Source organism: Corynebacterium sp. HMSC08C04 (assembly GCF_001807495.1).
In the GTDB taxonomy this organism is placed as follows: domain Bacteria; phylum Actinomycetota; class Actinomycetes; order Mycobacteriales; family Mycobacteriaceae; genus Corynebacterium; species Corynebacterium simulans.
This window is the reverse complement of the sequence record NZ_KV789195.1, coordinates 1-56826: the sequence shown is the minus strand read 5'-3', so window position 1 is coordinate 56826 and position 56826 is coordinate 1. Positions and strand designations below refer to the sequence as shown.

Sequence of the window (56826 nt, the reverse complement as noted above, 5' to 3'; positions counted from 1 at the left end):
ACACTGACCCCGATAAAACACGTCGATTTATTCGCATAAGGAATTCTTCTATGAGTCAAGCAGCTGTCCAATGGGGCGCTTCTACCGATGCCGTCATCCTCGTCGGTGGCCGTGGAACCCGCCTGCGCCCGCTGACCATCGGCACCCCAAAGCCGATGTTGCCGACTGCTAACTATCCGTTCCTCCAGCACCTTCTTGCCCGCATCAAGGCTGCGGGCATTACCCACGTGGTGCTGTCGACGTCGTTTAAGGCAGAGGTCTTCGAAGAGTACTTCGGTGACGGTTCCGATATGGGCTTGGAAATCGAATACGTAGTAGAAGAGACCGCGCTGGGTACCGGCGGTGGCATCCGCAACGTCTACGACAAATTGCGCCACGATACCGTGATGGTCTTCAACGGCGATGTTCTTTCCGGTATGGACCTGGGCGGCATCTTGCAGACCCACCACGAAAAAGATGCGGACGTTACCATGCACCTGCTTAACGTGGCAGACCCGCGCGCCTTCGGCTGCGTTCCGACTGACAGCAACGGCCGCGTGACGGCGTTTTTGGAAAAGACCGAGGACCCGCCAACGAACCAAATTAACGCTGGCTGCTACACGTTCAAGCGGAAAGTCATTGAGACCATTCCGGCTGACCGCGTGGTCTCCGTTGAGCGTGAGACCTTCCCGAGCCTGTTGGAGTCCGGCCGCTTGGTGGTAGGCCACGTCGACAACTCCTACTGGCGCGATATGGGCCGCCCAGATGACTTCGTGCGCGGTTCTTCTGACTTGGTTCGCGGCATTGCTCATTCGCCGCTGTTGGAAGGCCACACCGGTGAGTCCATCGTCGATGAGTCTGCGGGAATCGCCGGCGGTGTGTTGTTGCTTTCTGGCACCGCGATTGGCCGCGGCTCCGAGGTTGGTGCAGGTTCGCGTCTGGACGGCACTGTTGTCTTTGACGGCGTGACCATCGAGCCGGGGGCAATCATCAGCAACTCGATTATCGCTTCGGGCGCGCATATCGGTGCCAACGCACACATCGACAACTGCGTCATTGGTGAGGGGGCTGTCATCGGCGCCCGCTGTGAACTCAAGGGAGGCATGCGTGTCTTCCCAGGCGTGCAGATTCCGGATGCCGGCGTCCGCTTCAGCTCTGACGCTTAAAAAGGCAGACATTTAAGTTATCTCTCCCACGACCCGTTTCCTTTTAAGGGGGCGCAGGTGGTGGGAGTTTTCGCTTTTTAGCTGGTCTTTTACGGTTTTGGTTGCTGGGTAGCTTGTGCGCGCAGAGATCCAGCAGATCGGCTTAGATGGTGGCGACACGCCGATCAAACCTTGGAATTGTTCACAGGAATATGAAGCACCACTACATATAGTACCCCCAGGACTTACCCCCAGAGGGGGATCTATGTGACGGATGTGAAAGTTGGGGATCGTGTGCTGCGTTTTTGGCGAGAATCCCCGGAAGGCCCCGTTTTCGGGTTGACGATATTTAGTGATCCGGTGTGAAATAACATCAGTGTAATCAAGCGCATCGGCGACACCTCCGCCAAACTTTGGCTTCGGTGTAAGGTCGGTGCAACTTAGAAGAAACTACCCAACCTCGGAGAAAGGAATTAGCGTGGAGAAAAACTCAAATAATGGCGCTATTCTCCGTGGCGGTGCTGCCGCAGAGATGTCTCTCGATGAGCTTTTTGGCGCCGTCGAGCAGGAGTGGCAAGACCAGGCACTGTGCGCGCAGACTGATCCTGAAGCCTTCTTTCCGGAAAAGGGAGGCTCCACCCGCGAAGCCAAGCGTATCTGCCAGGCTTGTGCGGTGCGAGATGAGTGTCTCGAGTATGCACTTGAGCATGACGAGCGCTTCGGAATCTGGGGCGGACTGTCTGATCGTGAACGCCGCCGCCTCAAGCGTGAGATTGGTTAACCTCCGGCTAGGGAGACCTTTCTTCTTAAATCCTTCACCTCTATCTATGTTTAGTGCCATCTGACGCTAGGGCGTGGATTGTGATGGAGGATTTTTGCTTACCAGCTAAACCGAGGATCAACGTCCTGTGGATCAAGGTTGAGGTAGTTGGCCACCAAGGCTGTTAGAACCGTGCCTAGTAACTCTGCGCGTTCGCTAGATGTTTCGGCACGCTCCTCGATGGGCATCCGGAAAATTACCATGCGGGCGCGTGTTGGGTGGCCGGCAGCGTCAACGCCAGCGGGGACAACCCGGCCTAAAGGTACAGGGCCGTCGGCGATGATCTCTTCCGGCAGGACCGTCATATCAGCAGAAAGCCGCATGCGTGGAACCGTGTCCACCGCCAAGTCCAATCCGGCGAGCTGCTCTGCAAAAGCATTCTGGATGGGGGCATAGGCCTCGAGTACGGCCATGTCGAAGCGCTCGCTCTTGCTACGGAACCGCGGCGTCGATTGTGGCAAAAGCGGTCCGTGCATGCCCCTTCCGCGGCGGTCGCGGAACGGACGAGTGTGGGGGCGGCGCATGGTCATGCCCGTGATTTTAAGGTTTCACATGACCATTTTCGTGCGGGGCGCGCCGAGTTTCGACTATTCAAATCTCAACTAAAGGTTTAGACTCATTGCCGTGAATCATTCTCGTCATTGCTCTCGTCCAGGCTGCGGCAAACCCGCCGTGGCAACTTTGACCTACGCGTATTCACAGCAGACGGCCGTCGTAGGCCCGCTCGCGGAGGAGACTGATCCGCATAGCTGGGACTTGTGCGAAAAGCACAGCTCCCGCATCACCGCTCCCATCGGCTGGGAGATGGTGCGCGTGGACCGCATTGAGCTTGAGGAAGAAGACGACCTCATGGCTCTGGCCGAGGCAGTTCGCGAGGGCGGGCGCGTCACCACCGGGCTAGTTGAGGATGGTTCGGGCTCCGGCCAAGACCCGATCGACTACGCCGCCAACTTTGATGGCGCCGATCCTGATAGCTCCAACCACCCGGTCTTCCGCACGCGCCGCGTAAGCGAGGCCAAGCAGCGCCGCCGGGCACACTTGAGCGTCGTGCCTGACGACGCCCTGACTCAGGACGCCTCCGAATCCGCCGCGGGTGGCCGCCATCGCTTGAAAGAGGACTAGTTTTAGGCCACGGCTCCAGTATTTGGGGCTGGGGGAAGAGTACTATTGCAGGTTATGCGTACTCGTGAACAGCTAAACGCCGTTATTAAGGCCTATGACGTCCGTGGCGTCGTGGGTGAAGACATTGATGAGAATTTCGTCCGCGACACTGGTGCTGCTTTCGCTGCTATTTTGCGCGAAGAAGGCGAGAAGACGGTGGCTGTGGGCCACGATATGCGTCCTTCTTCGCCGGCGTTGTCTGCTGCCTTTGCTGAAGGCGTAGCTTCGCAGGGCCTAGACGTGGTGAAGTTGAACTTGACCTCCACTGATGAGCTCTACTTTGCAGCAGGCTCCATGGAATGCGCCGGTGCGATGTTTACCGCCTCGCATAACCCAGCCAAGTACAACGGCATCAAGCTTTGTCGCGCTGGTGCTGTCCCGGTGGGCCAAGAGACCGGCCTGGAAGCAATCAAGGACATGCTCGTAGATGGTGTTCCAGCCTACGACGGCGCCGCAGGTTCCGTCTCCGAGCGTGAGGTCCTGCCTGACTACGCAAACTTCTTGCGCTCTTTGGTTCCGCTGGAGTCTTCCCGCCCGCTCGTTGTAGCCGTGGATGCAGCAAACGGTATGGGCGGACACACGGTTCCGGCGGTCTTCGAGGGCCTTCCTTTTGACGTGCGCGAGCTATTCTTCGAGCTAGATGGCACCTTCCCGAATCACGAGGCTAATCCTTTGGACCCGAAGAACCTCGTGGACCTGCAGGCCTTTGTGAAGGAGCAGAAGGCAGACATCGGACTCGCCTTCGATGGCGACGCCGATCGCTGCTTCGTGGTCGATGAAAACGGCGATGCAGTTTCGCCTTCTGCTATTTGTGCACTTGTCGCGGAGCGCTACCTCAAGAAGTTCCCAGGCTCGACCATCATTCACAACCTGATTACCTCCAAGACGGTCCCGGAGCTTATCGCTGAAAACGGCGGCAAGGCTGTGCGTACCCGCGTGGGTCACTCCTTCATCAAGGCCCAGATGGCCAAGGAGAAGGCTGCCTTCGGCGGTGAGCACTCTGCGCACTACTACTTCCAGGAGTTCTGGAACGCGGACTCGGGCATGCTCGCTGCGATGCACGTGCTAGCTGCGTTGGGCGAATCCGATAAGCCGCTTTCTGAACTCATGGCGCAGTACTCGCGTTACGAAGCTTCTGGTGAGATTAACTCCACCGTGGAGGATCAGAAGGCTGCTACGCAGGCAGTGCTCGACGGTTTGGCTGAGGAGATTGAGTCCATCGACGAGCTCGACGGCGTGACCGTCGAGCTGAAAGGCACCGATGCGTGGTTCAACGTGCGTGCTTCCAACACTGAGCCGCTGTTGCGCCTGAACGTCGAGGCAAAGACTGCTGATGAGGTCGATGCCATCGTGGAGAAGGTTCTCGGCATTATCCGCGCTTAGGCGCTTTCCCGTGCCGGTGCCTTCGCGCAGGCCGCCTTTCTGCGTGTACCGTTTCCTGTAAATAGTGAACCCAAACAGGCTAGCTTTGCCGGCCTATTTGCAAGAAACGGTACATTCGCGGAGGCTGAGCCGCGGGTGAGCGCCGCCCTAGCCGAGCCGCAGGGCGTGGCCGCGCCGCAAAACACAAAAAGCGCCAGCACAATGCTGGCGCTTTTATGCGGGAAAATTAGCCGCGGGAGTGGGTAACCATGTCCTCCCACTCGACGTACTTCTTGCGCTCGCGGCCTTCTGCCTCACCAAGCGCACGCTCGGCAGCGTCGAGGTTCTTCCAACCATCCCAGGTCAGGAACTCGATGCCTGCTTCGGACAAGGTTGCGGTGATGTCCTCGTCGGAGGAGTGGGAAAGCTTGCCAGCCTCGGCGTCCTCGAGCAACATACCGATGGTCTCCGTTGCATCAGACTTGGTGTTGCCAATAAGTCCGACCGGGCCACGCTTGATCCAGCCCGTGGCGTAAAGGCCCGGAACGATGCTGCCGTCCTGCTCGATGACGTGGCCACCATCGTTGTTGATGACGTTTTTGTCGGTATTGAAAGGAACGGTATCGATGGCATCGGAACGGTAGCCTACGGCGAGGTAAACAGCCTGGACAGGCCACTCGGTGAACTTGCCGGTGCCGCGAACGTTGCCGTCACCAGTCAGCTCCGTGCGTTCGGTCTTGATGCCGGTGACCTTGCCGTTCTCGCCGAGGATTTCGACCGGCTGCTCGAAGAGGTGAATCTGCAGGGTGTGCGGCGCATCCTTCGGCTCGCGGATGGCGTAGCCCTCGAGGGTCTGGCAGACCAGATCCTGGGACTTAGAGTTTGCACGTGCTTCGAGAGAAGCTTCGTCGTAGTCGATGTCTTCTGGGTCGACAACAACGTTGATGGTCGGGGAGTGGTCCAGCTCCTTGAGCTCGAGCGGAGTGAACTTAGCCTGTGCGGGGCCGCGGCGGCCGAAAACGCGGACCGTTTCAGCCTGGTTCTTGGCCAGGGAGTCATAGACATTGTCTGGGATTTCGGTGACCTTGAGCTCGTCGCCGGTCTTCGCCAAGATGCGGGCGACGTCGAGTCCAACGTTGCCCACGCCCACGACGGCTACTTCCTTTGCGCTGAGATCCCACTCGCGGTTGAAGCGTGGGTTGCCATCGTAGAAACCAACGAACTCGCCTGCGCCGTGGACGCCTTCGAGGTCTGCGCCTGGGACGTCGAGGTTGCGGTCGCCGACAGCGCCGGTTGCGAAGACGACTGCGTCATAATGCTCCTGTAGCTGAGCCACGGTGAGGTCGCGGCCGATGTGCACGTTGGAGATGAGGCGAATTTGCTCGGTTTCCAAAACGCGGTGCAGGGAGTTGACGATGCCCTTGATGCGTGGGTGGTCCGGCGCCACGCCGTAGCGGATCAGGCCGAAGGGAGCTGGCATCTGCTCGATGAGATCGATCTCAACATTGCCACCGGTCTTTTTAACCAGGATGTCAGAGGCGTAGATGCCTGCTGGGCCAGCGCCGATGACGGCTACCTTCAGTGGGGCTTGCGACATGTCAGTAGTGGGCCTTTCCTCAAGATTTTTACGGAATATTGGAACGACTAGCGCTAAACGCTAAAAGCCATCGTTCAGGTACTGGTCGTAATACTAGTCGTTCTAATTCCTTTTATGAATATTAGACTGATTAGTCTGCTGAAACTTCGTGAGCGTGGGGTTTATTGAACCGCGTTAACGTAAATCCGGCAACCGGGTTATTTAGATTCTTCCAGCTTGGCGATGTTGTCGCAGGTCACATTGTAAAGAGTGGTGAAATTAATCCGAACCGCTTTGTCTATTGAGGTTAGACAGGTAGGTTTTTGGCAACCACTACGAAAGGCAATTGTTCACCGCCATGACTACCGCAACGAAACCTACCGCCAAGTCTCGTACGCGCAAGCCAGAAGGACAATGGAAAATCGACGGTACAAAGCCGCTTAACGCGGACGAGGAGATCAAGCGCGAGGACGGTGGTCTCTCCGCCCGCCAGCGTGTCATCGATATCTACTCCAAGCAGGGCTTTAAGTCCATCCCGCCGGAGGACCTTGCGCCGCGCTTTAAGTGGCTTGGCCTTTATACCCAGCGCAAACAGAATCTGGGAGGCGAGCTAACCTCCAAGCTCAGCAATGCGGAGCTGCAGGATGAGTACTTCATGATGCGCGTGCGCTTCGACGGCGGTCGCGTCAGCCCGCAGCAGCTGCGCACGGTGGGGGAGATCTCGCGGGATTATGCGCGTTCCACCGCGGATTTCACGGACCTCCAAAACATCCAGCTGCACTGGATTCAGATTGAGGACGTCCCGGGTATCTGGGAAAAGCTGCGCGCGGTGGGCCTCGATACTCTGTTGGGCTGTGGCGACGTTCCCCGCGTCATCTTGGGCTCGCCGGTGGCGGGAGTCGCGGAAGACGAAATCATCGACGCCACCCCGGCCATCGATGACATCGTGGCTAACTACCTCCCGCGCGAGGAGTTCCACAATCTCCCGCGCAAGTTCAAGACGGCCATTTCGGGCAATCGCCGGCAGGACGTTACTCACGAGATTCAGGACATCGCGTTCGTCGGCGTCGATCACCCCGAGTACGGCCCTGGTTTCGACTGCTTCGTCGGCGGCGGCTTGTCCACGAATCCCATGCTTTCCCAGTCCTTGGGCGCTTGGGTGCCGCTTGAGCGTGTACCGGAGGTGTGGGCCGGCGTGGCTCGCATCTTCCGCGATTATGGCTACCGCCGCAATCGCAATCGAGCGCGCCTGAAGTTCCTAGTCGCGAAGTGGGGCATCAAGAAGTTCCGCGAGGTGCTAGAAAATGAGTACTTGGACGCCCCGCTTGCCGACGGCGAGCCCCTTACCGTCGAGCCTGGCTCCCGCGACCACCTCGGCGTGCACAGACAAAAGGATGGCAACTTTTATCTCGGCGTCAAGCCCACCGTAGGCCACGCCACGGGCGAGCAGCTCATCGCTATTGCCGACGTCGCGGAGCGTTTCGGCATTACCCGCATCCGCACCACGCCGATGAAGGAACTTCTCTTCCTCGACGTCAAGGAAGCCGATATTCCGGCTCTTTCGCGGGCGCTCGATGAGACCGGTTTGTACTCACAGCCATCTGAGTTCCGGCGCGGCGTTATTTCCTGCACCGGCTTGGAGTTCTGCAAGCTTGCGCACGTGACCACGAAGGCCCGGGCGATTGAGCTGGTGGACATCTTGGAAGACACCTTGGGCGACCTCGACGTGCCGACTTCCATTGCGCTCAACGGCTGCCCGAATGCTTGCGCGCGTTCCCAGGTCTCGGATATCGGACTGAAAGGCCAGATAGTCACCGATTCCGAAGGAAACCGTGTTGAGGGCTTCCAGGTGCATCTGGGTGGCGCGCTCGGGCTCTCCCCGGACTGGGGGCGCAAGCTGCGCGGGCACAAGGTCATCGCGGATGAGGTCCCAGACTATGTCATCCGGTTGGTGCAGAAATATAAGGAGCAGCGCGAGGAAGGCGAGCAGTTCCGCCACTGGGTCCTGCGCGCAGATGAGGAGGATCTGCAGTGAATTTTCGTCGCGAGCCGAATCCGAACCGCAACCATCCGATGTACTGCCCCTACTGCGGCGGCATGAACCTCTTTCCCGATGAGGAAGGCGATTTCGCTTGGAAGTGCTGCGAGTGCCTGCGTATCTTTTCCGTGATGTTCCACGGTCAGGATGATGCGCCGGTAGCACCTGCCAAGGCGGTTTCCTCCAACGAGGCGTTGCAACGATCGCTGCAACGTCGCGGGCATCTGTCTACGGCTAAGCAGGATGCAAGCGCGGGGAGCAGACGATGAGCGCACTGATTACGCTTTCACATGGTTCGCGCCATCCAGAGGCAGCTCTTGGCATTGAGGCTTTGACGCGAAAGGCGGCGGCGCTTGCCGGCGCCACATCTTATGAAGCGGCTTACCTCGATTTTCACGAATCTGACCTGGAAGCTGCAGCCCAACGAGTAGCTACCGCGGGGCAGAGGGAAGCGGTGGTCGTACCACTGCTGTTTACGCGGGGCTATCATCTGCGCGTGGATGTGCCGGAAGCGATCGATCGCGCTGCGCAATCCGCCGGGCTGCGGCTGCTGCAAGCAGAAGGCTTAGGCACCGGTGCCGACATCGCGGAGCTCCTAGCAGCGCGTGCGATGGCGCCGCAGACAGGTAAGAAACCACAGCATCTCGTCATCTATGCCGTGGGCTCTTCGGACGAGAAGGCGGATAGCTCTGTGCGCGACCTCGCTGCGAATGTAGAAAGCCTCACCCATCTGCCCACCTCGGTGGTGTTTGCAACACGTGGTGGGAAAGAGGGCGTCGCCAAGCAGGTGCGCCGCCAAGGCGAGGTGCGGGTGCTGCCACTGTTTAGCACGGCAGGGCTGTTGCTGGACCTGCTCGCGGATTCCCCTGCACAAGTAGACTTCCCGCTAGGCACTGACCTTGCTGGGGTTGTTGCTGACCGTTTTGCCCATGCAGCGGGCTTGTCCACCCAGACTCACATGCTTGCACAGATCGGATAAAAAATGCGGTCGTTCATTCTGATTGCTCTAGCCGGCGCTGCGGCACAGCTTGTCGACGGCGGAATTGGCATGGGCTTCGGCGTAACCTCCACGACCATGCTGCTCTTGGCTGGTCTTGGGCCGGCACAAGCCTCTGCGGTGGTGCACACGGCGGAACTCGGAACGACGCTGGTATCAGGGATTAGCCATTGGCGCTTTGGAAACGTGCATTGGCCAACGGTATTCAAGCTCGGGCTGCCCGGGGCGCTCGCGGCCTTTCTGGGGGCGAGCGTGTTGTCTAATATCTCGACTGCGGCTGCGGCGCCGATAACCGCGTTAATTCTTGTCGGCATTGGAACCAACCTCGTGTGGCGTTTCGCGCGCCTGCAAAAGAAGCCTTCGGCCTATCGCAGCAAGCATTCCGCGGGATTTCTAGCCGGCCTAGGGATAGTCGGCGGATTCGTCGATGCCACTGGCGGCGGTGGATGGGGTCCGATATCCACCTCGACGATGATGGCGATCGGTAAAGAGCAGTCGCGGCGCATCGTGGGAACCGTTAATACGGCGGAATTCCTGGTGACTTTCGGCGCGACTGCCGGGTTCCTGGTGGGGTTGTGGAATGACATCGTGGCTAATTTGGCAGCGGTGATTGCGCTGCTGGTTGGCGGGGCGGTTACGGCACCGATTGCCGCTTGGTTGATTTCGCGCATTAACCCGGTGGTGCTGGGCGGTTTCGTCGGTACTGCAATCGTGGCGCTGAACATCGGCAAGGTGATAAGCGGTGCTGAAGCCTACTTCGGTTGGGCCATCGCGCCTTGGTTCGTGGTGGCTGTGCAGATCCTCGTGGTTGTAGCGGGAGTGGCTGCTACGGCGATTGGTGCTCGACGCACACGTGCGGCGCGCACTGCTGAAGAAGCTGCCGAGGAGGCAGAGCGTGAAGCGCATGCGGCATTCCACGCTGCGGTGCCACACCGCCCGCGCGGGGGCCGCGGCTTCAAGGTGGTGGCGCAAACTGCCCCGGAGCTCAGCCGGACCAAGGAGTACTGGCCGCTGCAGGCGAACTAAGCCAGGTGGCGTTTACTGCGCATCCTGGCTGTTTAGCCCGGCGACCTCGCCGATGACGAAGACCGCGGGCGGGGCAACTTGCTCTTTTCTGACGGTCTCCGCGAGGTCCCCGAGGACGCACTTGTAGACCCTTTCGCTGGCCATTGTGCCCTCCTGGATGATGGCCACAGGCGTCGATGCGCAACGTCCGCCATTGATAAGCGCCTGGGCGATGGCTGCCGAATTCTTCACGCCCATGATGATACTGAGCGTAGCCCCCGATTGCGCTAGCGCTTGCCAATCCACCAAAGACTTGGCGTGGCCTGGCGGCAGGTGACCGGAAACCACTGTGAATGCATGGACAATGCCGCGCTGGGTGACGGGCACGCCTGCCAAAGCAGGAACCGAGATGGCGGAGGTAACGCCAGGGATTACTTCCACCGGAATGGACGCGGCGGTAAGTGCCTGCAGCTCCTCAAAACCGCGGCCGAAGACATACGGGTCGCCGCCTTTCAAGCGGGCTACTTTTCGACCGGCAAGCGCATACTCGACGAGGAGTTCGTTGATCTTTTCTTGGGAGGTTTGGCGCTTATACGGCAGCTTGGAGACATCGATGAGCTCTTTGTTTGCCACGTCGCAGAGCTTGTCCAGGTGCTGCACTGGACCCAGGTGATCCGCCAAGATAATCTCCGCCTTTTGCAAGGCGTGCATTCCACGTACCGTGATGAGGTCCCACGCGCCGGGGCCGCCACCAATCAAAACTACGGGGTGAATCTGCGGACTTTCTGCTGCAACCATGCTGGTTGATTCTAGTTGAGGTATTTCACCTCACGTGCAAAAAGGGATTATATACCTGGGGTTTTATTCATAATTGGCTGGGGAAGTTCTAATTAGCACTACTGCGTGTCCGAGGGCCAGACTATGCTCGGCGGCATGGATAGTGCTTACTATGATGGCGCAGCTTATGACCCAGAAACAGTGCGTTATTTCGACGTCGCTCATGAAGGAGCCCAAATCAGGGTCTTAGGCGGTGCTATCTCGCAGCTGGCCGGCCTTTTGGGCGGGGCTAAACCGCGCTGCCTGGTCATTTTGCCTACTGATCAGATAGCCCGCGCGGCTGCCTATACAGCGGTAGGGCTGGCCGAGCCAGCGCGCATTCCGTTGGTGGTGGCGGAATCACTCCCGCACTTTGTTGGTGCCTTGGATGTCGTCGTGGTGGTAGGTGAGCGTGCGGAGTGTGACTGGGCCTCCCGTGCACTTATTGCTGCGGATAAAAGGGGAGCCGCTACTGTACTGGTCGGGCCCTCGCGCGGTCCGCTCGTGGAGGACGCTCCCGAGTCCACCTTTGTGGCACCCACTTTGCCCACGGCGGAGGGAGCCTCGCCGGCTCGGTTCATCGCCGCGCTGTATGCGGTGGCTGCGGTCCTCGAAGAAGAAGGAGAGCTCGTAGCCCGCAGGTTGGAGGAAGCCGCCGACGCAGTGGACCGCGAGCTGGAGGCGCTTAGCCCAGAGCATGATTCCGCAACTAACCCCGGCCGCGAGCTGCGGGAATTTGTGGAGGGCGCGAGGGTTATTCATTCCTGCGGCGTCGACCCATATTCCTGGTCAGAGGAGCGTTCCGGAGTATTTATCAATGCCCTGGTTGCCCGCATGGCCGCCGCGGTTTGGGCTGCGCATGGTCTGGGCGGTACTTTTGCTGACCCTGAGGCGTTGCCACATATTTTGGAGCGCGCACAGCAAAGAGGTGGAACAGCGGTGCGTGACATATTCTTTGACCCGCAGATAGACCCGCCAGAAGAAAATGCTTTGGTACCATTGAAAATTGTTTTGTGGGGAGAGGAAGAGGCGAACCTTCCCCATTCAATCGCTGAATCGAGCAATGATCCTGAACCCGCCTTAGGGGAATTGGCGCGCGCTCTTCAGTTCATTACGCGCAGTTATGCCGCGACCGCCTACGAGATTTCTTAAAAGAAGGAAGCAATACATATGCAGCTGCTCAACAGCGCAACCCGCAACTACTCCTGGGGCTCACGGACCATGATTCCTGAGCTCAAAGGTGATCCCGCGAGCGATACCCCGGTAGCCGAGCTCTGGTTCGGCGCGCATCCGGGGGCCCCTTCAACCGTTGATGGCCAGCGCCTCGACGAGGTTATTGCAGCCGCTCCGGCGGAGCAGTTGGGCAAGCGCGTGCAGCAAGACTATGGCAAGCGCCTGCCTTTCTTGTTGAAGATATTGGCCGCCGCAGAGCCGCTGTCTTTGCAGGCGCACCCCTCTAAGGCGCAGGCGGAAGAGGGTTTTGCCCGCGAAAATGAGCAGGGTATCGAGGTAAGCGCCACGAACCGCAACTACAAGGATGACAACCACAAGCCGGAGCTCATAGTGGCACTCACTGAGTTCTACGCCATGGCTGGCTTTCGGCCCCTCGAGCGCACGCTGGAGCTGCTGAAGGCTTTGGAATGCCCTGAGCTCGAGCACTACCTGAACATGCTCCTGCCGGAGGCCGCCGCGGAGTCGGAAAACTTGCGCGCGCTGTTTACCACTTGGATCACTATCCCGGCTACAAAGCGTAAGGAACTCATCGCAGCAATCGTCGAGGCTGGTGAAAAGCTGATCGCGCGCCTTGAAGCAGAACCAGCGGATTCGGCTGCGGCGTGGATGGCACGCGATATGCGCACAGTCATCAGCCTGAACGAGCAATACCCAGGTGACATCGGTGTCTTGGGAGCGCTTTTGCTCAACCACGTGGTCTTGCAGCCCGGCGAGGCTGTGTACCTCAACGCCGGCGCGCTGCACGCTTATGTCTCGGGCCTTGGCGTGGAGATCATGGCGAACTCCGACAACGTCCTGCGCGGCGGCCTGACCCCGAAGTTCGTGGATGTTCCGGAATTGGTCAAGGTCCTCACTTATGAAAGCGTGGATGATCCGCGCGTGCAGCAAAAAGAGAAGAGCGTAGAAGAAACCCTGCACGGCGCTAAGGCTTGGGCCTATCCGGTGCCGATCGATGAATTCATCTTGGACCGCGTAGAGCTCTGCGCAGACGATACCGTTGAGCTGAACTTCGATGGTCCGGCCATTGCGCTGTGCACCGGTGGGGAAGTGGAGCTGCGTGACACCGAAGGCCAAGAGCTCAAGCTGCAGCCGGGGCAGGCGGCATGGCTGCCAGCAGCAGAGGAGACCGTAGTGGCGCGGGTTGCAGCGGGCGAGGCGAGCCAGCTCTTTATCGCTCGTGTCTAGGGCCTGCTAGGAGACCTGTAACGTCACCGCGAATTATCTCCGCCATGGAAACTACATCCTTGCGCTCAATAAACCCCTCGGCCTCTGCCTGAATGACGTCGCCGCCTTCGACGAACGTGGCATCTAAATCTTCGACGATAACCGTAGAAGCGCCCACCAGTTCGCCGCTAAGCTCGCGTGCGTCCGGAGTGTGCGAACCCAGTGCGACGAAGATGACAACGCGCAGCGGCTCGTTCGCCGTGGATGAAGCGTTGCCAGGGCCTTCCAGAAAATCGACAATTGTGGCAACCGAAACCGCGGGAGTGCGCAAATTGGTTACCGCTTGACCATCGAGCAGTTGCACTGGGGCCTCAGCGAGGTTAGTTGCCTGACCTGCGGCCGTAGTCGCGCCGGTGGTCGGCGCTTCCGTTGGGGTAGGAGCCTAGCCGGTTGGATCGGAGATATCGACGGCTTCGGTCATGTTGGTGTCCTCGACATCAACAGCAGTCGGCTCCTTAAAAGTATCTGCATAGGTCGGCTCGGAGCTTGGCTGCGGGGCATCAACGGTATCGCCGCTGCCTCCAAAAGTTGGCGCTGTATCGGTAGCAGGAACTTCCGTGCCGTTCATCTTGCCTGGGGTGGCTTCGCCCGAAGGAGAAGGCTCGACGGGCTGAGCCGCCGTGGGCTGGCCGGAGTCGGAATCCCCGGGCTTTGGACGGACGGTTTCAGTCAGGCTTGGCTGCGTGTTGTTTGGTGCAGAAGCTTGGCTGGTTGGCTGTTGCGCAGTTGCCTGCGTAGAAGTGGTTGGTGCAGCAGTGCCGGAGGCGCTGTTAGAAGGCTCCTGTGGGTAGCCCGTTGCGTAGGTGCTGTTGGCATTCTGTTGCGCGGTGGCGTGGGACTGGGAGGAGAGGTTCTCCGGGCGGTAAACCGACGTGGGGCCAGTGTTAGAGGTGCTGCCGGTAAAAGCGTTTGGGGCCAAGAATGGGTCATTCTTGAGTGCCACGGCGCGCTTGCGGGAAGAGCTGTCTTTGTGGCTCTTGCTGCTGTGCTTGGAGTGGGGGCGGCTGCTCGTGGTGGGAGTTTGCGAGGTGCGCTTGCTTTGCGACTCGGTTTCGCCAACCTGAGTTACAGACTCGCTGGTGCTGTGCGACGCCACGGTGTCAGGCGTGGAAACACGCCAGACACCGTAGCCTACGAACAACGCGAAAAGGAGACCGAGGGCGATAAAGACATACACGCGACGTGCATCGGGCTTCATCGTACGCTCCTTTCCTTCTCAAGCCACCTATGGAGGGTTCTAAGGGGAATGGCTTAGTTCTAACCGTTACAATAATGGACTTCAAAGAAATAGCTTCCGACCAGCGGGGATGCGGGCTGGAAACTGATATGTGTAACAACTCGGTAACGACCATACCATGTAAGAGTATTTAGTGGAATAGGCATCTTACGTATCGCCATGTAGGCGGAAGTTTCCTTGAAAGAGTGTTTCGGAATTTGGTTTAGCTAGTTCGGCTTCCGCTTCGCAGTGCGCAGCCGGGGAAGTTCTGCGTCCTACACGGCCCAAGGTGCTTGTCCGTCTGGACTGAATTGGCGATTGACCTCTGTTTCCGCGCTCAGCCTAAAGTGTGTTGATTCTCTCTGTGGTTTTTAACGTATAAATTGACTGTGGCAACGCACTGACAAAAGCAGCGGCAGCGGCTAGATATAGAAGTAAACATCGCGGGAAGATTTCTCCCCTTCATCAACTGTCTGCCCGCGGTGGAGGCCACCAGCAGTAGAACTTTCGCGTTATATCAAAGGAGAGCGCAATGAGCACTTGGGACGAAGACATCTTTGCAGATGACGTCAACGTTGATTTCCTGGATGAACTCGCCAACCTTGATGACGAGGACATCGTTGAGTCTGTATCTGATGCTTGTGCCTTGGCTACGAATGACAATTCCGTTTCTGAAGAGGAACAGCGCAATGCACTAGCGGCCGCTACCATCGCCGCCATCTGGGCCGGTGCGCCGTTTAGCGCCGGTGAAATTGTTTCTTCCTATCCGTTTATCCGTGGGCTTGCCGGCTCCGGCAGCGAAGAGCTCAACGAGCAGGCTCTGGAATTGCTGGAGGGCGTGGAAGAAGATTATGACCTCGAAGCATTCATTGAGGCTTTGTCCTAATAATGCTGGTTAGCATCGAAGGAATTGACGGTGCGGGCAAGAACACGCTCGTAAACAGGATTAAAGGCGAGCTTTCTGTAGAAGTCGATGTCTTGGGCTTTCCGCGCTATGAAGAATCCGTGCACGCGCAGCTGGCCCAAGAGGCTCTCTACGGCCGGATGGGTGACTTAACGGATTCCGCCTATGCCATGGCCACCCTCTTTGCTCTTGACAGGTTTGGCGCAAAAGACTGCCTGTTGGAAGCGCAAGAGGGCAAAGACCTGCTGATTTTGGACCGTTACGTGGCCTCAAACGCCGCCTACTCGGCCGCGCGCTTGGGTACCGATGAGGTCGTAGACTGGGTCTACGATCTTGAGTTTTCGCGTTTGGGGCTGCCTAAGCCCAGCCTGCAGATCTTTCTCGACACCGACGTCGAGCTCGCCGCAGCCCGCGCCGAGGCGCGCGCAGCCGAGGACGCCGGCCGTGCCCGTGACCGATATGAAAAAGACAGTGATCTCCAGACGAACACTGCGGCGGCGTATCGTCGATTAGCGGAACGTGCGTGGGGCGGACGCTGGATCGCCACCGCTGATACCGATATGATTGTGCAATCTGTCAAGGAACTCGTAGAGGAGTAGGAAAATGGCGCCGAAGATTCTGGTCGTTGACGATGATCCAGCCATCTCGGAAATGTTGACCATCGTTCTTGAGGCCGAAGGCTTCGAGCCCATCGCTGTTACTGACGGCAATGAAGCAGTTCCTGCTTTCCACGAACACGAGCCAGAGCTCATCCTGCTTGACCTCATGCTGCCGGGCATGAATGGCGTTGATATTTGCCGCGCCATCCGCTCGGAATCGGCAGTTCCTATCGTTATGCTCACCGCGAAGACGGACACTGTCGACGTAGTGCTTGGCTTGGAATCTGGCGCTGATGATTACATCACCAAGCCCTTCAAGCCGAAGGAGCTGGTTGCCCGCATTCGTGCGCGCCTGCGCCGCACCGACTCTTCCTCCAGCGAGCTCATCGAGGTCGGCGACCTAGTCATCGACGTCCCAGAACATACCGTCAAGCGCGTCGACGGCGAGGAGCTTTCACTTACCCCACTGGAATTCGACTTACTTCTCGAGATGGCACGCAAGCCTGGCCAGGTGCACACCCGTGAAGCGCTACTGGAATCCGTCTGGGGCTACCGCCACGCTTCTGATACCCGTCTCGTCAATGTGCACGTGCAGCGTTTGCGCGCCAAGATCGAGCACGATCCGGAAGACCCGCAGATCGTCCTGACCGTCCGCGGCGTTGGCTATAAGACCGGCAAGACTGGCGCCGGCGAATAAAGAGGACCCGCAGCTATTTTTGATTGGTTTAAGCGTCTGCAGGATGGCGTTGTAGATAAGTGGCGCACATCGCTGCAGACAAGGGTCATCGGCATGATCCTCGTGGCATCCACGGTGGTCATGCTCTTGTTGGCGTACGCGCTTGTCTCGGTGCTGACGCAGCGTTTGGTCAGCCAAAAAGAAGATGCAGCCCGCCAGGAGCTCGATCGCGCGCGTACCACCGTGGAGCAGCAAATCGATGCCACTGGCAGCGCCAACTCGAACCAAGTGCGCATCAATTCCGCACGTTCTTCCCTTGGCCAGCTATCGGCTGATCACAACGAACACCAAGAAGCCTATGAAGCTGTTATCGCCGTAGAAAACGACGATAACTCTCTTACTACTTCTCCTGAGGGCTTTCGCCTGCCCAATGAATTACGGGACTTGGTGTCTAACGGCCAGGTGGCGCAGCAATACACCAGCGTGGATCACCCCGGCGGCGATCCTTATAATGCCTTGATTATTGGCACCCCAATCGATTCCGATATTCCAAACGCCCAGGTTTACCTGGTGCTGTCGATGGAGTCTGAGGAAGCCACAATGGCGCTCATGCGCGGTTTGCTTTCGGCAGCCGGCGTGGTGGTTGTCGTGTTGCTGGTCGGCATCGCTTGGCTGGCAACGCAGCAGGTTATCGTTCCCATTCGTTCCGCATCTCGCATTGCGCAACGCCTCGCGGCAGGCCACTTGCGCGAGCGTATGGTGGTCAACTCTGACGATGAAATGGGCCGTCTGGCGGGCTCTTTCAACGACATGGCTGACAAGCTTTCAAAGCAGATTAACCAGCTTGAGGAATATGGCGATCTCCAGCGCCAATTTACTTCAGACGTCTCCCATGAGCTGCGCACTCCGTTGACCACGGTACGCATGGCGGCGGACCTCATCGCTGCTGATCCGGATTCCCTTGAGCCGCATACTCGCCGCGCATCAGCGCTGATGATTCGCGAGCTTGATCGCTTCGAGGAATTGCTCGCCGACCTGCTGGAGATCTCGCGCCATGATGCGGGCGTGGCTGACCTTTCCACGGCCTCATTCGACGCCCGCTCCTGTGTTGACTCTGCGCTGGCACAGGTCCAGCACCTGGCAGAGGAATTAAACGTCGACGTGCAGGTTAATATGCCGGATGAGCCCGTCACTATCGAAGCAGATTCGCGCCGCATTGAGCGCATCTTGCGTAATCTTTTGGCCAACGCTATCGACCACTCTGAGGGAAATCCCGTGGTCGTCGATTTGCAGGCCAATGACCAAGCGGTGGGCATCGCGGTGACCGACTCTGGCGTGGGTCTGAAGGACGGTCAAGAAGAGCTCGTATTCAACCGTTTCTGGCGTGCAGATGCTTCGCGTAAGCGCCATTCAGGGGGTACCGGTTTGGGCTTGGCCATCGCCCGCGAGGATGCGGTCTTGCACGGCGGTACGCTCGATGCCATCGGTTATATCGGCGTCGGTTCGCGCTTCCGCCTCATCGTTCCGCGCTCGCCGAACACGGCCATCGAAGAGCAGCCGATTGCCCTTGAGGTCCCCAATGCCCCGCAGCCGGAACTGGAAGCGGCAGAGGTAATGGAGCAAGAAGATGTCGGCATCATCTGGCCTTCGGAGCGCCGTGCTCGTGAGTTCGTGGAGCTGGAGTCCGCGGTGCTTGACGACGCCCCGGAACCTGGCCCTGAATCCAGCGGTGATCGCTCTGGTAGCGTCGCCGAAAGCGAGGCAGCGCACCCGGATAAGGGTGTACAAGACGACGAGAAGGAGCGGTGATGAATAATCCCAACTCGTCTAGGGCTACGCGCTGGAAAAAGCAGGCGCGGCAATGTCTAGCGCTGTCTAGTGGCTTTCTCTTGTTTTCGGCTGCCGGCTGCTCGACGCTGCCGAATAACACTGCGCCCGAGGTCATCGCCACTTTTGCACCGCAAGCCGATCCGCAAGTGGAAATCATGTCCCCGAAGCAGGACGCGGATGCAGACTTGGTACTGCGTGAATTCTATAAGGCCTCCGGGAAGCCTGCCAATGACTATCAATCCACCCGCAACTTCCTAACACCGGACGCCCAAGAGCAATGGACGCCGAAAGAAGCCGTGGATGTGGTCGACTCTATCGACATCTTGACCACGGATAATGGCCTGGACCATAAAACCTTCGAAGTCAGTGGAAAACATATCGGTACCTTGAGCCCTAACGGTGCTTATACCCCGAGTGAACGCGATTATTCAGCCACCGTGCAAATGCAGAAGGTGGACGGGCAGTGGCGTATCCAAGATTTTCCGCCCAAGTTGGTCATTGAACGCAACGACTTGCGTAATAATTACCGGCCAATTTCGCTTTATTTCTTGGGGCAGTCGGGCGAATCGCTCGTTTCGGATAGGCGCTGGATCTACACCGGCCAGCAATCCATCGATAGCGAAATTGTCACCTTGTTGCTGGAAGGCCCCAATACTGATCTGCGTCCGGCGACTACAGATCTAACGCCAACTTCGGCGACGTTCTTAGGTTATGAAAACGGCACCTACAACTTCGGCGGGTTGAGCTCGATGAGCAAGGACGAGCGTTTCCGCTTTGCCGCGGCGCTGACGTGGACGTTAAACAACGCTGGTGTATCTACCACCGTTAAAGCTACGGCGGATGGTAGCCCTCTCGTTGATGGCTTGGACGTGATGACCGTCGATGATTTTGCCGAATTCAACCCTGGAAATCTGGTCAGCTCTGACGCCCAGCTTTTCGCCGTCAACAACGGAGCCTTGTTTGAAGTCGCAGGTGACCAGGTGGAGCCAGCCAACAGCGTCCTGGGCAGGGGCTCAGATGTTCAGTCTGCGGATATCTCCAAGGAAGGAATCGTAGCCGCAATACGTAAGAAGTCCTCCGATGAATATCAATTGAGCATGGGAGAGCTAGGCGTAAAGCTGGAGGATGACCTGAAGTCTAAGACACTGGCGCGCCCGACCTTTGAGGCAAACGGCCAGAGCATTTGGACTGTTGTTGATGGCAAGAAAATTGTTCGCGTATCCCGCTCGGCGAAGGGCGAACTGCATCAATCTGAGGTCGACTCCTCTAGCCTGGATAGTATTCAGGGCGAGATTTCTGTTATTCGCCTCTCGGCTACCGGAGCACGCGTTGCGATGATTATTGAGGGCAACGTCTACGTCGGCGTCGTCGTGCGCGGCAAAAACCGTAAGTACTCAATCGTTAATGCGCATCGCGTGGGTCAAGAGATACAAAATACCGCGCTTTCGCTGGATTGGATGAGCGACGGCGGATTGATGGTGGGCACAGATAGCGTGAACTCGCCGGTATGGCGCATCGAACAGGATGGCTCTTCTGCAACGACTTTGGCAACGGGTAATGTGACCGCGCCGGTGGTGGCAGTTGCAGCTTCTCCAACGAAGCTTTACATCACCGACTCTCACGCATTGCTGGAGCTACCTGCCGAAAACACCGACAACACCTTCTGGCGCGAGGTTGCCGGCCTGCAGGGTCAGCGTTCTTCACCTATCGTTGCCAAGTAAAAGCGCCTTATACAAGTTGTGACGTCTGCGCCTAAAGCTGGGGTGGCTTCAGGCAATCGTGAGACAAGCATGCGTGAGGCAAACATGGGGCGAAAATAAGCCGAGTGCTCGGGGGAGAAGAGATAGGTGGCACTAGTAGGTAAGCATTGGGATTCGCGCGTTTTGGCACAGCGTGCGGCGGCCTTGTTCGAAATAGTTGTTCCGCATCAGTGTGCCGGATGCGGGGGAGAGCTAGAGGCTGCAGCACATCTATGTGCGCGTTGCCAGCTGCATTTGCGGGCGCTGCCGCAACAGATTGCTAGGCCAGTCCCATTGGGGATGCCGGTATGGGCGCTCGGGCCCTATTCGGACGTGCGGCGAAACCTCATCGTGGCCATGAAGGAGCGGGGTAACCGCAAAGTGCGCAGCCATGTGGCAGCAGTTTATGCCGCAGGCATTGAGCATTTGCGGGCGCGCGGCGAGATTCCGGAGGAATTAGTGCTGGTGCCAGCCCCCACGCGGCGTTCTTCGGCGCGAGCACGCGGTGGCGACCCAGTAGCGCAGATTTGCATGCAGGTGGCCAAGACCTTGCCGCGGGTAAGCGTATGCGAGGCATTGGAAGTTCGGGAGTCAGCGGCTGATCAATCCGAGCTTTCTGCAACTCAACGCTGGGACAATATGCGCGCAGCGGTGCAGGTCAGGCCTGCTGCAAGCCGGATCGTAGGACGACGATTGCTGCTTGTCGACGACGTGGTAACCACCGGCGCAACTTTGGTGGCCAGCGCCAGCCGTCTGCGGGGCAGCGGGGGAGTCCCTGATGGGGCAATCGTACTGGCAGAAGCTTAGATTCGGTTGGTTGCAGGGGTAATTCCGGCCCTATTGGTCCCCTTGGTTATGACCAGTGCTACCATGAAGAGTGTCACAGGGAAGCAGATAAAGTGTCCCAAACCATCCGGTTTCTATTTTGGAAAGTCGCATCGGAAAGGGCCTTTCACCTGCGGAATGTGCAGTCATTCAGTCCCCACGAGATAAGGGAGGCAATTCAATGTCCCAGCCCACCAACGCTCAGGTCACCATCACCGGTCGTAACGTCGAGGTGCCAGACCACTTCCAAGAGCGCGTCACCGAAAAGCTGGCCAAGATTGAACGCCTTGACCCGACTCTGACTTTCTTCCACGTGGAGCTCCAGCACGAGCCGAACCCGCGTCGTGAAGCAGAGTCTGATCGCATCCAGATCACCGCAACGGGTAAGGGCCACATCGCTCGCGCTGAAGCAAAGGAAGATTCCTTCTACGCAGCACTGGAAACCGCTCTGGCAAAGATGGAGCGTTCCCTGCGTAAGGTCAAGGTCCGCCGTGAGAACGTGAAGTCCGGTCACCGCGCGCAGAAGGGTACCGGCGAGCTGGCTGCTGAGATCGTTGCTGCTGCAGAGCACGAGCGCGCGAAGGAAGAGCGCTACATCGATCCCTATGCAGAAACCGTCGAGGATGTTCGCCCCGGCCAGATCGTCCGCTCCAAGGAGCACCCGGCTACCCCGATGAGCGTCGATGATGCTTTGAGCGAGATGGAGCTCGTGGGCCACGACTTCTATCTCTTCATTAACGAAGAAAACAACAAGCCATCTGTGGTCTACCGTCGTCATGCTTTCGACTACGGCATCATCTCCCTGTCGGAGGACGCAACTGAGGAGTAAACCCAACTCTTTTTAAGATTTTGCCCTTCCGCCGCGTTCGCTTAAGTCCCTGATTGTCGGGGCCTATGCACCGCGGAGGAGGGGCTAAAGTTTTGCTGACGCACCGCAAACGTTCAGGGTTTCATAAGGTGGTCGGAATCAAGCGTTAACTACCCAGTGGGTACAATGACGAGAAGTTAACTATTTTGTCGCGACAAGAAGGACTATCTAGAAGTGTTTGGACTCTCCAAGCTGCTGCGCGCAGGCGAAGGACGCACCGTCAAGCGCCTAGCAAAGATGGCTGATGACGTTATTGCTCTCGATGCGGAGTACGCTGCGCTATCTGATGCAGAACTAAAGGCAAAGACCCAGGAATTCAAGGACCGCCTGGGGGCCGGCGAAGAGATGAATGACATTCTTCTCGAGGCTTTTGCCACCGTCCGTGAAGCCGCTTGGCGCGTGCTCGATCAGAAGCACTACAAGGTGCAGATCATGGGTGGCGCGGCGCTGCACTTCGGCAACGTTGCCGAGATGCGCACCGGTGAGGGCAAGACCCTGACCTCGCTGCTGCCGGCTTACCTCAATGCGCTTGAGGGCAAGGGCGTGCACATCGTTACCGTCAACGATTACTTGGCAAAGCGTGACGCCGAGATGATGGGTCGTGTGCACCGCTGGCTGGGCCTTAGCGTTGGCGTCATTCTTTCCGAGATGCGCCCTGCACAGCGCAAGGAAGCCTACGGCTGCGATATCACCTACGGCACCAACAACGAGCTGGGCTTTGACTATTTGCGCGATAACATGGTCCGCACGCTTGACGACGTCGTCCAGCGCGGCCATAACTTCTGCATCGTCGATGAGGTTGACTCCATTCTTATCGACGAAGCCCGTACCCCGCTTATCATCTCCGGCCCAGTGGACGGATCCTCCCAGTTCTACAACGTTTTCTCCCAGATTGCGCCGAAGATGCGCGAGGGTATCCACTACGAGGTAGACCACAAGAAGCGCACCATCGGCGTGCTTGAGGATGGCGTGGAATTCGTGGAAGACCAGCTGGGCATCGACAACCTCTATGCCCCAGAGCACTCGCAGCTCGTGTCTTACCTGAACAACGCGCTGAAGGCGAAGGAACTGTTTGCGCGCGATAAGGACTACATCGTGCGTAACGGTGAGGTCATGATCGTTGACTCTTTCACCGGCCGCGTGCTGGCAGGCCGTCGCTACAACGAGGGCATGCACCAGGCCATTGAGGCCAAGGAAAACGTGGAGATCAAGAACGAGAACCAGACTCTGGCGACCGTTACTCTGCAGAACTACTTCCGCCTGTACGAGAAGATTTCCGGCATGACCGGTACCGCAGAGACCGAGGCTGCCGAGCTGCATTCCATTTATGGTCTCGATGTTGTGCCGATTCCGACGAACAAGCCGAACCAGCGTGTTGACCAGGCTGACCGCATCTACAAGACGCAGGAAGCAAAGTTCGCCGCAGTCGTCGATGACATTGCTGAGCACGTCGAGGCCGGCCAGCCGGTCCTGGTTGGTACCACCTCCGTTGAGCGCTCCGAGTACCTGTCCCAGCTTTTGACCAAGCGTGGCGTCAAGCACTCCGTCCTGAACGCGAAGCACCACGAGGAAGAGGGCCAGATTGTCGCCCGCGCCGGTCGCCCTGGCACCGTAACCGTTGCTACCAACATGGCAGGCCGTGGTACCGATATCGTGCTGGGTGGCAACCCCGAGGTCATCCTGGACGAGAAACTGCGTGAGCGCGGCCTCGATCCTTTCGAGGATGAAGAGCGTTACCAGGAGGCATGGGACGCTGAGATTGACGAGGAGCGTGAGCGTTCCAAGCGCCTGGGTGACGAGGTCCGTGAAGCAGGAGGCCTTTATGTCCTGGGCACCGAGCGCCACGAATCTCGCCGTATCGACAATCAGCTGCGTGGCCGTTCCGGCCGTCAGGGCGATCCAGGTGAGACCCGCTTCTACCTTTCGATGCGTGATGAGCTGATGGTTCGCTTCGTGGGTCAGTCCATGGAGAACATGATGAACCGCCTGAACGTGCCTGACGATGTCCCGATCGAGGCGAAGATGGTGTCCAACTCCATCAAGGGCGCCCAGGCACAGGTGGAGAATCAGAACTTCGAAATGCGTAAAAACGTTCTGAAGTATGACGAAGTGCTCAACGAGCAGCGCAAGGTTGTCTACGCTACCCGCCACGACATCTTGGACTCTGGTGACATCAAGGACAACATCCGCGACATGATCGATGACACCGTGTCGGCTTATGTTGCCGGCGCTACTGCCACCGGCTACGTCGAGGACTGGGACTTGGACGAGCTGTGGAATGCTTTGGAGTCTCTCTATGGCCCGACTATGAGCCACGAGTCCTTGGTGGAGGGCACCGAGTACGGTTCTGTCGGCGAGCTAAGTGCAGAGCAGCTGCGCGATGCATTGCTAAGCGATGCTAACCACGAGTACGACGAACTCGAAGAGTCCGTTAGCGCTATCGGCGGCGAGTCCCAGATGCGCAACACCGAACGCATGGTCATCCTGCCTATCATCGACCAGAAGTGGCGTGAACACCTCTACGAGATGGACTACCTGAAGGAAGGCATCGGCTTGCGTGCGATGGCACAGCGCGATCCGCTGGTGGAGTACCAGAAGGAAGGCGGCGAGATGTTCAACGCCATGAACGAGGGCGTCAAGGAAGAGACCGTCCGCCAGCTGTTCATGCTCCGCAAGCAGTTCAAGGCGCAGCAGGAAGCCCAGGCAGCTTCCCCTGAAACCACCGAGGCTTAGCGGATATAAGCTCATTTGAAGCGTCTGGCCAAGAAATTGGTCAGGCGCTTTAAGTTTTATGCCAGTTTCCTATACTCTAGAAGGAAGCCAACAATAGATTTTCTTTTTCTAAGAAGGGTAACTCCGTGCGCAGTCGTTCACTCAGCCTGGGATTTTCGGCATTTTTGTCTGCCACGCTCCTGAGCGGAACCGCGCAAGCCTACGGCGAGGTTGAACAGGAACCGCGTTCCTGCCATGAGGCTGTTGTCGCTGCAGGCATGGAAGATTACTTTTCTGCTGCCGAAACCGAGAACCTCACGGTCGCAGAATGCGTAGAACGCATTGCAGATGGAAAACCCAGTAAGACCCCCGAAGAGCGCCCTGCCTTCGGCCAGATTGGCATGCTCTTTGGCGGCATCGCCTCTGTGATTGGCCTCGGCGTCGGCGCATGGACCTCGGTGGATTGGACCGACATCCTGCTGCGCCTGGGGTCGCTTTAATATTTGGCCCTAAGTACTTGGTGCGAGCCCTGCCCCTTGAGCCTAGATATTCAGGTTGTGGCCAAGGGAGAGCAAGCGGAACTCTTCTAGCCGATTGTGCTTGAAGGACCCGGTAAAACCATGGCGTTTGCCGCCAATATCGGCCGAGCCAAAGAACTCACCGTTAGCGCGGGCGTGCAGGCTTCGCAGCTGTGCGCGCAGCGGCCTATCGTGGGGCCGATGATTAAGCGCCCAAGCGCGCAAATGCACTTTGATATCGCGGTTGTACTTGTTGCCCGCTAGATGATGCAGTGGGCGCAGCCCGCCCGTAACCTCCAGTGCGAAGACGACAAGGTCGAGGATTTCCTTGCGGGCGGAAAGGTCTTCTTCCGTGGGCTTTCTCTCATAGCGCACTCGATCGGGCGCGGTATAGAGCTTGAGGTGGCTAAAACCAGGGATAGGTGAATACAACTTAAGTGAGCCTTCCTGCAGGTCATACAGGAGGCGAACGCACCCACCATTGTGCCACGTGGCGTCGGAAAGCGCTGGCTCCTGTGAGAATGCTGAAAGGGGTGGGCGCGATATTTTTTATTTTTAGATATACTTTCGTCCGTTAAAAGCACACCCGCTCTTTTAGTATTAAGGAAGTTTAAATGCGCGGTCTTATCGTAGATTTCGTTGGTGTCTTGGACGGCACCGAGGAAGACGTCAAGCGCTGGCGTTCCCTGTTCGCTGCAGCCAAGGCTAACGGCGTAGCGACCGCCATCCTGTCTAATGATCCAGGTGGCCCAGGCGCAGAGCATATCCGCGAGTGGGAATACCGCGGCATCGTTGATGCGGTCATCCTTTCCGGCGAAATTGGGGCAGAAAAGCCTGAGCTGGCTGCCTTCCAGGCTGCGGCGGATGCCATCGAGCTGCCGATCAATGACTGCGTCATGGTCGATGACTCTATTCTCAACGTGCGTGCTGCCGTTGATTTCGGAATGCTCGGCATGCTGTATACCGTCTTCGACCGCACCAGCGTCGAGGTCCAGGCTGTATTCGACATCGAGGGTGAGTTCTAAGTGGCTAAGGCGCGCGTTTATCTGCCGGCGACCTTCGCTATGCTCAGCGAGCTTAAGGAGACCGGCCAGTTGGCCGCACGCTCCGGCTGGGGCTTTACCGTGACCCCTGCGCTGCGCGAGTTCTACACCGAGGGGGATGAAGAAGAGATTGCCTACTCCGCATTCTTGGAGGCTTCGATGGCATCCCTTCGCCTGCTCGCCATTGGCGACGAGGAGAATTTCCCGCATCGTCGCGTAGTTATTTCGGTGGACGTTGACGAGTCTGTGTTAACTCCCCAGCCTGACATGGGTGATCCGGTAGTCAAGCTGAATCCTGCAGTCATTACGGAGGAAAACCTGCAGGCTATCCACGTGGACGTGGAAGAGTCTGAGGAAGCTACCGCGAAGGCCATCGAGGTCATCGATAACGCCGATCTTGGTGACGAAGACGCGGAGCTGGCCGTAGGAGACGCCCTGGATAACTTTATGGCGTTCTACGACCCATCTGAGCTGCCCTTCTTGGTGGAGCTGCTCTAATTTTCCCAATCGACGTTGGTGCGCAGCGCTTCGAGCAGCTTGCGCACCGCGTCACGACGGCGGGCGGAGGCTGAGCCTTCGGGAATTTTCAGATCCAGCCCGCATTCTGGATCGGCTGGGGGGCCGACGTGCGTGCAGCCGCGCGGGCAATATTCTGTTGCCGCGGCTAGATCTTCAAAGACACCGAGGACTGTATCGGCGTCGACATGCGCTAGGCCAAAGGAACGGATGCCTGGGGTATCGATAATCCAGCCGCCGTCTGCACAAAGCTCTTCTGGCAGCGGAAGAGCGACGGATTGCGTGGAGGTATGGCGTCCCTTGCCCACGGCGGAGACCTCACCGGTCTCGCGCTTAGCGTCGGGAACCAAGCGATTAACGAGCGTGGATTTACCCACGCCGGAGTGCCCGATGAGGGCTGTGACGTGGCCATTTATCACATCACGCACTTGGTCCAAGGAATCATCGACGCCTGCTTCGACTACGGTGACGTCAAGATCTGCGAATTCGGCAGCAAAAGGTGTGGGGTCGGTGAGATCGGTCTTGGTCAGACAGAGCACTGGGTGCACGTTGCCGACGAAGGCGGCGATGAGTGCGCGCTCTACAAAGCCGGAGCGTGGGGGAGGATCCGCCACTGCGGTGACGATGAGCATGCGGTCGGCGTTGGCGACGACGATGCGCTCATAAGGATCCGTATCGTCGGCAGTGCGGCGCAAAACAGAAGTGCGCTCCGCAAGCTTGACGATGCGTGCGAGGGTGTCCTTGCGCCCGCTGGTATCACCGACGACGCCGACTCGGTCACCGACCTCGACCGGGGTGCGGCCCATCTCGCGTGCACGCATGGCGACGACCTGCGGTCCCTCGTCGAGCGTCACGCCCCAGCGGCCGCGGTCTTTGGTCACCACCATGCCGAACTTGGCGTCCTTGTGCTTGGGGCGATCCTTGGTACGCGGACGCGAGCCCTTACCGGGGCGGATACGTACGTCGGATTCGTCGTATGAGCGTGTACTTCTAGCCACGGGCGGCCTCCAGCATTTCTTCCCACATTCCTGCAAAGCCAGGAAGTGTTTTCGCAGTGGTGTTGACGTCTTCTACTTCCACGCCTTTAACGCGCAGCCCGATGATGGCGCCGGCGGTTGCCATGCGGTGGTCCGCGTAGGAATGCCACTTCCCGCCGCGGAGCTGCGCCGGTTCGATATAGAGGCCGTCGGAAAGCTCCGTGACCTTGCCACCTAGGGCGTTGATTTCGGTTGCGAGCGCTGTCAGACGGTCTGTTTCGTGGCCGCGCAGGTGAGCGATGCCGTTAAGACGCGAGGGCGAGGAAGCAAGCGCACACAGGGCAGCGACGGTAGGCGTGAGCTCGCCGATATCGCCCATGTGCTTTTCGATGCCATGCAGGTTGCCGTCCGCGGCACCGATGACGGTGACGGAATCTTCTGTTTGTTCCACGTGGGCGCCCATGGCTTGCAGGATCTCGCACATCTCAGCGCCCGGCTGGGTCGTGTGCTGTGGCCACTGCGGGATGGTTACGCGGCCGCCAGCAACCGCCGCTGCGGCCATGAACGGAGTGGCGTTGGAGAGATCGGGCTCGATGTTCCATTCCCCGCCGGCGATGGGGCCGGGGCTAACGCGCCAGGTATTGTTACTTTCTTCGACTTCGACGCCGGCTTGGCGCAGCATTGCACAGGTCATCTCGATATGCGGCAGGGAAGGAAGCGGGCCGCCTTCGTGAGTGACGGTGATGCCTTCCCCAAAGCGCGCGCCCGAAAGCAAGAGTCCGGAGACGAACTGGGAGGAACCGGAGGCGTCGATAGTCACTGCGCCGCCTACTGGAACTGACGTGGACGAGATGGCAAAGGGCAGGCCCTCGCCCTCGACCTCAACGCCGAGGCTGCGCAGTGCGGAAAGCATCGTGCCCATTGGGCGCTTGCGTGCTTGCGGGTCACCGTCGATGCGGACAGGGCCATTGGCTAGTGCTGCGACGGGTGGGACAAAGCGCATGACCGTTCCTGCGAGACCGCACTCGACGGTGGCGCCGTGCAGCGGGCCCGGATTGACGTGGACGTCGTTGCCTTCGTGGCGGAAGGCAACGCCCATGGACTCAAGCGCTGCCTCCATAAGACGCGTATCGCGTGACTGCAACGGATTGCGCAGGATAGATGGAGAGTCAGCCAACGCTGCCAGAATATAGGCGCGGTTAGTGATCGACTTCGACCCTGGAATGGGTTGTTCCCAATCCAGTGGGCCGGTGGCACGCGGGGCTGACCAATACAAAGACATGTAGTCCATAATATAAGTTCATGTGCGGAAGATTTGTTTTGTTCAGCGAGTCTTTACTCGCCGCGGTTGGCGACTGGCCAGGTATTGAGGAGGTCCACGCCCCACAAGGGCTGCCGCCGGCGCGTTATAACATCGCCCCGACACAGCCGATTGCCGTGGTGCGTGTACAGGAATCCGTAGCACGTGTGGAGCCAGCACGCTGGGGTCTTATCCCACATTGGAAGAAGGACCTAAACGGTCCGCCGCTTTTTAACGCGTGTGCCGAAACCGTGGCGACTAAGCCTTCGTTCCGCGAGGCTTTCGCACGCAATCGCTGCATCATTCCGTTGGATGGCTACTACGAATGGAAAGCTGACGTTTCAAGCCCAGGCGGTGGAACCAAGGCCAAGGGCAAGGGCAAGAAGACGCCCTATTACGTCACCGGCCCAGAGGGCATGCTCTTTGCTGCCGGGCTGTGGTCCTCGGGCCAAGACAGGCTTTCAGCCACGATGATTACCACCGAAGCCACCGAAGAAATGGCGTGGCTGCACGGCCGCCTGCCTAAGTTCCTGCGGCAGGAGGAAATCGGGCCATGGCTGGCAGGCGAGCCTTTGCTCGAGCCAAGCACCGTCACCGGTTTTCAAGCGCGGCCCGCGGATCCAGCCGTGGGCAACGTGCATAACGATTATGCCGAGCTTATTGCAGAACAACCCCCGGAAGGGCTGTTCTAGAACGATTGCTGCGCCAACTACTGCGCTACCAGGTCGGTGAAAGTGATATCGAGAACCTTGGCTAAGTCCTCCGCATTCATTTCGATGTCGAGGCCACGGCGCCCGCCGGAGAAAAAGATGGTGTCGAAGAGGACAGCCGTTTCATCAATTGCGGTGGGAAGAACGTGCTTTTGGCCTAGCGGAGAGATTCCGCCTGGAATATAGCCGGAGGATTTCGAGGCATCTTGAGGATCAGCCATCGTCGCCTTCGCCGCACCGAATGCCGCGGCCGCCTTCTTTAGGCTGAGCTTGTGTGAGACTGGCAACACGCAAACCGCTAATTCCCGCTTGGCGCCTTTGCCCGCGGTGAGATCGACCACCAGAGTCTTGAATACGCGATCAGCATCGATGCCTAGTTCCGCTGCGGCAGTGTCACCGAAATGATCCGTACCGCCCTCGAAGATTGCCACCTTATGTGGGATTCCCGCTTCTTCCAAGAGCTTTAAAGCTGGGGTAGCGGCATGCGGAGTTTTCTTGGACTTGGACATAAGCCGCATTTTAGTAGCCGCGTCATGCCAACCCATTAGGATGGGATACGTGGCTACAAAAACTACTAGCGCTAAGGACAGTCAGCGCCTCTTTGAGGAGCAAGCACTGCCTTTACTCGACCAACTCTACGGTGGAGCCATGCGTCTTACGCGCAACCCGCAGGACGCCGAAGACCTGATTCAAGAGACCTATCTGAAGGCTTATAAGAATTTTGGCTCCTTCAAGCAAGGCACCAACCTCAAAGCTTGGCTCTACCGAATCATGACCAATACCTACATCAACTCCTATCGCAAGGCGAAGCGCCGCCCGGCGGAATCTTCAGCAGATGATTTGAGCGATTTTCAGCTCTATACAACTGCCGGCCATGATTCGACAGGCCTGGAATCAGCCGAAGTCGAAGCATTGAAGTTGATGCCGGATTCCGCGATCTCCGAGGCTATGAATGATTTGCCGGAGGATTATCGCATGGTTGTCTATTACGCCGACGTCGTAGGCCTGGCGTACAAGGAAATCGCAGAAATTATGGACACTCCACTTGGCACGGTCATGAGCCGGCTACATCGTGGAAGAAAACTCCTTCGTGGCGCGTTGAAAGACGTGGCTAGAGAAGAAGGCATCGGTCTCAACCACCCAGACATGGAGGAGAAGCAATGAGCAACGCTACAGGAAACAATTGCGGCGCATGTAATTCTCCTGAGGTCCAGGCACTGTTTTGCGAGCTATTGGATGAGCGCACAAGCTATGCGCGTGCGCTAGAAATCCGTGAACATATTGCCCAGTGCGACGAATGCCAAGCACGGCTTGAAAGCGAAGAAGTGGTTCGTGCGCTCGTTCGCAAGTGTTGTTCTGGCACCAAAGCGCCACAGTCGCTGCGTCAGCGCATCACCATCGAAATAACTCGTACCGAGGTTCGCTGGAACTAAAATTCAAAGGTAGATAGTCCAAAGGTAGATTCAGCAGCCTATTTTAGATACAGCAAAAGGCTCGCCTTCCTTCAACGAAGGGAGAGCGAGCCTTTGTCGTGCTGCTTATTTACGCGCTAGGACGCTTGCCGTGATTTGCACTCTTCTTACGGCGATCCTTGCGCTTACGACCACGCTTAGACATGGGCGGCCTCCTTGCTAATAGGTGAGCGGATAAATTACTTACCCACTGACTTTAGTGGCTGGATCAGCCGGTGGGGAAATCGGGTTAGGTTAGCGGAGAATTAGGGAAGTGAATTTTAAACGGTAACGCGTGCGCGGCCGCGGCCGCGGTTGCGGCGGCGCTTGAGAGCGCGGCGCTCTTCCTCAGACATACCGCCCCAGACTCCGGCATCCTGGCCGGACTCCAGTGCCCACTTCAGGCAAGCGGAGGAAACTGGGCAGCGGTTGCAAACTAGCTTGGCCTTTGCGATCTGGGTAAGTGCAGGGCCGGAGTTGCCTACTGGGAAGAACAGCTCTGGGTCTTCGTCGCGGCAAACAGCTTCGTGGCGCCAATCCATGATTGAAATCTCCTAACAGAATTTAGACAGCATGACAGGTCTCTGCGGTCCACAAATGCGGACTACAGCAATTAACAGGGGTGGGAGCGAACCGGTCTGCGCTCAGTGGGGCCCTGTCTCGAGTTAGGGCCAGCGTCGGCGCCGCCATGATTCACTTTGTGTTCACTTGGATGTTTTTCCAAGTTTTGGGCTGCTTAAACAGTCCGTTGTTTTTGCTACTTGAGAATCATGACATGTTTACCTCCATCCCGCTAGGGTTAAGAGGTAAATTGTGGCAAAGATCACTGACTTTCATGCAAGTGAACGGCGAAAAATGGCGCCCTTCTTCCTGCAAGAAAGCTGGCAATAATTAGTTTACCTGCCACTTTGGGTTATTTTAGGTGAGTGTGGTGACTTGGATCCCGTCAAATCTACTTCTGGACAGATGCCCCCGATGCGCATCCGCGTCGATAGTTAAGGACGCGTTCCTAGCAGTACTTGTTCCCACGCGTTATCAAATCCGCGCGTCGTAACGGCATGACAATGCGTCTCATGCTTTAAACAGGTGAGTAGACTGTGGCGCGTGACTGAGAAGAATTCGAAGAAGAACACTGCCAAAAAGTTTGAAAAAAGCGCCGCGGCGAATTCGGGCGCGCCGCGCTCGGTGCTGATTGCTGCGGGCATTGCCATCGTGCAGTCCGTGGCTGTTATTGCCTTCGGCCTCTTCCTCATTATCCGTGAATTGAAGGGTGCTGAGAACGCTTCGATGGTCTCTGAGGCAGGCGCTTCCAACTTCGTTGGTTTCGGCACCGCTGTCTTCATCTTCATCGTGTTCGGCTTTGTGATTATCGGTGCCCTAGCCTTTGTAAAGGGTAAGCGCTGGGGCAGGGGAGCAGTGGTCCTCGTCGAGATCATCCTTGCCGCGAGCTCTTTCCAGATGTTTAGCGGCGGCGCTGCGGTGCTGGGTGTTATCACTCTTGCCAGCGCTCTTGCCGCGCTGTATTTCGTGATGGTCGTGCCGGACTCCGCGAAGTGGGCCGAGGCCAACTTTCGTGGCTAGCTAGGGCCGCTGGCAGCGGCGATTGTGCGGGCAGCGCTTTAAAGCGCGCTAAGGCCCACTGCGGTGTCGCCGCGTTGTTCCACGATGGCGGTTCCAGACTGCGTGAGGAAGACGGGGCCCTCGTAGTCGCCGCGGTCGACGGGGATGTTGCGTTCGGTTTCACCGGTGCTCCAGTTGACCACTGCGATTCCCTCATCGGTTGGCATAAGCAGGCGATCTCCTACTGCCATGCCGGTTCCGATTGCGTCCTCAAAGACGTGGTCCACCTTGAGCGTAGTCGGAGTAAACAAATAGAGGCGCTGGCCATCAAACCAAGACATGTGGTGTGGAAGATCCGCTGTAGCCGGTGCGAAAGGCGTCGAAGAGTTATTAACCTCCGGGGAAGGCGCAACCGGTTGTGAGGCGGTCTTTTCGCCGGTCTCAGAGTAAGAATCGATGCGCGGGGTCTCGCCGGGCTGATAGACCGCCGCGGCCTTTTGGCCCACTGCAATTAGCCTCGAGCCTTGATTATCCATGGTGGCATCGGCGGAAATCTCCGGCTTACGCGAATCCTCCGGGGTGGCGCCCATCAGGCGCAGCGACGTAACGTTTGGATTCTCTGGGCAGGACTCAGTAACGGCGAGGTTTTCAGTGCGCGTTAGAGCCGAGGTGATGGAACACTCCTCGTGTTCCTGCATATCCGGCTCTTGCTTGGCCTTAACATCGCCGTATTCGATGGTGCGCACCATGTCCGAGCGCCAAATGTCTACGCGTTCAGTAGAAACGGTGCCAACTCGGTCATTGGAGGCAATGGCCACGACATCTTCGGAATTGATAGCGCTGCGCGTATCCGAGTACTGTCCCGTCGCCGCATCAATGGCCACGGTATCGCCACAGCCCACGCCGGTGCGGTAGGTGGCAACTACCTTGCCCCAAGCAGTGCCCAGGGAACACAAGTCTAAACCCGCACGCGTGTAGTGCCATACCGGATTGCCATTCGGGTCAGAGGCGGTAATTGTTTCGCCCTCGTGCGTGATGGTCAGCCCCTTTGCAGAAAGCGCGCGGTATTGGCCCGGCACAGGCGTATTGGGCAAGCGGAAGGATTCGGCAAGCTTGACCGGGGGTTCGGCGAGCACCTCGACGTCGTCAGGCATGGCATGGCTTGCCGGAACCAGCTCAGAGTCGCGGATATCGGCGCTAAAGTAGGCTCCTCCTACAGCGATCGCACACACCGCAGCGATGGCGCCGGTCAACTTCCAGTCAGTCGCGCTCGCGCGAAGGATTGGGGTCTTGCTCATCGACGGCGGCTCCTGGAACGGCGGGTACGGGTGGAATTGCGTGGCGAAGGCTTTTTGCACAGACGGGTTGTGCCGATTACCTTAGTCGCGGGGCCGACGGACTCGGCAATGCCCTCTTCAAAACCGAGGGCCTCGGCAAGCTCGGGGGAGGTGCTAAACCACTGCGGCGGTTCTGCTTCGTTGAGGTCGAGTTCGTCGTTGATAAGGCGCCATTTACCCAGCTCGTCGTAGCCCACCAAGGTGATTGCGGTGCCGGTATGGCCTGCGCGGCCCGTGCGGCCAATGCGGTGGACAAAGGTCATTGGGTCATCTGGAACCTGATAGTTGATGACGTGGGTGACATCGTCGACGTCGATACCGCGTGCGGCAACGTCGGTGGCGACGAGGACTTCCACCTTGCCCTCGCGGAATGCGTTGAGGGACTTTTCACGCGCTTTTTGGCCCAAGTCACCGTGCACTGCGCCGACTCGGAACCCGCGCTGGGCCAGTTCGTCTGCAACTTCCGCTGCAGAGCGCTTGGTACGGGCGAAGATGATGGTCTTGCCGCGGCCTTCCGCCTGCAGCGCGCGGGAGACAATCGCCAACTTGTCCATGCGGTGAGCCTGGAAGGTCACCTTGCGGGTAGAAGCATGGGTTTGGTTCTCGTCGCCGGATTCGGCGCGGATATGGATAGGCCGCGACATGAAAGTACGTGCCAAGGTCAAAATGGGGCCAGGCATGGTGGCAGAAAACAGCATGGTTTGGTGCGCATTGCCGTGGAGAGCTTCCAGAATCTTTTCAATATCTGGCAAGAATCCCAGATCAAGCATCTCGTCGGCCTCGTCGAGCACGAGGATTGCCACGTGCTCGAGGCTCAAGTGGCCTTGCTGAACCAGATCCAAAAGGCGGCCCGGGGTACCTACGACAACATCGACGCCCTTGTTGAGCATCTTGATCTGCTCTTCATAAGGGCGCCCGCCGTACAAAGTGGCAAGGCGGACTGGGAGATTGCGAGCAGCAGCCGAAAGATCTTCGCCGACTTGGACCGCAAGCTCGCGAGTAGGAACCACGATGAGGGCGCGAGGGGTGCCGTCTAGTTCTTTAATATCGGCGTCGTCAAACACGCGATCTAGAACTGGAATGCCGAAGCCGAGCGTCTTTCCCATGCCAGTGCGGGCTTGGCCGATGAGGTCTTGTCCGCCGAGCGCGATCGGAAGAGTCAGTTCCTGAATGGCGAACGTGCGCTCAATTCCGCGGCTGGCCAGGGCATCTACGATCTCTGCTGCGACGCCGAGGGACGCAAAGGTAGGTGATTGCGAGGGCTCAGACTGTTGAAATGACACAACTTGATAGTAGCCGGTACGGCTATAGTGGGGCCATTGAGACTTTAAATTAAACTTTTAAGGAGGAGACCTTTTCATGGATATCAAGATTGGTTTCGCAGACACCGCCCGTGAGCTTGTCATTCACGCAGAGGGCACCCAGGAAGAGCTGGTAGCCAAGGTCAATTCCGCATTGGCAGATAACGCTACCTTGGAGCTGGAAGATACCAAGGGCCGCAAGTACATCGTCCGCACTGACCGTGTGGTCTATGCAGAAATCGGCGTCGCTAAGACCCATGCCGTCGGTTTTGCAGGCGCTTAAGCCCATGAGGTTTGCGCCCTAGCAGAGGAATTGCCCTCAAAAAGGGCGCAACGGGTAATCTATTTCCTCATGAAAAGCCCTGTGGATAGTTCGCAACGCGCCCCACGTCACCCGCACCGCAAGCCTGGCCAAGATCCGTGGATCGTCAGGTTTGCACAGGCTTATGGTTGGTGGCGCGTTGTTGCGATCCCAGTGATGGTGGTGCTGACCGTGTGGGTGCTTGTCGACGTCGCACGTCCCGTGCAAGAAGAACAAGAAGAAAAGGCCACCGTAGCTTCTGGCAGAGAAGCGGCGGCTACCACCGAAGAAGACCGAGTAGGCCCCGATCCCGCCAAGGCCAGCCGCATTGCTGTGGCGAAGGACGGGCTACCCGCCGGCGGTGATTTCTCGGAAAAGGGCGACGATACTTACCGCGATGCGGGTACTGCCGGCGCGCATGCGGGTAAGGGCGGCAAGAAGAAGGTTCGTTACTCGGTAGAGATTGAAAACGGCGTCGACACGACCCCGTACGGAGGCGACTCCGCCTTTGCTGCCATGGTCGATGCAACGCTGGGGGATCCACGCGGTTGGACGGCTACCGGTGACTTCGAATTCGCCCACGTAAAGGCCGATGAAAATCCGGATACGCGTATTCGCTTGACCTCCCTGGAAACCACCGCTGAGCTCTGCGGCGCGCAGCTGGAAACGGAGACTTCCTGCCACACCGGAATCACTGGTGAGTCCACGGTCAATCTCAACGAGTCCCGCTGGGTGCGCGGGGCGCTGCCATTCGAAGGTGACTTGGGCAATTACCGCCAGTACCTCATCAACCACGAGTTTGGCCATGCCATTGGCTATGCCTCCCACCAGGCGTGTGGCGGCAAGGGGAAGCTTGCGCCGGTCATGATGCAGCAGACGCTTAGCTTGAACAACGCTGAGCTCTATGAAAAAGACTCCAAAGAAGTCTATCCCAACGAGGATGTAACCTGCGAGCCGAATCCATGGCCGTATCCAAACCCGCGGGTTAAAGATCCGCATAAGCCGGAATAGGAGAACTAAATGTTGCTTCCTCCAGAGCACGTGCTGAATGCATTTCACGCTGGCGCCAATCTCTGCAAGGTCCAAAGTGAGGTTCTGGGGCCGGAGTGGGATCACGGCATCAAGGTAGGTGACGTTGTCTTCGCCCGCGCCAACGAGCTTTCCGGATGGTCCGCCAAGGTCCGTGAGAAGCTCGCCGTAGAAGGCGCGCGCGTGGTGCGGCCGGTCCTTAGCACGGATGCCCGTTTTACAGCTGCGGGCTGGAAGGCCAATCAGTATGTTCCAGGGCAGCTGCGTGGGCGCATCGATGAAACCGCACAGATGGCCTTGCGCTTGGACGCGGCGCTTTCTACATTTCCTATGCCGAATGTTGGCCAGCGTGACGACGTTTTCGCTCGCGCCGAGCGTGCCGCTTGGGCGGAGACAGGGGAGGCCTATTCGGCGGAGCTAACTGATAGCCTCCCCGTGGGCATCGCGCACGTGGACGTGTTGGGCACGACCGTTTACTCTGGGGCGAATCCGCCGGCGCTTGTCGACGTCGTCCCTTCCGCTGCCCCCCGCCCACTGGGCTGGAGCGCGGCACTCGTTATTGTCGACGGCCTGGTAGCCGAGTCTGTGGATGATGGAATTTGTTCGCGCTTTGGACACGTGCCAGGTATGCCGCAGTTGTTGTTGCGTGCCTCAGCTTATCGCCGCTACGTCAATAACTTGCATCCCGCTTCGAAGTCAACCACGCGTTCGAATATTGAAAGGGTCGAAGCTCTGCTGGTGTCCAGGGCATCTGAAATACTAAACGGGTGAGTTACGATCCCCGTTCTACTGCCCGTGTAGGCGTCGTTCTGCCGCCTTCCCCTCAAGTGCGCCTCGTGCCGCGCCATGCCAATTACAGCACGCGCACTTGGGATTTTCCGCTGCCGCAAAAAGGTACCTGGCGCGTTTTAGGCTCGGCCGGTGCCGGCGTTTCCAGCCTGCTGATTGATGTGGTTTTGGAAAAGCTGCGCAGCGGCGCTGATCCTTCGGGCATTCTGGTTGTTTCCACCTCCAAGGAATCTGGCGCCATCCTGCGCCGTGAATTGGCAGAACACCTTGAGGATTACGCGGCGCAGGCCTCCATGGTGCGCTCCGTGCACTCGCTGGCCTTTGCGCTGTTGCGTAAGGCAGCGGACGAGGAGATCCGCCTTGTCACCGGCGCGGAGCAGGACGCCGTCATCCGTGAACTACTCGAGGGCCAAGCCGAAGAACATCGAGGCAGCTGGCCGGCGGAGGTACGGCCGGCACTGACCGTCGGGGGTTTCGCGCGCCAATTGCGCGACCTTCTCTTGCGCGCTATCGAGCGCGGCCAAGGTCCCGATGAGCTTATGGAGTTGGGGAAGAAGTATGACCGGCCGATGTGGACTGCGGCGGGTGAATTCCTGCTGGAATATGAGCGCACCCAACAGCTAGCCGGCCTGCACTCTTATTCGGCGGCGGAGTTAGTCAACGAGGTACTGCTGCGCTCTAGCGCTACCGAAAACCACCCGTGGCACACCATCATCGTCGACGATGCCCAACTGCTTGATCCAACCTCCGGATTGCTTGTGGAAAAGCTCTCGCGTGGGGCGGAACTGACCGTAGTAGCAGGTGACCCTGACCAAGCGGTCTTTGCTTTCCGCGGTGCCAATTCGGAGTTCTTGACTTCTTTTCCCGCAGAGCATGAGCTGGTGCTGGATGAACCGCAGCGTCGTCCAGCGCCTGCCTGCATCAGCATCGTGGACTCGCGCTCGACCTTGCGTGATGTGGTGGCCGATGCGGTGCGCCGCCGGCACTTGGAAGACGGCGTCGACTGGCGCGATATCGCCGTCATCGTCCGCTCTAGCGGAGATATCGGCCAGATTCGCCGCACGCTGCTAGCCGCAGGTGTGCCGGTTCATATCAACCCCACGGACGTAATCTTGGCCGAGCAAAGGCTGGTCAAGTCGGTACTTTTGGCATTACGGGCGCTCGAACATGAACTCAGCAATGCGGAACTCGAAGACCTAGTTACCGGGCCTGTGGGCGGAGCGGATCCTGTAACCTTGCGCCGCCTGATTCGTGGCCTGCGGCGGTGGGCGCCACAAGCGCGCGGCATTGATTCGCTGCGTGGGCTTTTGGAAGGGCAGTTGCCAGATTTCGCGGGGGTTTTGACCGAGCGCGAAGAAACCATCTTGGAGCGCATCCGCGCGATTGTGCAGGCAGGCCGCGCTGCCATTGATGCGCAAGCCTCTATCGAGGAAATCCTGTGGGAGGTCTGGAATGCCACTGGGCTCGATGCTCGTTTGCAGGCGGCTGCGTTGCGCGGTGGTGCAACCGGCTCGCAGGCAGACCGCGACCTGGATGCCATGATGGCGCTTTTTGATGCTGCAGGTGACTACTCTGAGCGCCGTCCCGGAGCTTCGCTCGATTCCTTCCTGCGGCACATCGAAGAACAAGAATTGCCCACCGGCGTGCGTGACCGCCGCAGCGCCATCCCGCAGGCGGTAGAGGTGATTACTGCGCACGGTGCGGTGGGCCGGGAATGGGACACCGTGGTCATCGCTGGCGCTCAGGAAGGTGCTTGGCCTTCCCTCGGTGAGACGGGATCGATCTTTGAGCAGGAAGCGCTAATTGATCTGCTGGATCGGTCGATTACCCCGGGCACGCCGGTAAGCCATGTGGCAAGCCGCTTGAGGGAGGAACGCCGCTTGTTCCACGTGGCCACGACCCGCCATCGTGCGCGTTTGTTGCTCGCCGCGGTCGATGCGCCCGATGCTGACGTGCCCGAAGAGCCGTCGCGCTTTATTAGTGAGTTTGCGCGGCAGGGCAGTGTGGACGTGCCCGGTGCAGTCGAACGCCGGGAAGCAAATAAGCGCCTGCGCGCGGTGCGTTTGCCGCAAGAGTTGGGCCTGCAAGTGGCCGAACCCGAACCGGTATCAGCGCGCGGTGAGCGGGAAATTGACCCGCTCGAGGTAGCGGTGCTTTCGGTGCCTTCTTTCGTAGCCCAATTGCGTCGTGTGGTCATGGATCCTGAAAGCGGGGAGGCCGAGCGCAGTCAGGCGGCACGTCAGCTCGCACGGCTTGCCAAGGCCGGAGTGCCCGGAGCCCATCCTGAGCAATGGTGGGCTGCACGCTCGGTGGCGGTAGCGGAAGAAACGGAAGACTCTGGCACGCCCACTGGCCGTGTCTCGCCATCCCGCGTGGAGGCGCTGTTGCGTTGTCCGCTCAATGCAGTACTTGGAAACTTGAGCGAGGAAGAAGAGACGCCGCTGGCGTTGCTGCGCGGCACCATGGCGCATGCATATCTTGAGGCGCTGGGCCGCGGCGTGGATCCAGAACTTGGCAAAAAGATGGTCAAGGATGCTTTTGGCCTCATCCTTAATGCGCCCAGCTGGAAGCGAGACTCCGAGCTCGCGGACTTTGAGCGCCTGCTTGAGCGCACGCATCAGTGGGCCCTGGACACTGCTTCTACCTTTGAGCTGGTTGGCGTGGAGGTTCCGGTCTCCGTGGAGGTCATGCCGGGAATTAAGGTGGCAGGTTATATGGACCGCCTGGTTAAAGCAGGCGAAGACTACATGGTGGTTGACCTCAAGACGGGCAGCAGCGCGCCGTCTCGTGAGGAAGCCAAAGACAATGCGCAGCTAAAGACCTATCAGCTGGCTTTGGCGCATGGTCAGCTGTGCGACGCTAACGAAGACAAGGCACACGGTCCTGTAATCCGCACGGGTGAGGGTATGGCTCGAGGTGGTGGCGTGCTGGTTTATCCAGGCACTGATCAAAAGTCCATCACCAGCCGCGACCAAGCTGCTGTGCTGCCGGAAGAACTAGAAGAATTCGCTGGGAAGCTGCCCGCGCTGGTAGCTGAACTTTCCAGTCAGCACTTGACCGCCCGGGAAAATGAGTCCTGTGGGCGCTGCGCAATCCGGTCCATTTGTCCCATCCAAGCAGAAGGAAAGCAGGTTTCTGATGAGCTCGCAGACTAAACTTTTAAGCCCCCAGCAACTTGCTGCTGCTCTGGATAAGCCTTTCCCGCCGACGGATGAACAGAGCAAGGTCATCGAGGGCCCGCTCGGTCCGAAGCTGGTCGTCGCCGGCGCGGGAGCTGGCAAGACGGAAACCATGGCCTCGCGTGTGGTCTACCTCGTGGCCAATGGCATGGTGCGCCCAGAAAACGTCTTGGGTCTAACTTTTACCCGCAAGGCAGCTCAGCAGCTTGAGCAGCGCATCCGCAAGCAATTGATGAAGCTGCGAGATTCCCGCATCGTCGCGCCGGATTCTGCAGCGGCGGAAGCGCTGGAAAACATTGCGCCGAAGGTCGCCACGTATGACTCTTACGCGGGTGATTTGGTACGGGAATATGGTCTGCTCATGCCGGTTGAGCCAAGCGCGCGGATTATTACAGACGCAGAACGCTTCGCCATCGCGCACGATGTCGTGCTCAATTACGGCGGCAAGTTATCTGCGTCCCAGTCGGTGGCCACGGTTGCTGAGACCCTGCTCAAGCTTGCACAATCCATCGATAACGCGTTGATGGATCCGGCCGATATCCGGGAGCATGCCCGGATCTTCACTGCCACCGCTTATGACCTAGAGAAGACCCGTAAAAACGGCCCGGAATTCAACAAGGATGTGCAACGGTACCTAGACCGCCAGCAGCTGCGTGTGGAGTATCTTCCACTCGTTGAGGCCCTGAAGGAAGAACAAGCGGCCCGTGGCGTCATCACCTTTGGCGAGCAAATGGCAATCGCCGCCAAGCTGGCCCAGAGCCATCCCGCAGTAGGCGAGCAGCAAAGCCAGCGTTTCAACGTGGTGATGCTCGATGAGTACCAGGACACCTCCCATGCACAGCGCGTGCTTCTTCGTTCCCTGTTCGGCGGCGTGCGCCCAGGCGTATCCGTAACGGCCGTGGGCGATCCAATGCAATCTATCTACGGTTGGCGTGGCGCCACGGCAGAAAATCTTGCGGCCTTCGTAGAGGATTTCCCCCAGGAAGATGGCTCACCTGCACCGAAGGACCAGCTGACCACATCCTGGCGCAACCCACAGCGGGCTTTGGAACTGGCAAACGACGTCGCGGCCAAGCTCTTTTCCGAGTCCGCTGGCCCACGGCCTGTTGATGAGCTGCAGCCGCGCGATGGCGCGCCGGAAGGCGATATCGAGCTGGGGTATTTTGCCTCTGAGCGCGAGGAGCATGAACACATCGCCCAGCATCTCAAGAGCCTTTATGAGCGATACGAGGACCCAAACGATTTCAGCGCGGCGGTGCTTGTACGAACGAATAAGCAATCACCCCTTATCGCACAAGCCTTAGATGACGCAGGCGTGCCGAATGAAATCGTCGGCCTAGGCGGCTTGCTCTGGCAGCCGGAGATTCAAGATCTCATTGCCGTTGCCACCATCCTCGTCCGCCCGCAGGACACCAACGCCGCACTGCGCGTGCTCACCGGGCCCATGTGCGGGCTGGGCGTAAAGGATCTGCAGCAGCTGTTGGCACGTCAACGCAACCTTGCTGGCGGCGATGCAGCGGCATCAGGACGGTTGCGTTGGGAGGGCGGCGACCCAGTCGAGCATCTCGCCGCCCAACTAGCGGAGCTGACTGAAGAAGGCACTGGACAAATCTTGGGCCTGGCCGATGCTTTGGCAGACCTTGGCGAGCGCGAACGCTATAGCGCGCCGGGGCTGGTGCGCATGGAGGAGCTTTCTTCGAAACTGCGCCACCTGCGTACCTACTCGCTGTCTAAGTCTTTATCGGATCTCTTCGCCGACATCGAAGCACTCTTTAATATCCGCACCGAGGTCCTAGCCAGCGGCACGTTGGGCGGCACCACGCACCTGGACGCTTTTGCCGACGTCGTCGCCGATTTCCACGGCGATTCCCTTTCCGCATTGCTGGACTATCTCTCGATGGCACGCGAACGCGAAGACGGCCTTACTCCCGGCGAAGTTCCCGCTGTAGCCGGGCGCGTGCAAATCATGACCGTGCACAAATCCAAAGGCCTGGAGTGGAAGCACGTCTGTGTGCTCCACGCTGACTCCACGAGCTACAAGGGCCAAGCCGAAACCTTCCTCACCTTCGTGGAGAAGGTCCCCGGTGACGAAGACGTCATCGAGCTGGACCCTGATGCTACAAAGCGTTCGGAATTCGGCAAGGCATGTGAGGCCTATAAGGAAAGCGTGCGCCAGAACCAGCGCGAGGAAAGCGCGCGCCTGTTCTACGTTGCGATGACCCGCACCGAGTCCACGCTGACGATTACGGGTTCTGGAACCAACAAGGTCCAAAATAAGTCGAAGAAGGGGCCCTACGAATACCTAGAACTGCTGCGCGCAAAGCATCCTGACTTGGTCCAGCATTGGGACGTGCCCGCTAGCCCCGAGGAGGCTGCCGCGCACGAGGTAACGCTCGAGGGCACTTTCCCAGCGCTGGAAGCTAGCCCGCATGCTGTGCAGGCAGCGGAGACTGTGCTGGAGGCCATGGACAAACTTCCGGAGTTGCGCGCAGGAGAAACCTTTGAGCTTTGGGAACAAGAAGCCGGTGCTTTGATCGAGGAATACGCGGCATTGCAAGCACCCGTCGTGGACGTAGAGCTTCCCACCGAGCTGACGGCTTCCGACATGGTCTCGCTCAGTTCAGACCCCATTCAGTTTGCGCGGCGCCAACGACGTCCCATTCCTTTTAAGCCGAATGCATACGCCAAACGCGGTACCGCTTTCCACGCTTGGCTGGAAGATAGGTTTGGTTCGCCGGCTCTGTTGTCGGAGGATGAACTGCCCGGCTCCGATGAACAGCCTGAGCAGGACTTGGAAGCATTGAAGGAGGCGTTCCTTTCCAGCGAATGGGCGCAGCGCACCCCGGAATATGTTGAGGCGCCTTTTGAAATCACCATCGGTGATTCGGTAGTACGCGGACGCATGGACGCAGTCTTCCGCGAAGCAGACGGCACCTGGTTTATCGTGGACTGGAAAACTGGCCGCCCGCCTAAAGGCGCGGATATGCGCGCGGCAGAGATCCAGCTTGCGGTCTATGCTGAGGCATGGCGGCGCGTGCATAGCACCGAAGACGTACGCGCGGCATTCTTCTATGTCCATGACGGCTATCTCTTTGAACCGCGGGATTTGCCCACCGGAAAGCGGCTGGTGGAGCTTCTTGAATCGTCAGTTTCTGCCTCTGCGGGTTAAGGTATTTAGCCGGTTCGTAAAACGCGGGTCCCATTTTGGCTATGCTCGCGTTAACGCGTGCCGCTAAAGCCACAAAAATCAAAGTTAGAGGAAGACCAAAGTCCAGTGCCGAAACAACGTGCGCAACGCATAAGCCGTCGCTTTAAGGCGCGCTTCATGCCGCAGATTGAGCTGACGTCGCAGCCTGATCACGCGCTCATTGATGTGATCACGGTCCCGCGTGCTGACAATGACAGCCCGTGGAAGCAGCTGGGCAGCCGCGTCCTGTGGGCATTCGCGCTGCTTGTCTTCGTCACCGTCGTGGTCTACTTCGATGGTGATGGCTACAGCGAGAACCTGTCGTTTCTCGATGCTTCCTACTACGCCGCAGTCTCTCTCACCACAGTGGGCTATGGCGATATCGTCCCGGTGACCCCGCAAGCCCGCTTCGTCAACCTGCTCATCGTTACGCCAGCCCGCCTGATCTTCCTTGTTTTGTTGGTCGGCGCGACGCTGTCAGTGCTGACAGATAAAGCACGTCGTACATTCGAAATCCAGAATTGGAGAAAGCAATTGCGCAACCACACTGTTGTTATTGGTTACGGCACCAAGGGCGCGGGCGCCGTCGCTGCTTTGCTGGCTGACGACGTCCCGGCCTCCCAGATCGTGGTCATCGACACCAACCGTGCCTCGCTCGCGAACGCTGAACACCACGGCCTGGTCACCATCTTTGGTTCCGGTACTAAGCAGGACGTCCTGCGCATCGCGGGCGTCGAGAATGCGGCGTCTGTTGTCGTGACTCCGTCCACGGACGATACCGCCGTTCTGTGTACTCTCTCGGTGCGCGAGCTGAACCCGAAGGCAAAGATTGTTGCTTCGGTGCGTGAGTCTGAGAACCGCCACCTGCTGCGCCAATCGGGTGCCGATTCCGTAGTTACCTCCGCGGAGACTGCTGGACGCCTGCTGGGCCTTGCCACCGTAACGCCGACGGTAGTGGAAATGATGGAGGATCTCCTCTCCCCAAACGAGGGCTTTTCCGTCTCCGAACGTGCGGTCCGCGAGTTCGAGGTGGGCTCCAACCCACGTCACCTCGCAGACATCGTGCTGGCAGTGCTGCGTAACAACGAGCTGCACCGCGTGGATACCGCGGATGCTTACTCCCTCAAGCCCGGCGATCGCCTTCTTTACATCAAGCACGAGATGGAGCAGGCAACTGAAGAAGAGGACGAAGAAGACTAGTGTTTCTTCCTGTCACCGAGAGCAACCGAGTACCGGTCGATGACGCGGGTGCGCCGGTCTTGGTCGCGGAGCCCAGCGGCCCCATCCTCGTTGAGGTAGGGGCCGTTCAGGCGTTTTCTATCCCCGATGAATCCGCTACGAAGCTGGGAACGCTCCGTGACGCTGCCTTCTTCGCAGAAAACCCTGACATCCTCAAGGCCATCCATTTAGTTCGCAATCGCCGGGAGACGCGTTTTGATGCGCGTACGGGTGAAGAACTGTACTTCCCAGAACCGGGCGTCGTCGGGCGCTCGCTCCAAGACCCACGCCGCATGGTCTTTCCACGGATCAATCCCGCAGTAATCGGCATTATCTGCTTGGCAGGCACGGATAAGATCCTTCTGGCTCGCAACCGCGTGCGCAATAGCTTCTTCTCGCTCATCGCGGGCTACGTCGAACCGGGGGAGAGCCTGGAGGAAGCTTTCGCGCGGGAAGCGTTGGAGGAGACCGGCAGGCGTGTGCACGAAGTGCGCTATTGGGGCTCGCAGCCTTGGCCGCCTAGTGGCTCGTTGATGATGGGCTTTAGTGCGGTCACGGATGATGTCCAGGCTGTTTGCGATACTGATGGCGAGCTCGAAGAAGTCCGCTGGGTTTCACGCGCTGAGCTGCCGGAATTAAACATTGCCCGCAAGGGCTCGATTGCACACACGATGATTATGGAGTGGTACCACGGTGAATAGGCCGGATTTGTCCCTATTGGACGAGGATCAGCTTGCAGCAGCCACCGCCCCTCGTGGGCCGGTGTGCATCCTGGCGGGCGCGGGCACCGGTAAGACCCGTACGGTTACTTATCGCATCGCCAACATGGTGGACCAAGGTTTCGCTAGCCCGCAGCGCATTCTTGCGGTTACCTTCACAACCCGTGCTGCGGGCGAGATGCGTGACCGCCTCAACCACATGGGAGTCGGCGGTGTTCAGGCGCTGACTTTTCACGCGGCGGCGCGGCGTCAGCTGCGCTATTTTTGGCCGCAGGTGGCAGGTGATTTGCCGTGGGAGCTCGTCGATAACAAGTTCTCCCTCGTTGCCCGTGCGGTGCGCTCGCTGAATCTCGATAATTCGAAGGACTCCATCAGGGATTATCTCAGTGAAATCGAATGGGCTAAGTCCTCGCTGGTTGGGCCAGATTCCTATCCGGAGGTAATCGCCACGACAGATCGCGAAGCGCCTGCTGAACCTGCCAAGGTCGCGGAGGTATTCCGCCGCTATGAGCAGCTCAAGTCCACCCCGGACCGCATGTTCTTGGACTTTGATGACCTGCTCATGCACATCGCTGGCGCCATTGAGAATGTCCCTTCCGTGGCAGAGGTCTTCCGCGAGCAGTACCGCACCTTCGTGGTGGATGAGTACCAAGACGTTACCCCGCTGCAGCAGCGGGTTCTAGATGCGTGGCTGGGTGAGCGCGATGACCTCACTGTGGTCGGCGATGCCAACCAGACGATTTACTCCTTCAACGGTGCCTCACCGGATTATCTGCTGAACTTCTCACGCACCTACCCCAACGCCACAATCGTGAAGCTGCAGCGTGACTACCGTTCCACCCCGCAGGTAACGGACTTGGCCAACTGCGTCATCGCGAAGGCATCTGGCCGCGCTGCCGGTACACGCTTGGAGCTGCAGGGTATGCGCGAGCCCGGCCCAGAGCCGACGTTCAAAGCTTTTGAATCCGAAGAGATCGAGGCAAAGGAAGTCGCGGGCCAAATCCTGACTCTGCTCAACAAGGGCGTTAAAGCCTCTGAGATCGCGGTGCTCTACCGCATCAACGCCCAGTCCGAGCAGTTTGAGCAGGCGCTTGCCGACGCCGGCATTGTCTACCAAGTCCGCGGTGGCGAGGGCTTCTTCCGCCGCCCGGAAATCCTGGAGGCAATCCGCGTGCTCATTGCGGCTACCCGCCGTGAAGACTTGCCGGCGGATCCCGTCGCCATCGCTCGCGCTGCTTTCGTTGAACTGGGGCTTACGCCTAGCGAGCCGCAGGGTGCCAAGGCACGTGAGCGTTGGCAGTCGCTGAATGCTCTCGTGGATCTCATCGAGCAAATTGTCCAAGACCATGAAGGCATTGATTTGAGCGGAGTGCTGGGAGAGCTGCATCGCCGTTCTGAAAATAAGCAGAACCCCACGATGGAAGGCGTCACGCTGGCGACCATCCACGCGGCCAAGGGCTTGGAGTGGGACGCCGTGTTCTTGGTGGGCCTGACGGAGAAGCTGCTACCTATCAACTACGCCATCAAGGCAGGTGACGAGCAGGTGGAAGAAGAACGCCGCCTGTTCTACGTCGGAATCACCCGCGCCCGCGAGCACCTCGCTTTGTCTTGGGCTTTGGCAAAGACCACTGGTTCTCGGGCCTCCCGTGAACGCACCCGCTTCCTTGACGGCTTGGTGCCTGGAATCGAAGAAAGCGCTGGTAGCGGTAGGCGCTATCGCGAGCGCAAGTGCCGGGTATGTGCAGCGCCGTTGAGCAGCCCGGCTGAAAAGGTCTTGGGACGCCACGAGTACTGCGATTACGAGGGCGACGAAGAAGTGTTCTCCGCTTTGCGCGCTTGGAGTGCGAACACCGCCCGCGATGCCAAAGTTCCGGCCTACGTCATCTTCTCCGATGCCACTCTGCAAGCAATCTCTGAGGCTCTCCCGGCTGACGAAGGTGAGCTGCTCGAAATCTCCGGCGTCGGCCCCTCCAAGCTTGAGCGCTATGGTGCGGAAGTTCTGCAGATCATCTCCACGCTGCGCAGCTGAGCAAGTATTCAGGGCAGCAAACTCAGACCTGCATTTTTAGTCAGATGCCGCAGGGAAGCGCCACGATGCTAGCGCTTAGCGCCGCTGGGACTTTTCAAAACAGTAGGGGCACTTCGGATGCTCGAGGACTAGGCGGTATTGGTTGTGGCCGTAAGGGTCTACTTCCAGTAACTCGCCTTGCATGACGCGGCTACTTTTTGCACCAGGTGGGCTGGGGCGGCCTGCAAGCCGTCTTAAAAAGATCATGGTTTGCATGGCAACTGCTTTGATAATGACCTCGTCGGCCTTAGCATCTGCCGTATCCAGCTGGGTGACGACGTTGTGCCACTGCTCATCGCCGTCGATTCGGTGCAGATGCGAGCACATGGGACACGGCCCGCGGCCGGCGGTTCGCAGAGGGCCAATTACACCACGGGCATCAAACATCGACACAGGTAAAAAGTCGCCCTTGCACTTGCGCAGTGTTTCAGCCAGTTCCACCGGCTTATCAAGGAAATCCACCGCTACCACCGGAAAATGCGGGCTGACAGCCTTGATATACGAGTAGGTATTTTCTTGTTCTAGCTGGTTACGCAGCACGAATCCATCCTGGCTGGCGGCTGCCCGTATGGCCTCGGCAAGCGGGCTTTTGCCCAGCACAACCACGCAGCTTCGCGCAGGCTCCGGCCATAAAATGTTGTAACAAATGAGATCCTCAATCAGCGAGCTCGCAGCGGTTTCCTCCATGCCGGCGCGGGTGAGGAGCCGCTGAATACTATCGCGCGTAATGGGCTGGTGGAGGCGAGACAGGGAAGCGATAATTTCGCTTTCCACCTCGACCACCCCCACGCGAGTGGCGTCCATGCCGAACTGAATGACGCCGGGCTCGCGCTCCAGAATGCTTACCCCCGGCGCCAACATGTAGGCAGTCGTTGATTGCTCTTGCGATGCAACTGGCATGCTTTTCCCCCTAAAGCCACGCTCGTTGCTCCCATTCCAGCACAAGTACAATGACCTGTCATGTCGAGTAATGAGAACTCAGGTGTCGCCGTGCGCGTTATCCGTTCCGCAAAGCGCAAGCGGACGGTGCAAGCACGGCTTGTCGACGGCGTCTTAGAAGTCCGGATTCCTTCCTGGATGTCGGCGAAAGAGGAGGCCAAAGCCGTGGCTGACATGCAGGCGAAGGTAGCGCGCAAGCACACCTCGACGCGGCGCTCCGATGCTGATCTGCACGAGCGCGCCGTCCAGCTCAACAAAAACTTCCTCGACGGGCGAGCGAAGATCGGCTCAATTCGTTGGGTGGGCAATCAAAACACACGGTGGGGAAGCTGTACTACCTCTACCGGCGATATTCGCATCACCGATCGCCTCAAGGACGTGCCGGAGTATGTTCTCGATTCTGTCGTCATCCATGAGCTGACTCATACCTTCATCCCCGGGCACGGGCCGGAATTTTGGCAGTGGGCTGACCGCGCGCCGAAAGCGGAGCGGGCCAAAGGATACTTAGAGGCCTACCAGCGCTTTGGCTGATAGGCCTTTAATAGCAACGGGGGAGATAGGCAGTGGCCCTAGGCGTTATTCCTTGTCTTCACCGGAGTTATTGGAATCGCCGTTTTCATCCTGCTCGCGCAGCATTTCTTCAAGCTTTGCGAATTCTTCCTCGAAACCGGAATCGGTGGCATCGTCGAGCAAGCTGTCGATGAAGGCGGCTGGGTTATCGAGGTGCTCTGCCGTAGGAAGGAAGTCTGGGTGGTCCCAAGCCTTGTCGCGCTTGGCAACGCCCACGGCGACTGTCGCGCGACGCCACAGCTCGGCAGCAGCGTCGACCTTCGGCGCAGACAACTCGATACCGACGACCTTGGAAATGGCCTTTTCTGCGGATCCGCCGGTGGCACGGCGATGCGCCCACGCCTCGTTCATGGTGGAGGTGGACGGGATGCGATCTCCCAGTGCATCGTTTACTACCTGATCAACCCAGCCCTCAACGAGCGCGAGCAAGGTTTCCAGGCGGGAGACAGCACCGGCATTGCGGGAGGTGATGCGCGGGGTCAGGTCCATGCCCTGCAGCTTGCTCATCGCATCCTGGATGGCTTGTGGGTCACCGGATTCGAGGTTGAGCTCGCGGGTTGCTTCCTCGATGTGGGAAGTGTCGATGACAAGGCCAATTGCGTACTCCTCGACGGAGGAAACCAGGCGCTCAACCAGCCACGGAACGTGCTTGAACAGGCGCTGGCGGGCGGCCTCGCGGGCGCCAATATAGACCAGAATTTCTTGGCCCGGCACATTGAGATCGCGCGCGATCTTTTGGATGTTGTGTGGCAAAAGCGCGGTGCTACCGGCAGGGGAGACCGGAATACCGAAGTCGGAGCCGGTAAGTGCCTGGGTGGCAAGGTCACCAAGTGCCCGGCCCAACTGCATGCCAAAGTTCATGCCGGACATCTGATTCATCATGTTTGCCATCGGGCCCATCATCTCGCGGGCTTCTTCCGGCATTGACTCCAGCTGCGCATTGTTTATGTGCTCGGCAACTGGGGTAACCAAGCGCTTCCACATTGGCATCGTTGCTTCGAGCCATTCGCTGGAGTGCCATGCCTTGACGCTGCCGGAAGCGGTGGGCAATTCGGTGGCGTCGTCAAGCCAAAGCTCCGCTAGGCGTACGGCTTCTGCTACCGCATTGCTATCGGCACTGCTGATTTCCTTGTCGTTGGAAATCTGCTGGTGCGCGATGCGCTGGGCCATCTCATAGTTGACCGGGCCGGAGCCCTCAGGAGAGTTCATTGAGGAGCCCATGCCAGAAAGCATCTGGCCGAACTGATTAAGAAGGTCTCCTAGACCACCGCCCGCGGCGCTGCCGCCGAAGCCGAAGGCGCCAAACGGGTTCTGGTCGCGGCGCGAGTTATCGTCGTCACCGTCATCATTGTTGGGAAAAGAAAAACCGAATCCGTTGCTCATGCGCTCCAATGTACCGGCTGGCGGTGGGCTGTTTCCATCGCTCGCGCAACGCTGTCAGCGAACAAGGATGAAAACGTTGTAGGCTAATTCCTCGTGAATTCACCAGAAAATCGACGCCTCCGCACGCTCGTTTGGGGCGCTATCCCGGTCATCGTGCTGGGTGGTGCCTTGAGCATCGATCGCATCCCTGGCACGGATATTGCTTTAACCGTGCCTTATGCGGCCGAGGGGCCTGGCCCAACCGTGGATACGCTCAGCGAGGTTGATGGCACTGAGGTCGTGGACGTGAAAGCGCCAAAGACCTATGAGACTTCCGGTCAGCTCAATATGACCACCGTGTCTGTGCGCACCAACATGACGCTGACGCAAGCCTTGGGGCGCTGGATCATGACTGATGACACTCTGGTACCAATCGATACCGTCATCCCGCAGGGGCAGACGGATGAAGAGGTAAACGAGTCGAACGAGCAGGCCTTCACACAGTCGGAGTCGGCTGCGACGGTCGCTGCGATGAATTATCTCGACGTGCCAGTGAAGATCGTGGTGGCGCAGGTTCTAGAGGATGCACCTGCCGCGGGGGTCGTGCGTGCAGATGACGTTATTACCTCCGTTGATGGTGAGAAGGTAACGCAGCCGGGGCAGGTGCAGGACATGGTCCGCGCGAAGAAGCCCGGCGATGAGGTTGAACTCGGCATTGAACGCGGTGGCAAGAAGCTGCAAGAAAAGGTCACGCTGGCGGCGCATCCACACGATGATTCGGTGGCGCTGATGGGCATTTCGATGACCTCGAAGCCTAAGGAAGATATCCAGGTTGATTACAACCTGCAGGACATCGGCGGGCCGTCCGCGGGCATGATGTTTACCCTCGCGGTAATCGACAAGCTTTCTGATGGCGAGCTCAACGGCGGCAAGTTCGTTGCCGGTACCGGCACCATCAGCGAAGACGGCACGGTGGGTCCCATCGGCGGAATCGTGCACAAGGTCGCCGCTTCGAAAGAAGCCGGCGCCGAGCTCTTCCTAGCACCCGCAGACAACTGCGCGGAGGCCACGAGCCGCGACACCGGCGACATGGTTGTTGCCAAGGTGGAGACCTTGGACGATGCCATTAAGGCGATGGATGACTTCGCCCACGGCAAGCAGGTTCAGACCTGCAATTAGATAAGACCGAGCTCTTTAAGACGCTCTTCGGGATCGTCTTGGTCGGTTGAGATCATCTGCTGCATCACGAGACCGTCCTTGTTGTCCACCACGGTCAAGATGGCGGTGTTGCCCAGCATGGACCAGCCGACGACGCGGTCGCCTTCATCCTTGACCACGCGGGAGCTGCGCAGCTCGGTGAGCACCTGCGTGGTTTGGGCGGCCTTGGACTTGTTCTTGAAGAACTGGAACTGGCCGATTTCCGAGCCGGAGCAGTTATAAGAATCTGCGACACCGTTGGGATCACAGCGGTCGAACTGCTGGAAGATCTCCACCGGAACGAGGGTTTCGAAGGTCTCGTAGGCTTCTTCTACCTGCTTGGAGAGCTTTCCGTTGCCCTTCTTTTCGCCCTTGGCAGCAGTCGCAGAAGCGGAGGCGGACTCGCTTGCGCCAGATTCTGTTTCCTCGGAGGTGGTGGACTCGGCCGATGATTGCTCAGATGAAGTGGTAGTAGCGGTGCTTTCCGACGTCTTCGGGGTCGGGGTTTCAGCCTCCTGGCTGGTAGCTACAGGAGCAGCCGGTGCGGGCTGGCTAGCCTCCTGGCCGTCCCCACACGCCGCGAGGGAGCAACTTGCAGCAAACAGTCCAGCTGCTACGCAGGCGGTGCGGGCGGACAAGGAATTTCGCACGAGGTACTCCTTCAAAGCTGTGAGTTCAAAAGACAGTATTGAGACTTCAGGTGTAGAGAAATTTGGGTCTAAGACACTTAGTGCCTCAGTTTAGTCGAGTTCATCGGGATCTTGTTCGAGCCCGTAGCGCAATGCGGCGATGACACCCGGTGCCACGTCTGGGCCGCCGCGCAGCTGGATATCGTCTTGTGCAAACGGGCCGGCTGCTTCCAGTTCTTCCTCGGTTGGGCGCACCTGCAGCAGGGTCAGTTCGACGCCTTCCTCACGCAGCACGCCGGAGAAAAGGCGTGCAGGACGCGGGCTAGAGTCTGCGCTCTGGCCAGCCTCAGCGGAGGTGTCGCGGAACTTAATCTCTTGGGCCAAGATGACGCCGGCGATCTCGTGTGGCCAGACCACGCGGGAGACATAATCGGCTAGCTGCTCGGAGCCGGGCTCGATGTTTTCCGGGATATTGTCCTGCACGATAAGGGTAAGCGGGGAAGCGTCTTCCTCGTTGAGCTCTGCCAGCTGGTCCGCGACCAAGGAAGTTGGCACCAAAGCGAAAAGGGTAGGGGGTGCCTCCCAGCCCTCAGCGTGGACAAATTCCACTGCTTCACGCATGGCTTTGTTTAATGCTGGCTGAGAAAGCTCGGGGGAACTCATGAGACTCCTTATTCGTTAACTGTGTATTGCTTCCCTAAGCTGGAAGACTATACCGCTTATATTCGCACGATTTTGATTGGAGCTGGCGTTGGCCTCTGGTATCTCCCGACCCGCTGCCCCAATGAAGCGACCTCCCAGGGGCTTGTCCTGGACGGTCGCTATCATTGCCGCCTTACTGTTCATCGGCCCATTGTTAGTGGGCTTTTATACAGATTGGAAGTGGTTCGGCGCAATTGAATACCGTGGTGTCTTTACCACCACCTTGGTAGCGCGAATCCTGCTTTTTGTCATCTTCGCAGTGGTATCGGCAGGCGTGGTTTATGCCGCGGGCCGCGTTGCGTGGCGTGGCCGCCCCGAGAGCTTAGATTTTAATGATCTAAATTCGCCGGTTTACCAGTACCGTCGTTCCATCGAAAAGACCATGGGCGTGTTCCTAAAGGTTATCCCGCTGTTGGTCGGTGTGGTGGCAGGCCTGATGGGGCAGGCTTCATGGCGCCAGTTCATGCTCTTTTTAAACGGACAGGATTTCGGCGTTGATGATCCGCAGTTCCACAAGGACTTGGGCTTCTATGCCTTCCAGCTGCCGGTGTGGAACATCATCGTTTCGGCGTTTTCGATGCTGCTTCTGGTGTGTTTCTTGCTGGCGCTGTTTAGCCATTACATTTTGGGCGGCATTCGCATCGGCAACCGTGCCTCCGGTGTGCGCGGCTCCATTTCTCGCCCGGCCCGCGTGCAGCTAGCGGTAACCGGTGGCCTATGGATGCTGCTGCAGGTAGCAGGCTACTGGTTGGATCGTTATCAGCTTCTGTACAACCAACACTCGCTGTTTACCGGCGGCTCCTACACCGACATCAATGCTTACCTGCCGGCCAAGATCATTCTGATGGTCGTCGGCGTCGTCGTAGCAGTGGCGATTTTCGCTGCGGTGGTAATCAAGGATCTGCGTATCCCTGCACTTGCAGTGGTGCTGATGTTGCTTTCCTCTGTCATCATCGGTCAGGCTTGGCCGCTTTTGATGGAGCGCTTTTCCGTCAACCCGAACCGCCAGGCAAAGGAAGCGGAATACATCGCCCGCAATATTGAATCCACCCGCTATTCCTACGGGCTCACGGATGAGCAGGTTACCTATGAGGAGAACTGGGGAGCAGAGGAAGTAGCGGATTCTAAGGTGGCTTCGGATTCCTCCACGATTTCGAACCTGCGCTTGTTGGATCCGGATATCTTGGCGCCAACCTTTACCCAGATGCAGCAGCTGAAGAACTTCTATGGTTTCCCAGAGACCTTGGCGATGGACCGTTACACCGTGGACGGTGAACTGCGCGACTTCGTGGTCGCCGCACGTGAGCTGGATCCGAATGAGCTGCAGGAAAACCAGCAGAACTGGATCAACCGCCACACGGTTTATACCCACGGAAACGGCTTCGTTGCAGCCCAAGCAAACACGGTCGACGAGGTTGCGCGCGACGCCGGCTCTGCCCGCGGCGGATTCCCAATCTTTACCGTCTCCGATCTGCAAACCCAGCAGGGCAAGCAGCATGAGGGTGAAGGCGAGACCAAGGACGCCGAGAAGTCCCTGGGAATCAAGGTGGACCAGCCGCGCACCTACTATGGTCCGGTCATTGCCGGCGCACGCGATGGGCGTGACTACGCCGTAGTGGGCGAGACCGGTGATAAGCCAGTTGAGTACGATACCGATTCCACCACTTACACCTATGACGGTAAGGGCGGCGTTGAGATCGGCAATATTGTGGACCGCACCGCGTATGCGCTGAAGTACCAGGAGATGAACCTGCTGCTGTCTGACCGCGTGGGCTCCGAATCTAAGATTCTCTACGACCGCGACCCGCGCAAGCGCGTGGAAAAGGTAGCGCCGTGGCTGACCACCGATTCTGCCACCTACCCAGCCGTCATTGACGGCCGCATCAAGTGGATTGTGGATGGTTATACAACGCTTGAGTCCCTGCCTTATTCACAGCGCACCTCGCTGACAGATTCCACGCAGGATACGCAGAACCCGAACGGCACCAGCCAGCGGCTTATCAACGAGCAGGTGGGTTATATCCGCAACTCTGTGAAGGCTACTGTCGACGCTTATGACGGCTCCGTGGATCTCTTTGAGTTTGATGACCAGGACCCAGTTCTGAAGGCCTGGGAGGGCGTATTCCCGGGCGTCGTCAAGCCGAAAGCGGTAATCTCTGACGAGCTGCGCGGCCACTTCCGTTACCCGGAAGACATGTTCAAGGTGCAGCGCGATCTGTTGGCGAAGTACCACGTTTCCGACCCAGGCGTGTTTTTTAATAACGATGCCTTCTGGTCTGTGCCAGAAGACCCAACCGCCGGCGAGGCACGTGGTTTGAACCAACCTCCTTACTACGTCATGGCGGCGGATCCGAAGTCCGGGAAGCCAAGCTTCCAGCTGATTACTTCTTACCGCGGTTTGAACCGTCAGTTCCTCTCCGCGCATATGGCGGTGTCCTCGGACCCAGAGAACTACGGTCAGATCACCGTTCGCGTGCTGCCGACGAATACTCAGACCCAGGGCCCGAAGCAGGCGCAGGACGCCATGATGTCTTCTGACCAGGTCGCTCGTGACCGCACGCTGTGGGAAGGCTCGAATGACCTGAACTACGGCAACCTATTGGCACTGCCGGTAGGCGGCGGCGAGATTCTTTACATGGAGCCTATTTACTCGCAGCGTAAGGACCAGGAATCCGCGTTCCCGAAGCTGCTGCGCGTGCTCGTTTCCTACAAGGGTCGCGTGGGTTATGCCCCGACTATCGGTGAGGCCCTCGACCAGGTGGGCATCGATCCTAAGTCCGCGCAGGACATCACTGAGATCGACGGCGACGGCAGTGCAGCTGACGCGAAGAAGGACTCCGGTGAGGACTCCAAGTCTAAGGATGAGGGCAAGGCTTCGGCTCCTGCCTCGGCACCGGCGGCCTCTAGTGAGGCTGATGCCATTGAAGGCATCAACAAAGCACTCGACAACGTAGAGAAAGCCCGCAACGGTTCCTTCGAGGAATACGGCAAGGCTCTCGACGAGCTCGACCAGGCTGTTGAGGCCTACAAGAAGGTCGAGTCGAAGTAGGCAAGTAGAAAATACTGCCTAGATAAACGCGAATGGCCACCTGCCCAGGGGATTTGGGTGGGTGGCTATCTGTCTGTATAGTTACAGAGGTCGCCGACGAGAGCGGTTATGAAAAAATAATCAGTCTCGTTAAAGCGTAGATGTTCGGAAGTTCATCACATCGCGGGGTGGAGCAGCTCGGTAGCTCGCTGGGCTCATAACCCAGAGGTCGTTGGTTCGAATCCAGCCCCCGCTACCAACTTCCAAGCCCCTACCAGGAGAAACACTGGTAGGGGCTTTAGTTATTTCTCTTAAGGCGCACGTCCTGGGACTCAAATCGGGACTTTAGCGATGGCTTTTTGTGGGTTAAGTAGCAGAATGTGTGTCCGTTCGGCGTGTTGCGGGGCGGGTACACGGTTAGTTACTTCATGGGGTCTTTTCTGATTCCTATCGAGTGTTCGTACTCGGTTG

At 58.5% G+C, this 56826-nt stretch carries 53 protein-coding genes and 1 tRNA gene; 37 read left to right on the top strand and 17 right to left on the bottom strand.

What is annotated here, in order from left to right; translation table 11 throughout:
• The first annotated feature begins 50 nt into the window (after window positions 1–50).
• The gene (locus HMPREF3169_RS01640; RefSeq protein WP_061920973.1) at window positions 51–1145 is read left to right on the top strand and encodes a mannose-1-phosphate guanylyltransferase; all 1095 of its coding nucleotides are present in this window, start codon (window positions 51–53) and stop codon (window positions 1143–1145) included.
• Between the two features lie 511 nt (window positions 1146–1656).
• Window positions 1657–1905, top strand: a complete 249-nt coding sequence (locus HMPREF3169_RS01635; RefSeq protein ID WP_005528147.1) for a WhiB family transcriptional regulator — start codon at window positions 1657–1659, stop codon at window positions 1903–1905.
• A gap of 98 nt (window positions 1906–2003) precedes the next feature.
• Here HMPREF3169_RS01635 and HMPREF3169_RS01630 read toward each other — a convergent pair whose 3' ends face one another.
• Window positions 2004–2474 (bottom strand): metallopeptidase family protein, encoded by a 471-nt coding sequence (locus tag HMPREF3169_RS01630; RefSeq protein WP_062039102.1) that lies wholly within the window; start codon window positions 2472–2474, stop codon window positions 2004–2006.
• A gap of 94 nt (window positions 2475–2568) precedes the next feature.
• Here HMPREF3169_RS01630 and HMPREF3169_RS01625 point away from each other — a divergent pair, with 94 nt between their 5' ends.
• Window positions 2569–3066 carry a DUF3499 domain-containing protein gene (locus HMPREF3169_RS01625; protein WP_082778557.1) on the top strand — a complete coding sequence of 166 codons (498 nt, stop codon included), beginning with the start codon at window positions 2569–2571 and terminating at the stop codon, window positions 3064–3066.
• Window positions 3067–3120: 54 nt separating this feature from the next.
• Window positions 3121–4488 (top strand): phosphomannomutase/phosphoglucomutase, encoded by a 1368-nt coding sequence (locus HMPREF3169_RS01620; protein WP_070432417.1) that lies wholly within the window; start codon window positions 3121–3123, stop codon window positions 4486–4488.
• Window positions 4489–4714: 226 nt separating this feature from the next.
• Here the strand turns inward: HMPREF3169_RS01620 and HMPREF3169_RS01615 are convergent, their stop codons facing one another.
• The gene (locus HMPREF3169_RS01615; protein WP_061920981.1) at window positions 4715–6064 is read right to left on the bottom strand and encodes an FAD-dependent oxidoreductase; all 1350 of its coding nucleotides are present in this window, start codon (window positions 6062–6064) and stop codon (window positions 4715–4717) included.
• Between the two features lie 337 nt (window positions 6065–6401).
• Between HMPREF3169_RS01615 and HMPREF3169_RS01610 the strand changes: the two genes are divergently transcribed.
• From HMPREF3169_RS01610 to HMPREF3169_RS01595, 4 genes are read left to right on the top strand one after another with little or no spacing between them, the layout of a single operon-like run.
• Window positions 6402–8078 carry a nitrite/sulfite reductase gene (locus HMPREF3169_RS01610; protein ID WP_070432418.1) on the top strand — a complete coding sequence of 559 codons (1677 nt, stop codon included), beginning with the start codon at window positions 6402–6404 and terminating at the stop codon, window positions 8076–8078.
• Entirely contained in the window at window positions 8075–8350 is a 276-nt protein-coding gene (locus tag HMPREF3169_RS01605; RefSeq protein ID WP_061920984.1) for a hypothetical protein, read from the top strand. Before HMPREF3169_RS01610 ends, HMPREF3169_RS01605 begins: the two co-directional genes overlap by 4 nt.
• Window positions 8347–9060 carry a sirohydrochlorin chelatase gene (locus tag HMPREF3169_RS01600; RefSeq protein ID WP_070432419.1) on the top strand — a complete coding sequence of 238 codons (714 nt, stop codon included), beginning with the start codon at window positions 8347–8349 and terminating at the stop codon, window positions 9058–9060. Before HMPREF3169_RS01605 ends, HMPREF3169_RS01600 begins: the two co-directional genes overlap by 4 nt.
• A gap of 3 nt (window positions 9061–9063) precedes the next feature.
• Window positions 9064–10104 carry a sulfite exporter TauE/SafE family protein gene (locus HMPREF3169_RS01595; protein WP_070432420.1) on the top strand — a complete coding sequence of 347 codons (1041 nt, stop codon included), beginning with the start codon at window positions 9064–9066 and terminating at the stop codon, window positions 10102–10104.
• Between the two features lie 12 nt (window positions 10105–10116).
• On the opposite strand, the gene cobA is transcribed toward HMPREF3169_RS01595, so the two are convergent.
• Complete coding sequence (gene cobA, locus HMPREF3169_RS01590) at window positions 10117–10881, bottom strand: uroporphyrinogen-III C-methyltransferase (protein ID WP_070432421.1); 765 nt, start codon at window positions 10879–10881, stop codon at window positions 10117–10119.
• Window positions 10882–11016: 135 nt separating this feature from the next.
• Here cobA and HMPREF3169_RS01585 point away from each other — a divergent pair, with 135 nt between their 5' ends.
• Window positions 11017–12051, top strand: a complete 1035-nt coding sequence (locus tag HMPREF3169_RS01585; protein WP_070432439.1) for an exopolyphosphatase — start codon at window positions 11017–11019, stop codon at window positions 12049–12051.
• A gap of 18 nt (window positions 12052–12069) precedes the next feature.
• The gene (gene manA, locus HMPREF3169_RS01580; RefSeq protein ID WP_070432422.1) at window positions 12070–13317 is read left to right on the top strand and encodes a mannose-6-phosphate isomerase, class I; all 1248 of its coding nucleotides are present in this window, start codon (window positions 12070–12072) and stop codon (window positions 13315–13317) included.
• Here the strand turns inward: manA and HMPREF3169_RS01575 are convergent.
• Together HMPREF3169_RS01575 and HMPREF3169_RS01570 are read right to left on the bottom strand one after the other, a co-directional pair.
• Window positions 13301–13660: a hypothetical protein gene (locus HMPREF3169_RS01575; RefSeq protein ID WP_061920994.1), complete on the bottom strand. Its 360-nt coding sequence runs from the start codon at window positions 13658–13660 to the stop codon at window positions 13301–13303. The two genes, manA and HMPREF3169_RS01575, sit on opposite strands and share 17 nt — an antisense overlap.
• 78 nt (window positions 13661–13738) lie before the next feature.
• On the bottom strand, window positions 13739–14554 hold the full coding sequence (locus tag HMPREF3169_RS01570) for a hypothetical protein (protein ID WP_061920996.1): 816 nt from the start codon (window positions 14552–14554) through the stop codon (window positions 13739–13741).
• Window positions 14555–15104: 550 nt separating this feature from the next.
• Between HMPREF3169_RS01570 and HMPREF3169_RS01565 the strand changes: the two genes are divergently transcribed.
• The 9 genes from HMPREF3169_RS01565 (at window position 15105) to HMPREF3169_RS01525 (ending at window position 25225) form a co-directional block, all read left to right on the top strand.
• Window positions 15105–15458, top strand: a complete 354-nt coding sequence (locus HMPREF3169_RS01565; RefSeq protein ID WP_061920998.1) for a DUF4259 domain-containing protein — start codon at window positions 15105–15107, stop codon at window positions 15456–15458.
• 2 nt (window positions 15459–15460) lie between these two features.
• A complete protein-coding gene (locus HMPREF3169_RS01560; protein WP_061921000.1) occupies window positions 15461–16075 on the top strand; it encodes a dTMP kinase in 615 nt (204 codons plus the stop codon).
• Between the two features lie 4 nt (window positions 16076–16079).
• Window positions 16080–16772: an MtrAB system response regulator MtrA gene (gene mtrA, locus HMPREF3169_RS01555; RefSeq protein ID WP_061921002.1), complete on the top strand. Its 693-nt coding sequence runs from the start codon at window positions 16080–16082 to the stop codon at window positions 16770–16772.
• A gap of 93 nt (window positions 16773–16865) precedes the next feature.
• Complete coding sequence (mtrB, locus tag HMPREF3169_RS01550) at window positions 16866–18560, top strand: MtrAB system histidine kinase MtrB (protein WP_082778558.1); 1695 nt, start codon at window positions 16866–16868, stop codon at window positions 18558–18560.
• The gene (locus HMPREF3169_RS01545) at window positions 18560–20302 is read left to right on the top strand and encodes an LpqB family beta-propeller domain-containing protein (RefSeq protein WP_061921004.1); all 1743 of its coding nucleotides are present in this window, start codon (window positions 18560–18562) and stop codon (window positions 20300–20302) included. Before mtrB ends, HMPREF3169_RS01545 begins: the two co-directional genes overlap by 1 nt.
• Window positions 20303–20428: 126 nt before the next feature.
• On the top strand, window positions 20429–21127 hold the full coding sequence (locus tag HMPREF3169_RS01540; RefSeq protein ID WP_246815578.1) for a ComF family protein: 699 nt from the start codon (window positions 20429–20431) through the stop codon (window positions 21125–21127).
• 199 nt (window positions 21128–21326) lie between these two features.
• Entirely contained in the window at window positions 21327–21974 is a 648-nt protein-coding gene (gene hpf / locus HMPREF3169_RS01535) for a ribosome hibernation-promoting factor, HPF/YfiA family (RefSeq protein WP_062035670.1), read from the top strand.
• A 213-nt stretch (window positions 21975–22187) separates the two neighbouring features.
• On the top strand, window positions 22188–24746 hold the full coding sequence (gene secA, locus HMPREF3169_RS01530; RefSeq protein WP_070432424.1) for a preprotein translocase subunit SecA: 2559 nt from the start codon (window positions 22188–22190) through the stop codon (window positions 24744–24746).
• Between the two features lie 125 nt (window positions 24747–24871).
• Window positions 24872–25225, top strand: coding sequence for a hypothetical protein (locus tag HMPREF3169_RS01525; protein WP_070432425.1), 354 nt, complete (start codon window positions 24872–24874; stop codon window positions 25223–25225).
• A 42-nt stretch (window positions 25226–25267) separates the two neighbouring features.
• On the opposite strand, the gene HMPREF3169_RS01520 is transcribed toward HMPREF3169_RS01525, so the two are convergent.
• Entirely contained in the window at window positions 25268–25675 is a 408-nt protein-coding gene (locus HMPREF3169_RS01520; RefSeq protein ID WP_070455495.1) for a hypothetical protein, read from the bottom strand.
• A 182-nt stretch (window positions 25676–25857) separates the two neighbouring features.
• On the opposite strand from HMPREF3169_RS01520, the gene HMPREF3169_RS01515 reads away from it, so the two are divergent.
• Entirely contained in the window at window positions 25858–26268 is a 411-nt protein-coding gene (locus tag HMPREF3169_RS01515; RefSeq protein WP_061921014.1) for an HAD-IA family hydrolase, read from the top strand.
• Entirely contained in the window at window positions 26269–26784 is a 516-nt protein-coding gene (locus tag HMPREF3169_RS01510; RefSeq protein ID WP_070432427.1) for a DUF6912 family protein, read from the top strand. It abuts the gene before it with no gap.
• On the opposite strand, the gene rsgA is transcribed toward HMPREF3169_RS01510, so the two are convergent.
• Entirely contained in the window at window positions 26781–27800 is a 1020-nt protein-coding gene (gene rsgA / locus HMPREF3169_RS01505; protein ID WP_061921017.1) for a ribosome small subunit-dependent GTPase A, read from the bottom strand. The genes HMPREF3169_RS01510 and rsgA overlap by 4 nt on opposite strands.
• On the bottom strand, window positions 27793–29061 hold the full coding sequence (aroA, locus tag HMPREF3169_RS01500; protein WP_235591008.1) for a 3-phosphoshikimate 1-carboxyvinyltransferase: 1269 nt from the start codon (window positions 29059–29061) through the stop codon (window positions 27793–27795). Before aroA ends, rsgA begins: the two co-directional genes overlap by 8 nt.
• Window positions 29062–29081: 20 nt before the next feature.
• On the opposite strand from aroA, the gene HMPREF3169_RS01495 reads away from it, so the two are divergent.
• Window positions 29082–29771 (top strand): SOS response-associated peptidase, encoded by a 690-nt coding sequence (locus HMPREF3169_RS01495; RefSeq protein WP_061921021.1) that lies wholly within the window; start codon window positions 29082–29084, stop codon window positions 29769–29771.
• Between the two features lie 17 nt (window positions 29772–29788).
• Here HMPREF3169_RS01495 and ybaK read toward each other — a convergent pair whose 3' ends face one another.
• Window positions 29789–30307, bottom strand: coding sequence for a Cys-tRNA(Pro) deacylase (gene ybaK / locus HMPREF3169_RS01490; RefSeq protein ID WP_082787625.1), 519 nt, complete (start codon window positions 30305–30307; stop codon window positions 29789–29791).
• A 31-nt stretch (window positions 30308–30338) separates the two neighbouring features.
• Between ybaK and HMPREF3169_RS01485 the strand changes: the two genes are divergently transcribed.
• Together HMPREF3169_RS01485 and rsrA are read left to right on the top strand one after the other, a co-directional pair.
• Window positions 30339–30953 carry a sigma-70 family RNA polymerase sigma factor gene (locus tag HMPREF3169_RS01485; protein WP_062035664.1) on the top strand — a complete coding sequence of 205 codons (615 nt, stop codon included), beginning with the start codon at window positions 30339–30341 and terminating at the stop codon, window positions 30951–30953.
• Window positions 30950–31222 carry a mycothiol system anti-sigma-R factor gene (gene rsrA, locus HMPREF3169_RS01480; RefSeq protein WP_062035663.1) on the top strand — a complete coding sequence of 91 codons (273 nt, stop codon included), beginning with the start codon at window positions 30950–30952 and terminating at the stop codon, window positions 31220–31222. Before HMPREF3169_RS01485 ends, rsrA begins: the two co-directional genes overlap by 4 nt.
• A gap of 109 nt (window positions 31223–31331) precedes the next feature.
• Here the strand turns inward: rsrA and HMPREF3169_RS13555 are convergent, their stop codons facing one another.
• Complete coding sequence (locus HMPREF3169_RS13555; protein ID WP_096030696.1) at window positions 31332–31406, bottom strand: 50S ribosomal protein bL37; 75 nt, start codon at window positions 31404–31406, stop codon at window positions 31332–31334.
• A 115-nt stretch (window positions 31407–31521) separates the two neighbouring features.
• Window positions 31522–31782, bottom strand: coding sequence for a WhiB family transcriptional regulator (locus tag HMPREF3169_RS01475; protein ID WP_061921027.1), 261 nt, complete (start codon window positions 31780–31782; stop codon window positions 31522–31524).
• A gap of 562 nt (window positions 31783–32344) precedes the next feature.
• Here HMPREF3169_RS01475 and HMPREF3169_RS01470 point away from each other — a divergent pair.
• Window positions 32345–32821, top strand: coding sequence for a hypothetical protein (locus tag HMPREF3169_RS01470; RefSeq protein ID WP_062035662.1), 477 nt, complete (start codon window positions 32345–32347; stop codon window positions 32819–32821).
• Between the two features lie 38 nt (window positions 32822–32859).
• Here the strand turns inward: HMPREF3169_RS01470 and HMPREF3169_RS01465 are convergent, their stop codons facing one another.
• Window positions 32860–34098: an Rv3212 family protein gene (locus HMPREF3169_RS01465; protein ID WP_062035661.1), complete on the bottom strand. Its 1239-nt coding sequence runs from the start codon at window positions 34096–34098 to the stop codon at window positions 32860–32862.
• The gene (locus HMPREF3169_RS01460; protein ID WP_070455493.1) at window positions 34095–35420 is read right to left on the bottom strand and encodes a DEAD/DEAH box helicase; all 1326 of its coding nucleotides are present in this window, start codon (window positions 35418–35420) and stop codon (window positions 34095–34097) included. Before HMPREF3169_RS01460 ends, HMPREF3169_RS01465 begins: the two co-directional genes overlap by 4 nt.
• Window positions 35421–35496: 76 nt before the next feature.
• Between HMPREF3169_RS01460 and HMPREF3169_RS01455 the strand changes: the two genes are divergently transcribed.
• The 8 genes from HMPREF3169_RS01455 (at window position 35497) to HMPREF3169_RS01420 (ending at window position 47889) form a co-directional block, all read left to right on the top strand.
• Window positions 35497–35721, top strand: a complete 225-nt coding sequence (locus tag HMPREF3169_RS01455; protein WP_061921035.1) for a DUF3107 domain-containing protein — start codon at window positions 35497–35499, stop codon at window positions 35719–35721.
• 69 nt (window positions 35722–35790) lie between these two features.
• Entirely contained in the window at window positions 35791–36750 is a 960-nt protein-coding gene (locus HMPREF3169_RS01450) for a DUF3152 domain-containing protein (RefSeq protein WP_083286040.1), read from the top strand.
• Between the two features lie 9 nt (window positions 36751–36759).
• Complete coding sequence (locus HMPREF3169_RS01445; protein WP_070455491.1) at window positions 36760–37539, top strand: hypothetical protein; 780 nt, start codon at window positions 36760–36762, stop codon at window positions 37537–37539.
• Window positions 37536–40712: an ATP-dependent DNA helicase gene (locus tag HMPREF3169_RS01440; RefSeq protein ID WP_246815577.1), complete on the top strand. Its 3177-nt coding sequence runs from the start codon at window positions 37536–37538 to the stop codon at window positions 40710–40712. Before HMPREF3169_RS01445 ends, HMPREF3169_RS01440 begins: the two co-directional genes overlap by 4 nt.
• Window positions 40696–43905 (top strand): ATP-dependent helicase, encoded by a 3210-nt coding sequence (locus HMPREF3169_RS01435; protein WP_070455490.1) that lies wholly within the window; start codon window positions 40696–40698, stop codon window positions 43903–43905. Before HMPREF3169_RS01440 ends, HMPREF3169_RS01435 begins: the two co-directional genes overlap by 17 nt.
• Before the next feature lie 156 nt (window positions 43906–44061).
• A complete protein-coding gene (locus tag HMPREF3169_RS01430; protein WP_235591302.1) occupies window positions 44062–45123 on the top strand; it encodes a potassium channel family protein in 1062 nt (353 codons plus the stop codon).
• Window positions 45123–45842: an NAD(+) diphosphatase gene (locus tag HMPREF3169_RS01425; RefSeq protein ID WP_070455489.1), complete on the top strand. Its 720-nt coding sequence runs from the start codon at window positions 45123–45125 to the stop codon at window positions 45840–45842. Before HMPREF3169_RS01430 ends, HMPREF3169_RS01425 begins: the two co-directional genes overlap by 1 nt.
• Window positions 45835–47889, top strand: coding sequence for an ATP-dependent DNA helicase UvrD2 (locus HMPREF3169_RS01420; RefSeq protein WP_070455487.1), 2055 nt, complete (start codon window positions 45835–45837; stop codon window positions 47887–47889). Before HMPREF3169_RS01425 ends, HMPREF3169_RS01420 begins: the two co-directional genes overlap by 8 nt.
• 75 nt (window positions 47890–47964) lie before the next feature.
• Here the strand turns inward: HMPREF3169_RS01420 and HMPREF3169_RS01415 are convergent, their stop codons facing one another.
• Window positions 47965–48828: a hypothetical protein gene (locus HMPREF3169_RS01415; protein ID WP_062035655.1), complete on the bottom strand. Its 864-nt coding sequence runs from the start codon at window positions 48826–48828 to the stop codon at window positions 47965–47967.
• A gap of 60 nt (window positions 48829–48888) precedes the next feature.
• Here HMPREF3169_RS01415 and HMPREF3169_RS01410 point away from each other — a divergent pair, with 60 nt between their 5' ends.
• Complete coding sequence (locus tag HMPREF3169_RS01410; RefSeq protein ID WP_062035654.1) at window positions 48889–49398, top strand: M48 metallopeptidase family protein; 510 nt, start codon at window positions 48889–48891, stop codon at window positions 49396–49398.
• A gap of 45 nt (window positions 49399–49443) precedes the next feature.
• Here the strand turns inward: HMPREF3169_RS01410 and HMPREF3169_RS01405 are convergent, their stop codons facing one another.
• Window positions 49444–50820, bottom strand: a complete 1377-nt coding sequence (locus HMPREF3169_RS01405) for a zinc-dependent metalloprotease (protein WP_070455485.1) — start codon at window positions 50818–50820, stop codon at window positions 49444–49446.
• Between the two features lie 93 nt (window positions 50821–50913).
• Between HMPREF3169_RS01405 and HMPREF3169_RS01400 the strand changes: the two genes are divergently transcribed.
• The gene (locus HMPREF3169_RS01400; RefSeq protein WP_061921055.1) at window positions 50914–51978 is read left to right on the top strand and encodes a YlbL family protein; all 1065 of its coding nucleotides are present in this window, start codon (window positions 50914–50916) and stop codon (window positions 51976–51978) included.
• Here HMPREF3169_RS01400 and HMPREF3169_RS01395 read toward each other — a convergent pair.
• The gene (locus HMPREF3169_RS01395; RefSeq protein ID WP_246815576.1) at window positions 51975–52646 is read right to left on the bottom strand and encodes a beta-N-acetylglucosaminidase; all 672 of its coding nucleotides are present in this window, start codon (window positions 52644–52646) and stop codon (window positions 51975–51977) included. The genes HMPREF3169_RS01400 and HMPREF3169_RS01395 overlap by 4 nt on opposite strands.
• Window positions 52647–52736: 90 nt before the next feature.
• Window positions 52737–53288: a PPA1309 family protein gene (locus HMPREF3169_RS01390; protein WP_061921059.1), complete on the bottom strand. Its 552-nt coding sequence runs from the start codon at window positions 53286–53288 to the stop codon at window positions 52737–52739.
• A gap of 121 nt (window positions 53289–53409) precedes the next feature.
• Between HMPREF3169_RS01390 and HMPREF3169_RS01385 the strand changes: the two genes are divergently transcribed.
• Both HMPREF3169_RS01385 and HMPREF3169_RS01380 read left to right on the top strand, forming a co-directional pair.
• Window positions 53410–56376, top strand: a complete 2967-nt coding sequence (locus HMPREF3169_RS01385; RefSeq protein ID WP_070455483.1) for a UPF0182 family protein — start codon at window positions 53410–53412, stop codon at window positions 56374–56376.
• A 161-nt stretch (window positions 56377–56537) separates the two neighbouring features.
• Window positions 56538–56614 (top strand) — tRNA-Met (locus tag HMPREF3169_RS01380).
• Window positions 56615–56826 lie beyond the last annotated feature (212 nt).

What these genes read in the sequence shown, in the direction of transcription:
- HMPREF3169_RS01455 (WP_061921035.1), top strand. Translation starts at nt 35,497, where the DNA reads ATGGATATCAAGATTGGTTTCGCAGACACCGCCCGTGAGCTTGTCATT.
- HMPREF3169_RS01630 (WP_062039102.1), bottom strand. Translation starts at nt 2,474, where the DNA reads ATGACCATGCGCCGCCCCCACACTCGTCCGTTCCGCGACCGCCGCGGA.
- HMPREF3169_RS01405 (WP_070455485.1), bottom strand. Translation starts at nt 50,820, where the DNA reads ATGAGCAACGGATTCGGTTTTTCTTTTCCCAACAATGATGACGGTGAC.
- HMPREF3169_RS01545 (WP_061921004.1), top strand. Translation starts at nt 18,560, where the DNA reads ATGAATAATCCCAACTCGTCTAGGGCTACGCGCTGGAAAAAGCAGGCG.
- rsrA (WP_062035663.1), top strand. Translation starts at nt 30,950, where the DNA reads ATGAGCAACGCTACAGGAAACAATTGCGGCGCATGTAATTCTCCTGAG.
- HMPREF3169_RS01485 (WP_062035664.1), top strand. Translation starts at nt 30,339, where the DNA reads ATGGGATACGTGGCTACAAAAACTACTAGCGCTAAGGACAGTCAGCGC.
- HMPREF3169_RS01620 (WP_070432417.1), top strand. Translation starts at nt 3,121, where the DNA reads ATGCGTACTCGTGAACAGCTAAACGCCGTTATTAAGGCCTATGACGTC.
- HMPREF3169_RS01475 (WP_061921027.1), bottom strand. Translation starts at nt 31,782, where the DNA reads ATGGATTGGCGCCACGAAGCTGTTTGCCGCGACGAAGACCCAGAGCTG.
- HMPREF3169_RS01565 (WP_061920998.1), top strand. Translation starts at nt 15,105, where the DNA reads ATGAGCACTTGGGACGAAGACATCTTTGCAGATGACGTCAACGTTGAT.
- HMPREF3169_RS01570 (WP_061920996.1), bottom strand. Translation starts at nt 14,554, where the DNA reads ATGAAGCCCGATGCACGTCGCGTGTATGTCTTTATCGCCCTCGGTCTC.
- mtrA (WP_061921002.1), top strand. Translation starts at nt 16,080, where the DNA reads ATGGCGCCGAAGATTCTGGTCGTTGACGATGATCCAGCCATCTCGGAA.
- HMPREF3169_RS01560 (WP_061921000.1), top strand. Translation starts at nt 15,461, where the DNA reads ATGCTGGTTAGCATCGAAGGAATTGACGGTGCGGGCAAGAACACGCTC.
- cobA (WP_070432421.1), bottom strand. Translation starts at nt 10,881, where the DNA reads ATGGTTGCAGCAGAAAGTCCGCAGATTCACCCCGTAGTTTTGATTGGT.
- HMPREF3169_RS01435 (WP_070455490.1), top strand. Translation starts at nt 40,696, where the DNA reads ATGAGCTCGCAGACTAAACTTTTAAGCCCCCAGCAACTTGCTGCTGCT.
- mtrB (WP_082778558.1), top strand. Translation starts at nt 16,866, where the DNA reads ATGATCCTCGTGGCATCCACGGTGGTCATGCTCTTGTTGGCGTACGCG.
- aroA (WP_235591008.1), bottom strand. Translation starts at nt 29,061, where the DNA reads ATGTCTTTGTATTGGTCAGCCCCGCGTGCCACCGGCCCACTGGATTGG.
- HMPREF3169_RS01430 (WP_235591302.1), top strand. Translation starts at nt 44,062, where the DNA reads ATGCCGCAGATTGAGCTGACGTCGCAGCCTGATCACGCGCTCATTGAT.
- HMPREF3169_RS01640 (WP_061920973.1), top strand. Translation starts at nt 51, where the DNA reads ATGAGTCAAGCAGCTGTCCAATGGGGCGCTTCTACCGATGCCGTCATC.
- HMPREF3169_RS01450 (WP_083286040.1), top strand. Translation starts at nt 35,791, where the DNA reads ATGAAAAGCCCTGTGGATAGTTCGCAACGCGCCCCACGTCACCCGCAC.
- HMPREF3169_RS01445 (WP_070455491.1), top strand. Translation starts at nt 36,760, where the DNA reads ATGTTGCTTCCTCCAGAGCACGTGCTGAATGCATTTCACGCTGGCGCC.
- HMPREF3169_RS01385 (WP_070455483.1), top strand. Translation starts at nt 53,410, where the DNA reads ATGAAGCGACCTCCCAGGGGCTTGTCCTGGACGGTCGCTATCATTGCC.
- HMPREF3169_RS01495 (WP_061921021.1), top strand. Translation starts at nt 29,082, where the DNA reads ATGTGCGGAAGATTTGTTTTGTTCAGCGAGTCTTTACTCGCCGCGGTT.
- HMPREF3169_RS01515 (WP_061921014.1), top strand. Translation starts at nt 25,858, where the DNA reads ATGCGCGGTCTTATCGTAGATTTCGTTGGTGTCTTGGACGGCACCGAG.
- ybaK (WP_082787625.1), bottom strand. Translation starts at nt 30,307, where the DNA reads ATGCGGCTTATGTCCAAGTCCAAGAAAACTCCGCATGCCGCTACCCCA.
- HMPREF3169_RS01390 (WP_061921059.1), bottom strand. Translation starts at nt 53,288, where the DNA reads ATGAGTTCCCCCGAGCTTTCTCAGCCAGCATTAAACAAAGCCATGCGT.
- HMPREF3169_RS01615 (WP_061920981.1), bottom strand. Translation starts at nt 6,064, where the DNA reads ATGTCGCAAGCCCCACTGAAGGTAGCCGTCATCGGCGCTGGCCCAGCA.
- HMPREF3169_RS01585 (WP_070432439.1), top strand. Translation starts at nt 11,017, where the DNA reads ATGGATAGTGCTTACTATGATGGCGCAGCTTATGACCCAGAAACAGTG.
- HMPREF3169_RS01595 (WP_070432420.1), top strand. Translation starts at nt 9,064, where the DNA reads ATGCGGTCGTTCATTCTGATTGCTCTAGCCGGCGCTGCGGCACAGCTT.
- HMPREF3169_RS01410 (WP_062035654.1), top strand. Translation starts at nt 48,889, where the DNA reads ATGTCGAGTAATGAGAACTCAGGTGTCGCCGTGCGCGTTATCCGTTCC.
- HMPREF3169_RS01415 (WP_062035655.1), bottom strand. Translation starts at nt 48,828, where the DNA reads ATGCCAGTTGCATCGCAAGAGCAATCAACGACTGCCTACATGTTGGCG.
- HMPREF3169_RS01465 (WP_062035661.1), bottom strand. Translation starts at nt 34,098, where the DNA reads ATGAGCAAGACCCCAATCCTTCGCGCGAGCGCGACTGACTGGAAGTTG.
- hpf (WP_062035670.1), top strand. Translation starts at nt 21,327, where the DNA reads ATGTCCCAGCCCACCAACGCTCAGGTCACCATCACCGGTCGTAACGTC.
- manA (WP_070432422.1), top strand. Translation starts at nt 12,070, where the DNA reads ATGCAGCTGCTCAACAGCGCAACCCGCAACTACTCCTGGGGCTCACGG.
- HMPREF3169_RS01610 (WP_070432418.1), top strand. Translation starts at nt 6,402, where the DNA reads ATGACTACCGCAACGAAACCTACCGCCAAGTCTCGTACGCGCAAGCCA.
- HMPREF3169_RS01635 (WP_005528147.1), top strand. Translation starts at nt 1,657, where the DNA reads ATGTCTCTCGATGAGCTTTTTGGCGCCGTCGAGCAGGAGTGGCAAGAC.
- HMPREF3169_RS01600 (WP_070432419.1), top strand. Translation starts at nt 8,347, where the DNA reads ATGAGCGCACTGATTACGCTTTCACATGGTTCGCGCCATCCAGAGGCA.